Annotated in this window: 59 protein-coding genes and 1 pseudogene (1 of these 60 cut by a window edge); 28 read left to right on the top strand and 32 right to left on the bottom strand. The window is 72.2% G+C overall.

Translation table 11 applies throughout. The features are described 5' to 3' along the window. Positions 1-207 precede the first annotated feature (207 nt). Positions 208-435, bottom strand: a complete 228-nt coding sequence (locus tag ACFMQL_RS34720; protein ID WP_364051028.1) for a hypothetical protein — start codon at positions 433-435, stop codon at positions 208-210. 724 nt (positions 436-1,159) lie between these two features. On the opposite strand from ACFMQL_RS34720, the gene ACFMQL_RS34715 reads away from it, so the two are divergent. The 3 genes from ACFMQL_RS34715 to ACFMQL_RS34705 all read left to right on the top strand — a co-directional run bounded on the left by ACFMQL_RS34715 (position 1,160) and on the right by ACFMQL_RS34705 (position 5,072). Continuing rightward, the gene (locus tag ACFMQL_RS34715; RefSeq protein WP_378789009.1) at positions 1,160-1,747 is read left to right on the top strand and encodes a uroporphyrinogen decarboxylase family protein; all 588 of its coding nucleotides are present in this window, start codon (positions 1,160-1,162) and stop codon (positions 1,745-1,747) included. Between the two features lie 1,363 nt (positions 1,748-3,110). Further along, the gene (locus ACFMQL_RS34710; RefSeq protein WP_364051034.1) at positions 3,111-3,533 is read left to right on the top strand and encodes a VOC family protein; all 423 of its coding nucleotides are present in this window, start codon (positions 3,111-3,113) and stop codon (positions 3,531-3,533) included. A gap of 87 nt (positions 3,534-3,620) precedes the next feature. Beyond that, positions 3,621-5,072: a hypothetical protein gene (locus ACFMQL_RS34705; protein ID WP_378789007.1), complete on the top strand. Its 1,452-nt coding sequence runs from the start codon at positions 3,621-3,623 to the stop codon at positions 5,070-5,072. A gap of 105 nt (positions 5,073-5,177) precedes the next feature. Here ACFMQL_RS34705 and ACFMQL_RS34700 read toward each other — a convergent pair whose 3' ends face one another. From ACFMQL_RS34700 to ACFMQL_RS34690, 3 genes are all read right to left on the bottom strand, one after another. Beyond that, positions 5,178-5,330, bottom strand: a complete 153-nt coding sequence (locus ACFMQL_RS34700) for a LuxR C-terminal-related transcriptional regulator (protein ID WP_364057388.1) — start codon at positions 5,328-5,330, stop codon at positions 5,178-5,180. A 43-nt stretch (positions 5,331-5,373) separates the two neighbouring features. Next, complete coding sequence (locus ACFMQL_RS34695; protein ID WP_378789005.1) at positions 5,374-5,934, bottom strand: hypothetical protein; 561 nt, start codon at positions 5,932-5,934, stop codon at positions 5,374-5,376. 92 nt (positions 5,935-6,026) lie between these two features. Further along, complete coding sequence (locus ACFMQL_RS34690) at positions 6,027-6,569, bottom strand: hypothetical protein (RefSeq protein ID WP_378789003.1); 543 nt, start codon at positions 6,567-6,569, stop codon at positions 6,027-6,029. 182 nt (positions 6,570-6,751) lie between these two features. Between ACFMQL_RS34690 and ACFMQL_RS34685 the strand changes: the two genes are divergently transcribed. After that, on the top strand, positions 6,752-7,903 hold the full coding sequence (locus ACFMQL_RS34685) for a sensor histidine kinase (RefSeq protein ID WP_378789001.1): 1,152 nt from the start codon (positions 6,752-6,754) through the stop codon (positions 7,901-7,903). Further along, positions 7,900-8,565 (top strand): response regulator transcription factor, encoded by a 666-nt coding sequence (locus ACFMQL_RS34680; RefSeq protein ID WP_364051048.1) that lies wholly within the window; start codon positions 7,900-7,902, stop codon positions 8,563-8,565. The genes ACFMQL_RS34685 and ACFMQL_RS34680 overlap by 4 nt, the downstream gene beginning before the upstream one ends. Before the next feature lie 69 nt (positions 8,566-8,634). Here the strand turns inward: ACFMQL_RS34680 and ACFMQL_RS34675 are convergent, their stop codons facing one another. The 7 genes from ACFMQL_RS34675 to ACFMQL_RS34645 form a co-directional block, all read right to left on the bottom strand. Next, a complete protein-coding gene (locus ACFMQL_RS34675; protein WP_364051051.1) occupies positions 8,635-8,931 on the bottom strand; it encodes a hypothetical protein in 297 nt (98 codons plus the stop codon). Between the two features lie 176 nt (positions 8,932-9,107). After that, complete coding sequence (locus ACFMQL_RS34670) at positions 9,108-9,245, bottom strand: hypothetical protein (RefSeq protein WP_364051054.1); 138 nt, start codon at positions 9,243-9,245, stop codon at positions 9,108-9,110. Between the two features lie 178 nt (positions 9,246-9,423). Further along, a complete protein-coding gene (locus tag ACFMQL_RS34665; RefSeq protein ID WP_364051057.1) occupies positions 9,424-11,313 on the bottom strand; it encodes a glycoside hydrolase family 76 protein in 1,890 nt (629 codons plus the stop codon). 12 nt (positions 11,314-11,325) lie between these two features. Next, a complete protein-coding gene (locus ACFMQL_RS34660; RefSeq protein ID WP_364051060.1) occupies positions 11,326-12,606 on the bottom strand; it encodes an ABC transporter substrate-binding protein in 1,281 nt (426 codons plus the stop codon). Positions 12,607-12,649: 43 nt separating this feature from the next. Then, positions 12,650-13,522 (bottom strand): carbohydrate ABC transporter permease, encoded by an 873-nt coding sequence (locus tag ACFMQL_RS34655; protein WP_378788998.1) that lies wholly within the window; start codon positions 13,520-13,522, stop codon positions 12,650-12,652. After that, on the bottom strand, positions 13,519-14,466 hold the full coding sequence (locus ACFMQL_RS34650) for a carbohydrate ABC transporter permease (RefSeq protein WP_378788996.1): 948 nt from the start codon (positions 14,464-14,466) through the stop codon (positions 13,519-13,521). Before ACFMQL_RS34650 ends, ACFMQL_RS34655 begins: the two co-directional genes overlap by 4 nt. Continuing rightward, positions 14,463-15,737 carry a glycoside hydrolase family 125 protein gene (locus ACFMQL_RS34645; protein WP_378788994.1) on the bottom strand — a complete coding sequence of 425 codons (1,275 nt, stop codon included), beginning with the start codon at positions 15,735-15,737 and terminating at the stop codon, positions 14,463-14,465. The genes ACFMQL_RS34650 and ACFMQL_RS34645 overlap by 4 nt, the downstream gene beginning before the upstream one ends. Positions 15,738-15,880: 143 nt before the next feature. Between ACFMQL_RS34645 and ACFMQL_RS34640 the strand changes: the two genes are divergently transcribed. Both ACFMQL_RS34640 and ACFMQL_RS34635 read left to right on the top strand, forming a co-directional pair. Next, positions 15,881-17,008 carry a substrate-binding domain-containing protein gene (locus ACFMQL_RS34640; protein ID WP_378788992.1) on the top strand — a complete coding sequence of 376 codons (1,128 nt, stop codon included), beginning with the start codon at positions 15,881-15,883 and terminating at the stop codon, positions 17,006-17,008. Positions 17,009-17,022: 14 nt separating this feature from the next. Next, positions 17,023-18,057 (top strand): glycoside hydrolase family 76 protein, encoded by a 1,035-nt coding sequence (locus ACFMQL_RS34635; RefSeq protein WP_378788990.1) that lies wholly within the window; start codon positions 17,023-17,025, stop codon positions 18,055-18,057. Here the strand turns inward: ACFMQL_RS34635 and ACFMQL_RS34630 are convergent. Together ACFMQL_RS34630 and ACFMQL_RS34625 are read right to left on the bottom strand one after the other, a co-directional pair. Next, a complete protein-coding gene (locus tag ACFMQL_RS34630) occupies positions 18,049-18,438 on the bottom strand; it encodes a VOC family protein (protein ID WP_364051078.1) in 390 nt (129 codons plus the stop codon). The genes ACFMQL_RS34635 and ACFMQL_RS34630 overlap by 9 nt on opposite strands. A 219-nt stretch (positions 18,439-18,657) precedes the next feature. Next, positions 18,658-19,425, bottom strand: coding sequence for a helix-turn-helix domain-containing protein (locus ACFMQL_RS34625; RefSeq protein ID WP_378788988.1), 768 nt, complete (start codon positions 19,423-19,425; stop codon positions 18,658-18,660). 74 nt (positions 19,426-19,499) lie between these two features. On the opposite strand from ACFMQL_RS34625, the gene ACFMQL_RS34620 reads away from it, so the two are divergent. Further along, positions 19,500-20,243, top strand: a complete 744-nt coding sequence (locus tag ACFMQL_RS34620; RefSeq protein ID WP_378788987.1) for an alpha/beta fold hydrolase — start codon at positions 19,500-19,502, stop codon at positions 20,241-20,243. On the opposite strand, the gene ACFMQL_RS34615 is transcribed toward ACFMQL_RS34620, so the two are convergent. Beyond that, the gene (locus tag ACFMQL_RS34615; RefSeq protein WP_364051087.1) at positions 20,225-20,695 is read right to left on the bottom strand and encodes a hypothetical protein; all 471 of its coding nucleotides are present in this window, start codon (positions 20,693-20,695) and stop codon (positions 20,225-20,227) included. The two genes, ACFMQL_RS34620 and ACFMQL_RS34615, sit on opposite strands and share 19 nt — an antisense overlap. 62 nt (positions 20,696-20,757) lie before the next feature. Here ACFMQL_RS34615 and ACFMQL_RS34610 point away from each other — a divergent pair, with 62 nt between their 5' ends. Both ACFMQL_RS34610 and ACFMQL_RS34605 read left to right on the top strand, forming a co-directional pair. After that, the gene (locus ACFMQL_RS34610; RefSeq protein WP_378788982.1) at positions 20,758-21,693 is read left to right on the top strand and encodes a sensor histidine kinase; all 936 of its coding nucleotides are present in this window, start codon (positions 20,758-20,760) and stop codon (positions 21,691-21,693) included. 624 nt (positions 21,694-22,317) lie between these two features. Then, entirely contained in the window at positions 22,318-23,010 is a 693-nt protein-coding gene (locus ACFMQL_RS34605; protein ID WP_378790242.1) for a response regulator, read from the top strand. A 174-nt stretch (positions 23,011-23,184) separates the two neighbouring features. On the opposite strand, the gene ACFMQL_RS34600 is transcribed toward ACFMQL_RS34605, so the two are convergent. Both ACFMQL_RS34600 and ACFMQL_RS34595 read right to left on the bottom strand, forming a co-directional pair. Then, a complete protein-coding gene (locus tag ACFMQL_RS34600; RefSeq protein WP_364051093.1) occupies positions 23,185-23,325 on the bottom strand; it encodes a hypothetical protein in 141 nt (46 codons plus the stop codon). A 406-nt stretch (positions 23,326-23,731) separates the two neighbouring features. Next, positions 23,732-24,481 carry an SDR family NAD(P)-dependent oxidoreductase gene (locus tag ACFMQL_RS34595; protein WP_378788979.1) on the bottom strand — a complete coding sequence of 250 codons (750 nt, stop codon included), beginning with the start codon at positions 24,479-24,481 and terminating at the stop codon, positions 23,732-23,734. Positions 24,482-24,574: 93 nt separating this feature from the next. Here ACFMQL_RS34595 and ACFMQL_RS34590 point away from each other — a divergent pair, with 93 nt between their 5' ends. Next, complete coding sequence (locus ACFMQL_RS34590) at positions 24,575-25,192, top strand: TetR/AcrR family transcriptional regulator (RefSeq protein WP_364051099.1); 618 nt, start codon at positions 24,575-24,577, stop codon at positions 25,190-25,192. Positions 25,193-25,262: 70 nt separating this feature from the next. Further along, a complete protein-coding gene (locus ACFMQL_RS34585; protein WP_378788977.1) occupies positions 25,263-26,099 on the top strand; it encodes an alpha/beta fold hydrolase in 837 nt (278 codons plus the stop codon). A gap of 537 nt (positions 26,100-26,636) precedes the next feature. Here the strand turns inward: ACFMQL_RS34585 and ACFMQL_RS34580 are convergent. Together ACFMQL_RS34580 and ACFMQL_RS34575 are read right to left on the bottom strand one after the other, a co-directional pair. Further along, entirely contained in the window at positions 26,637-27,293 is a 657-nt protein-coding gene (locus tag ACFMQL_RS34580; protein ID WP_378788976.1) for a maleylpyruvate isomerase N-terminal domain-containing protein, read from the bottom strand. Positions 27,294-27,535: 242 nt separating this feature from the next. After that, on the bottom strand, positions 27,536-28,654 hold the full coding sequence (locus tag ACFMQL_RS34575) for a LacI family DNA-binding transcriptional regulator (protein ID WP_378788974.1): 1,119 nt from the start codon (positions 28,652-28,654) through the stop codon (positions 27,536-27,538). A 31-nt stretch (positions 28,655-28,685) separates the two neighbouring features. Between ACFMQL_RS34575 and ACFMQL_RS34570 the strand changes: the two genes are divergently transcribed. Continuing rightward, on the top strand, positions 28,686-30,080 hold the full coding sequence (locus ACFMQL_RS34570) for an MFS transporter (RefSeq protein WP_378788972.1): 1,395 nt from the start codon (positions 28,686-28,688) through the stop codon (positions 30,078-30,080). Here ACFMQL_RS34570 and ACFMQL_RS34565 read toward each other — a convergent pair whose 3' ends face one another. From ACFMQL_RS34565 to ACFMQL_RS34550, 4 genes are all read right to left on the bottom strand, one after another. Then, positions 30,081-32,468: an ATP-binding cassette domain-containing protein gene (locus ACFMQL_RS34565; RefSeq protein WP_378788970.1), complete on the bottom strand. Its 2,388-nt coding sequence runs from the start codon at positions 32,466-32,468 to the stop codon at positions 30,081-30,083. A 174-nt stretch (positions 32,469-32,642) separates the two neighbouring features. After that, positions 32,643-33,269 (bottom strand): TetR/AcrR family transcriptional regulator, encoded by a 627-nt coding sequence (locus ACFMQL_RS34560; RefSeq protein ID WP_364051120.1) that lies wholly within the window; start codon positions 33,267-33,269, stop codon positions 32,643-32,645. Continuing rightward, positions 33,269-34,117 (bottom strand): oxidoreductase, encoded by an 849-nt coding sequence (locus ACFMQL_RS34555; protein WP_364051123.1) that lies wholly within the window; start codon positions 34,115-34,117, stop codon positions 33,269-33,271. Before ACFMQL_RS34555 ends, ACFMQL_RS34560 begins: the two co-directional genes overlap by 1 nt. 85 nt (positions 34,118-34,202) lie before the next feature. Continuing rightward, complete coding sequence (locus ACFMQL_RS34550; protein ID WP_364051126.1) at positions 34,203-34,469, bottom strand: hypothetical protein; 267 nt, start codon at positions 34,467-34,469, stop codon at positions 34,203-34,205. Positions 34,470-34,525: 56 nt separating this feature from the next. Here ACFMQL_RS34550 and ACFMQL_RS34545 point away from each other — a divergent pair. From ACFMQL_RS34545 to ACFMQL_RS34500, 10 genes and pseudogenes are all read left to right on the top strand, one after another. Beyond that, a pseudogene (locus ACFMQL_RS34545) lies at positions 34,526-34,645 on the top strand (LysR family transcriptional regulator); the annotation flags it as partial. Between the two features lie 140 nt (positions 34,646-34,785). Then, a complete protein-coding gene (locus ACFMQL_RS34540) occupies positions 34,786-35,178 on the top strand; it encodes a hypothetical protein (protein WP_364051129.1) in 393 nt (130 codons plus the stop codon). Between the two features lie 6 nt (positions 35,179-35,184). Beyond that, positions 35,185-35,766 carry a dihydrofolate reductase family protein gene (locus ACFMQL_RS34535; protein WP_364051132.1) on the top strand — a complete coding sequence of 194 codons (582 nt, stop codon included), beginning with the start codon at positions 35,185-35,187 and terminating at the stop codon, positions 35,764-35,766. A gap of 14 nt (positions 35,767-35,780) precedes the next feature. Beyond that, positions 35,781-36,155, top strand: coding sequence for a YciI family protein (locus tag ACFMQL_RS34530; protein ID WP_364051135.1), 375 nt, complete (start codon positions 35,781-35,783; stop codon positions 36,153-36,155). Positions 36,156-36,253: 98 nt separating this feature from the next. Continuing rightward, the gene (locus tag ACFMQL_RS34525; RefSeq protein ID WP_364051138.1) at positions 36,254-37,549 is read left to right on the top strand and encodes a DUF6596 domain-containing protein; all 1,296 of its coding nucleotides are present in this window, start codon (positions 36,254-36,256) and stop codon (positions 37,547-37,549) included. Positions 37,550-37,616: 67 nt separating this feature from the next. Next, positions 37,617-38,390: a maleylpyruvate isomerase family mycothiol-dependent enzyme gene (locus ACFMQL_RS34520; protein ID WP_364051141.1), complete on the top strand. Its 774-nt coding sequence runs from the start codon at positions 37,617-37,619 to the stop codon at positions 38,388-38,390. A gap of 237 nt (positions 38,391-38,627) precedes the next feature. After that, on the top strand, positions 38,628-39,353 hold the full coding sequence (locus tag ACFMQL_RS34515; RefSeq protein WP_364051144.1) for an MgtC/SapB family protein: 726 nt from the start codon (positions 38,628-38,630) through the stop codon (positions 39,351-39,353). Positions 39,354-39,485: 132 nt separating this feature from the next. Then, a complete protein-coding gene (locus ACFMQL_RS34510; RefSeq protein ID WP_364051147.1) occupies positions 39,486-39,938 on the top strand; it encodes a GntR family transcriptional regulator in 453 nt (150 codons plus the stop codon). Beyond that, positions 39,935-40,780: an ABC transporter ATP-binding protein gene (locus ACFMQL_RS34505; RefSeq protein WP_364051150.1), complete on the top strand. Its 846-nt coding sequence runs from the start codon at positions 39,935-39,937 to the stop codon at positions 40,778-40,780. Before ACFMQL_RS34510 ends, ACFMQL_RS34505 begins: the two co-directional genes overlap by 4 nt. Continuing rightward, on the top strand, positions 40,777-41,733 hold the full coding sequence (locus ACFMQL_RS34500; RefSeq protein ID WP_364051153.1) for a hypothetical protein: 957 nt from the start codon (positions 40,777-40,779) through the stop codon (positions 41,731-41,733). The genes ACFMQL_RS34505 and ACFMQL_RS34500 overlap by 4 nt, the downstream gene beginning before the upstream one ends. Here ACFMQL_RS34500 and ACFMQL_RS34495 read toward each other — a convergent pair. After that, positions 41,616-43,043: an MFS transporter gene (locus ACFMQL_RS34495; RefSeq protein WP_378788965.1), complete on the bottom strand. Its 1,428-nt coding sequence runs from the start codon at positions 43,041-43,043 to the stop codon at positions 41,616-41,618. The genes ACFMQL_RS34500 and ACFMQL_RS34495 overlap by 118 nt on opposite strands. Next, the gene (locus ACFMQL_RS34490) at positions 43,040-43,897 is read right to left on the bottom strand and encodes an alpha/beta fold hydrolase (protein WP_364051159.1); all 858 of its coding nucleotides are present in this window, start codon (positions 43,895-43,897) and stop codon (positions 43,040-43,042) included. The genes ACFMQL_RS34495 and ACFMQL_RS34490 overlap by 4 nt, the downstream gene beginning before the upstream one ends. Positions 43,898-43,958: 61 nt before the next feature. On the opposite strand from ACFMQL_RS34490, the gene ACFMQL_RS34485 reads away from it, so the two are divergent. Genes ACFMQL_RS34485 through ACFMQL_RS34475 form a run of 3 tightly spaced genes read left to right on the top strand, consistent with a single transcriptional unit; the run spans position 43,959 to position 46,146 of the window. Next, positions 43,959-44,903 (top strand): LysR substrate-binding domain-containing protein, encoded by a 945-nt coding sequence (locus tag ACFMQL_RS34485; protein ID WP_364051162.1) that lies wholly within the window; start codon positions 43,959-43,961, stop codon positions 44,901-44,903. 30 nt (positions 44,904-44,933) lie between these two features. Continuing rightward, positions 44,934-45,506 carry a dienelactone hydrolase family protein gene (locus tag ACFMQL_RS34480; protein WP_364051165.1) on the top strand — a complete coding sequence of 191 codons (573 nt, stop codon included), beginning with the start codon at positions 44,934-44,936 and terminating at the stop codon, positions 45,504-45,506. A 40-nt stretch (positions 45,507-45,546) separates the two neighbouring features. Beyond that, positions 45,547-46,146, top strand: coding sequence for a helix-turn-helix domain-containing protein (locus ACFMQL_RS34475; protein WP_364051168.1), 600 nt, complete (start codon positions 45,547-45,549; stop codon positions 46,144-46,146). Between the two features lie 70 nt (positions 46,147-46,216). On the opposite strand, the gene ACFMQL_RS34470 is transcribed toward ACFMQL_RS34475, so the two are convergent. Continuing rightward, entirely contained in the window at positions 46,217-47,104 is an 888-nt protein-coding gene (locus ACFMQL_RS34470; protein WP_378788961.1) for an SDR family NAD(P)-dependent oxidoreductase, read from the bottom strand. On the opposite strand from ACFMQL_RS34470, the gene ACFMQL_RS34465 reads away from it, so the two are divergent. After that, the gene (locus tag ACFMQL_RS34465) at positions 47,072-48,163 is read left to right on the top strand and encodes a TetR family transcriptional regulator (protein WP_378790241.1); all 1,092 of its coding nucleotides are present in this window, start codon (positions 47,072-47,074) and stop codon (positions 48,161-48,163) included. The genes ACFMQL_RS34470 and ACFMQL_RS34465 overlap by 33 nt on opposite strands. 269 nt (positions 48,164-48,432) lie before the next feature. Here ACFMQL_RS34465 and ACFMQL_RS34460 read toward each other — a convergent pair whose 3' ends face one another. Further along, positions 48,433-48,726, bottom strand: a complete 294-nt coding sequence (locus ACFMQL_RS34460) for a hypothetical protein (protein ID WP_378788959.1) — start codon at positions 48,724-48,726, stop codon at positions 48,433-48,435. Positions 48,727-48,761: 35 nt separating this feature from the next. Between ACFMQL_RS34460 and ACFMQL_RS34455 the strand changes: the two genes are divergently transcribed. Beyond that, on the top strand, positions 48,762-49,409 hold the full coding sequence (locus ACFMQL_RS34455; protein WP_378788957.1) for a cytochrome P450: 648 nt from the start codon (positions 48,762-48,764) through the stop codon (positions 49,407-49,409). On the opposite strand, the gene ACFMQL_RS34450 is transcribed toward ACFMQL_RS34455, so the two are convergent. From ACFMQL_RS34450 to trpA, 6 genes are all read right to left on the bottom strand, one after another. Then, complete coding sequence (locus ACFMQL_RS34450) at positions 49,399-51,174, bottom strand: alpha/beta fold hydrolase (protein ID WP_378788956.1); 1,776 nt, start codon at positions 51,172-51,174, stop codon at positions 49,399-49,401. The two genes, ACFMQL_RS34455 and ACFMQL_RS34450, sit on opposite strands and share 11 nt — an antisense overlap. 11 nt (positions 51,175-51,185) lie before the next feature. After that, complete coding sequence (locus ACFMQL_RS34445) at positions 51,186-51,755, bottom strand: TetR/AcrR family transcriptional regulator (protein WP_378788954.1); 570 nt, start codon at positions 51,753-51,755, stop codon at positions 51,186-51,188. Between the two features lie 224 nt (positions 51,756-51,979). After that, complete coding sequence (locus ACFMQL_RS34440) at positions 51,980-52,693, bottom strand: hypothetical protein (protein ID WP_378788952.1); 714 nt, start codon at positions 52,691-52,693, stop codon at positions 51,980-51,982. Between the two features lie 10 nt (positions 52,694-52,703). Beyond that, positions 52,704-52,916, bottom strand: coding sequence for a hypothetical protein (locus ACFMQL_RS34435; protein WP_364051192.1), 213 nt, complete (start codon positions 52,914-52,916; stop codon positions 52,704-52,706). 298 nt (positions 52,917-53,214) lie between these two features. Next, positions 53,215-53,970 (bottom strand): GntR family transcriptional regulator, encoded by a 756-nt coding sequence (locus tag ACFMQL_RS34430; protein WP_378788950.1) that lies wholly within the window; start codon positions 53,968-53,970, stop codon positions 53,215-53,217. Next, positions 53,967-54,336 carry the 3' end of a tryptophan synthase subunit alpha gene (trpA, locus tag ACFMQL_RS34425; RefSeq protein WP_364051198.1) on the bottom strand. 446 nt of this gene lie beyond the right edge of the window, so 370 of the gene's 816 nt are visible here — the last part of the coding sequence; its start codon lies off the right edge, out of view; it ends in the stop codon at positions 53,967-53,969. The genes ACFMQL_RS34430 and trpA overlap by 4 nt, the downstream gene beginning before the upstream one ends.

Below are 54,336 nucleotides of genomic sequence, written 5' to 3'. Positions count from 1 at the left end.
GAACCGCCGGGCCGCGATCGGGACGGTCTCCCACGCGGTACCGAACAGCATCGCGCAGGACGAGTCGAACAAGCCCCGCAGCCGCCCGGTCGTGGCGGAACGTCTCCGCCTGCGCACGACCTTCTCCGCCCGTGAACAGCAGGATCGCGCTTGATCGCATGGAGGAGACCGGCCCGGCGGCCGGTCCCGCCGTCTCCTCGTCCGGGGTCATGCCTCCCGGGCGGTGCGCTGCACACGGCGCCGTCTGGCGACGTACGGTGACACGAACAAGAACAGGCCAGTGAACATCTGCAAGACGAGTGGGAGCAGCGGCAGGTAGAACACCCACTCGGGAGGCTCCTCCTGGAGCACGGCGACGAGAGCGACCAGGACGGTCACCGTGAAGAAAATGGACAGCCAGCGGTGAGTCTGCCGAACCCACTTGTCCCCGGTCATTGAGACCTCCTCTGAGAGACGGGCGACCCCGGCCAGGGCGACCTGCCGGGTGGGACGTTCAGCCGCTTGCGGACATCGCTGACCGCAGGGCAGCGGCAATGGATGCAGCGCGCAGATCCTCCGCCACGGCCCGGCTCACCCAGACGTCTTTGTGGTGGGTCAGCCGATGCTCGGTGTCGTCGCGATGAGCCGTATACGGGGACATTGCCCGGCACTCATCGGTCGTTACGCAGCCGAGCACATCACCACGGTGATCATGACGATGGCCGGCGGGCGGCCGCCACCTACGCGTTGCGCTCCACGACAGATCACGCTAGGTGCGGCCCAGGACCAGGCGCTTCTCGATTCCTGACCGATTGGGTCGCTCCTGTTGAGGCCACATCACAGGGCATTACCAGCCGGGTTCAGCGATCCGGCACCGACACCTGCCGAGAGATCACTTCGTACGGCATCGCAACCGCGACTTGCGATGCCGTTCAATCCAGTACCTGACGAATCTCGCACCGACCTGGCCAACGTCAGCGTCTCCCCGCACGCCTTCCATGGGCGGTTCGCCGCTCACTACGACGGCCGAATCGCCGACTTGAAGGGCCTTACACCCCTGCCAGTCGGCGCCGCGAGATCAGAGCGGCCGGCCACTACGGGTGAAGCAGACGTCTGAAAGAGCCTGCGCCTTCGGCCTTCAGCTCCACCTCGGGCGAGCCGACCGCGACACTCACTGGCCTTGTCACCGGCTAGAAGCGCTCCCGTACGACTATCAGCGCCTACTTGTCCGAACTCGCCGAACCATCGCCGATCAGCAGCAACCAGGCCACTGTCGTACGGCAAGCGGTGCGCGATCCTACGACGCCGCACCGTCGGCGGCCGATCCGCCTGGCCGCGGCACCGGCTCCCGGCAGACGACCGCAGGTGCGGCGCGAGAGCCGGCGCCGAGCTGTCGCTTCGCCGTCCATGCAGGCGACGTGCGAGGAGAGGGAACTCGGCGCCTCGTCTGACACCCCCACCGCTGACGTACTGCACGGCCGCATGCGTCGAGAGCGACACCCGTCCACTGCACCATGCCCACGCCATCAAGCTCGCCCATGAGGTTCACGCCGGTGGTCCCCAGCGTAGGCGCCCCGGCAGGGCGGTGCAGGGCAACCTCGACCCCGCCGTCCTCCTCGCGCTATGGGAGGCCGTCGAGCGCAAGGTCCGTGAGGTGTTGCGGCGCGGCGAGGCCGCCGACGGCCCTCCTGCCGCCGAGGTTGACTGGCAATGGCCGCTCGGTGGTCGCTTCGGGGCACCCTGGTGTCGCGCCGGCGCCGTCCCCTGAGGTCGCGAACGCGATACCGGCCGCCCCTCAGTCGGACGACCGCCCGACCCGTCGGATGACCGCCCCATCTGGTGCGCCGCCAGAATCATGCCGTCCCGCTCGCAGGTGTCAGCCCTGCCCTGGCATGGACGCCCCTCGGACACGCCGATCTCGGTGGGCGGGACCGCCTCTGACTCCACCCGCCGTCACCTCAGCGGAGGGGTGTCAGACAAGGGGTCGATTTCCCGTTCCTCGGCGCGACCGAGCGAAGTGTGCCTGCCCACTGCCACGGCGTCCTGGCGACAGGAGAGTGCCCGGTATGTCTCTGCTTGAAGGGCGAGGCACGGTCCGTACGTGCGGAGTGCCGTACGTACGGCCCGACAGCCGGCGCCGAGCCGCGCCCCACAGCCAGCGCTGAGCACCCCTGTCGCCTGGGACGCGCGGCAAGGGGCGTGCTCGGTCACGTCTTGGGGCTTGTGACGTTCGGCAAAGAGGTTCTCGCTGACAGCTACTTGCGGGAATTCTGCCTTCTCACAAGTAGCTTCACAGCTCCGATCGCGCAACGGATCTGATTTTCTGAATTTGAATTTCTAGAAAATAGAAAATGGTAAGCTGTCCGCGTGACTCTGGAGATGGGCTCCGTGACTGTGTGTGCTCGGCTGGAGGGGCCAGCGGTCCGCGCCGCGCGCCTCCCGTCGGCAGCGCACATCACCGTCACCTCAGCGGTGGCGGTGCCAGATGAGGGGCCGAAATCCCCGTTCCTCGGTGCGACCGAGCGAAGTGTGGCTGCCCACTGCCACGTGCCCTGGCGGCAGGAGTGGCCGGTACGTCGACTGCGTGGAGGGCGAGGCGGCGGCTCGGCGCCGGCTCTCGCGCCGCACCTACGGTCGTCTGCCGGGAGCCGGCGCTGCGGCCGGGTGGATCGGCGCGGTCCGGACGCCGTCTCAGGCACGCTCGCGCGTGGTGGTCAGTGCAGCGTCCCGCGCGCCGTCCCGCGCGCTGGCTCCCTGCCGCGTGCCGGCGTCCCGCGCGCGGTCTCGCGCACCGTTCCGCGCGCTGGCTCCGTGTCGCGTGCCGGCTTCGTCCCGCGCGCGGTCTCGCACACCGTTCCGCGTGCTGCCTCCCTGCCGTGCGCTGGCTTCATGCCGCGTGTTGGCTCCATGCCTTCCCTCGGCGCGGACGCCGTCGGAAGCAGGAGGCCGTGGACCGTGCGGTTGCGGCCGGGGTCTCGCCGTACGGCGTACGAGCGTGCAAGCCACTACCTGCACCGCCCCACGGCGCACAGTTCCGGTCGCTCTGCCGGCGGTGCTGCGGGCAAGCCGGCCTTTCCCGGCCCTTCCATGGCAGTACGCATTCGGGTTCGACACCAGTGGAGGGTGAGGCTATGACGGGTGGACCGACGCGTTTCGGTGGGCGGGAGGATGTCGCCCTGGTGATGGTCCTGGACTGCGCCGACCTCGATCGGTCCGCGGCGTTCTGGTGCGGGGTCCTCGGCTACACCACCGAGCCGAGCTCGAGCGAGCGCTATCGGGCGCTGCAACCGCCTGACGGGAACGGCATTGAGCTGCTTCTGCAGCGGGTTCCGGAGCCGAAGACGACCAAGAACCGGCTGCATCTGGATCTGCGCGTACCTGACCTGGAGGCGGAAGTCGCCAGACTGGTGGCCCTGGGGGCGCGGCGCGTCACCGACGATCCCATCGAGGAGGACGGCTGGACCTGGTACGTGCTCGCCGACCCCGACGGCAACGAGTTCTGCGTGTTGCAGCAGCCGGAGAAGCCCGCGGATGGTGATCATGGCGACTGCTAGCGCTCCGATCGAGGGGTCTTCTAGTGGCGCCTCTGCCGTCGTCCCGTTCCCCGAAGAACTGCCAGTTGAAGTGAGAGAGCGAGACCAGTGACCTTCCCCGACACCAACGGCGAACCGCTGATCCGTGAGGCCGCCGCCCGGCAGGCCAAGAAAGACGTCCTGGTGACGCCGTGCAAGCACTGTGGGTCGCCGATCGAGCAGCGGCGGGGGAGAGGGCGGCCGAAGTCGTACTGCCCGGAGAAGGACTGCCAGGCGGCGGCCAAGCGGGAACGCGAGCTGCGGCGCGCCACCCCTGGGCTTGAGGGGGCGCTGGCCAGGGCCGAGCAGCTGTACGAGCGCATGGAGGCCGGGCTGGCGGCGGCGATCGAGCCGCTGGCGAAGGCCCTGGCCGAGGAGCTGAGCCCGGCCGGGGTCGAGGCCAAGATCAGCGCCGTGCAGGCTGAGGCGCACACGCGGGTGGCGATCGCACGTACGGAGCGGGAGCAGGCGTTCGAGCAGGTACGCCTGGCACGCGAGGCGGCCGAGCACGCCCGGCGGCAGACGGCGGAGATGCGCAAGCGGCTCGAGGAGGCCGAGATCGAGCGGGAGACCGCGCTGGGCGATGCCGAGCGGGCACGCGAACAGGCGCTGGCGGCCCTGCGGGAGGCGGCAAGCACCGAACGCCAGGCGCTCCAGGCGGCCGAGGAGGCCAAGCGGCGGGCCGAGCTGGCCGAACGGCGCGCCAAGGAGGCGCTACGGGAAGCGGAGCTGAACGCGCTGGCCCGGGACCAGGCCGTTCAAGAGCTGGCGGAACGGGTCGAGCTGGCCAACCGGAAGATCGCCGAAGCGCAGGCCCAGACCGCCGAGGCCCAGGAACGCGCCCGGGCCGAGGTCGCCGCAGCGGAGGAGCGGGCGCAGGCCGAGATCGAGCGGATCCGGGAGGAAGCGCAGGCGGAGATCCTGCTGGCGCGGCAGGAGGCCGAAACGCAGGTCGCGCAGGCGCAGGAAGCAGCCGACGCCCAGGTCAAGCGGGCCAAGGAGGAGGCACAGGCGCAGGTCGTACGGGCCAAGGAGGACGCCGCACTGGCTCGTGAGGAGCGCGACCGGGCGCGGGAGGAGGCGGCGGCGGCCGTACGGGAGCGCGAGCGTGCCGAGCGTGCGGCCGCCGGCGCGAAGGCCCGGGAGGAGGTGGCGGCTCAGGAACGCGAGCGTGCCGTCGAACGGGCCGTCACTGCCGAGCGCACCGCCGCCGAGGCCGAGCGGGACCGGGCGGTGGCGCTGAAGGACGCCGCGCGGGCCACGGCCGAGTCCGAACGCCTGGCCGAGCGGCTCGCCGCGTTGGAGGAGGAGAGCGCGGCGGAGCTGGCACGCGAGCGCAAGGCGACCGCGCGCGAGCGGTCCCGCGCCGACGCGGCGGCCAAGGAACGCGACCAGGCGCAGGCGGAGCTGCGGTTGGAGCGGGTGCGGCTTGAGGATCTGCGGGCCGAGCTTGAGGCGGTGCGGAGCGAGGCGGCGCAACTGCGGGAACGCGCGGTGGCAGCGGAGCTGCGATCCTCATAGCGAAGTCGTGGTCGTCGATTGGGCTCCCGTGTTCATGGCGGGGCCGTGCCCGTCAGAGTAGGGCCATGCACGGCGTCATGGCCGCCGCCCAACGCGCTGCGTAGCTCACGACGCGCTGCTCGACCTGCCCGGCATGATCAGCCCCGACTCGTACGCCTGGATCACCAGGTGGACCCGGGTCTCGGCGTCGGGCTTGGTGAGCAGCCTGCTGATGTGCGTCTTGACGGTCGCGGCGCCGATGTGCAGGCGCTGCGCGATGTCGGCGACGGCCGGGGCGGGGCGGCTTCACATAGCGGCCCGTCTAGCCCAGGAGGCTGATCAGGACGGAGGTGGTCGTGACGGCGGCGGCCAGGGGATACGTCCACCACCTGGGCGCCGGTCCCTGCGACACGACCTTGACGCCGAGCGGGACGAGGGCGACGCACAGTCCGGCTGCGGCGACGATCGATGTCACGCCGGTGCCCTTGAGCACCCCGAGCGGCATCGCCGCCATCAGTGCCAAGCCCGCCGACTGCGCTGGCCCGAGCACGCCCGCGCGCCACGCGCCGGCCGCGAGCACGATCCAGCCGGCCATCGTGGCCAGGTTGATCGTCTGGAAGATGTGGAACGAGCCGTACTGCGCGGTGATCGCCTGCCGCGCCGCGCTCAAGCCCTGGACGTGCACCAACTGGAAGGCCAGGTGGACGATGCCGGCGTGGAAGGTGCGGGCGTACAGGCCGGCCAGGGTGAGGGCCAGGCCCCATTGGGCGAGGCGCGGGTGCGTGGTGGCGATCCTCAGTACGCCGCTCATCACCAGCAACGGCCCCAGGACCAGCCCGGCGCCTTCGATCCATCGGCCGGGGAAACTCTCGTTCGTCGTCACGGCAACGATCCAAGCGCCGCAGGCCGGAGCGCACACTGGTGGACGGGCGAGTGCCGGGGGTAGTCCTGGCACCACCGCCTTCCGGCTCGCCATCACGAGGGGCTCAAGGCCGTGCTCGCCGGGCTGGACAGGAACAACCCGGTGCTGCGGAACATCCGCATCGTCAAGGACGACCCGAAGGGGTTCGTGGCCAAGGCGGCCCTCGACCCCAGGATCGGTAACGGCGTGGGCCCGGTCTTCGTCGATTGCGGCGGCGAGGCCGGTGTGTCCTTGCCGCCGCCGCAGTGCCCGGTGATCGTCACCTCCTGGCCGCGCTTGGTGGTGGGGTTGGGGCTGACCTGCACCACCGCCCTGGCGCCCTTCGGCGGCCGCTGCTGCTTCTTCGGCGCGGCCGCCTCGCTCACCGTACTCGCCTGGCCGGTCTGGGCTGTCTGGGCTACTTGGCTCGCCTGCGCTGCCTGGCCCGCCTGGGTTGCCTGGGCCGTCTTGCCCGCCTGCGCTACTTGGGCTGCATGACCCGCCTGCGCTGCCTGGCCCGCCTGCGCTGCTTGGGCGCCGGCCGGCGTGCTCGCTGCGGCGAGCAGCCCGGCCGTCAGGCCGAGCCCGGCGATCGCGGCCAGCACACTCTTGCTCATCACGATTCCCCTCTGTCGGGCTTCGATCATCTCGGTGGGAGACGCTAGGCCCGGCGGCACCAGGAGCACATCGTCCGTTGATCGTCACTTCGCGGTGCTCCGTTCGCCGTACGCACTACACCGGACGGAGTAGTGACACTGCTGGTCACGCACGTCTGAACCAGCCGAGAGTGAGCCTTCGCATGCCAGAGTCGCCGCCGCGGCGCGAACCCGCGCTCGTCCGGCACCTCGCCCGGATCACCGATACGACGCTCGCCGTCCTCACCCTGGTCTTCTTCGTGGCCGTGGCCCTCGCCACCGGGGTGCACAACCCGTGGGACGGCGCGATTCAGCTCGGCGCGTTCCTCGGCGCGCTGCTCCTGGTACGTCGCCGGTGGCCGATGACCGTGCTGCTGTTGTCGGTCGCGGGAATCTTCGTCTATCACCTGACCGGGCATTGGCCTCCGGCCGGCTGGATCTGGCCGGCGGCGGTCGCGTACTTCACCGCCGCCACCACCCCACACGTACGCTGGGTGGCCGCCATCGGCGTGGCCCAGCTGGTGTACTCCGGGTTCGACGCGCGCTGGCTCATCGAGCGCAACCTGCCCCGCTACCTCATCCACGTCATCGGGGAGGGGGTGCTGCTGGCGATCCTCGTCGCGGCGGGCGTCACCTACGCGGCCGCGCTGCGCTGGCGTGAGCGGCTGCGTGAGACCGACCGCCGCGCGCACGCCGCCGAGGAACGGCTGCGCGTCTCGCACGAGGTGCACGACGTCATCGCCCACACGCTGGCGGTCGTGGGCGTGCAGCTCAACGTGGCCGCCGACGCCCTTGACGAGGAGGACCCGGCGGCGGCCGCCGAAGCGCTGCGGGTGGCCAAGGACGTCAGGAACCGGGCGATGGCCGACCTCCGCTCCCTCATCACGGTCTTGCGCGACGGCCCGGAGGGCACCGCGCCGCAGGCGGACCTGTCCTCCCTGGACGCGCTGATCGAAGACGCGCGGGCGGGCGGGCTGAAGGTGACGCTCGACGAGGACGGTGACCGCGCCGCCGTCCCCGCCGTGACCGCCATCGCCGTGCACCGTGTCGTGCAGGAGTCCCTCGCCAACACGCTCAAGCACGCGCAGGCGAGCGAGGCCAGGGTGACGATCGGGTACGGGCCGCGTTCGATCACCGTCGAGATCGCCGACAACGGCCGCGGTGTCCCGGACGGCGCCGAGGTCGTCGAGGGCCACGGCCTGGCCGGCATGCGGGAGCGGGTGAGCGCACTCGGGGGCACGCTCACGGCGGGACCCGCACCCGGCGGCGGCTTCGCCGTACGGGCCGGCATCCCTGTGGCAGGCTCGACGGCATGACGATCAAGGTGCTTCTCGCCGACGACCAGGCACTCGTCCGGGCCGGCTTCCGCAGCCTGCTGGCCCGCTCCCGGGACATCACGGTCGTCGGCGAGGCGCAGGACGGCGACGAGACCGTACGGCTGGCCGCCGGCGCCCGCCCCGACGTGATCCTCATGGACATCCGCATGCCGGGCACCGACGGCATCACCGCCACCCGCCGCATCGTCACGGACCCGGAGACCAAGGGGTGCCGGGTCATCATCCTCACCACGTTCGACACCGACGAGCACATCTTCGCCGCCCTGCGCGCGGGCGCCAGCGGCTTCCTCACCAAAGAGGTCGAACCCGCCGAGCTGCGCAGGGCGGTCGCCGCCGTCGCCGGGGGAGACGCGCTCCTGTCGCCGGGCGTGACGCGGCGCGTCATCGAGCAGTTCGCCCACCGGCCCGGCCACATGCCCGGCCCGGATCAGCGGCTGGCCGCGCTCACCTCACGGGAGCTGGAGGCGGTACGGCTGGTGGCGCTCGGCCTGTCCAACAACGAGATCGCCGAACGGCTCGTCATCAGCCCGCTCACGGCCAAGACCCACATCACGAGGGCCATCGCCAAGCTGGGCGTGCGTGACAGGGTGCAGCTCGTCATCCTGGCCTATGAGAGCGGTCTGGTACGCCCCGGCGCCTGATCGGCCCGGTCCGCGTCTTTGAAACGCGGGCGTTTCGAAGACGCGGACCGGATCAGGGGCGCAGGCTGCTCACTTCCGCTCGGTCCACCGCTCGTAGGTGTCGTCGCCTGGGAGCACCCAGGTCGCTACGTTCGGCCGCTTGATCTTTTTGAGCGTCTTCACCGCGCCCGTCTGGTGTGACACCTGGTAGATCGCCACCCCGCTCGCGGTCTTGGAGCACACGATCAGCCGCTTCGACCGGTCGACGTCGACGTCGTCGATGTACTGCCCGCGCGGCAGCTTCACGCTCACCGTGGCGCCCGCCCGTCCGGTACGCAGGTTCAGCAGGCGCAGCTTCCGGTACTTGCCGGCCGTGCCGACCAGCACGGCCGAGGTCGTGTAGTCGCCCGCCAGCGCCTCCGGCGCGAGCTTCGTCTTCAGCCGCAGCCGGGAGCGCAGCGCACGGTCGAAGACGACGGCCTGTCCCTCCCCCTGGAGCAGCAGCCGCTTGCCGTCGGGGCTGAACGCACCCAGACCCCGGGCGTCCGTCTTCTCCGGCGGCCTCAGGGACTTGCGCGGAAGATGTGCCGGCCGTCGGCGCTGATCAGGAACGGGGCGCGGGCCCCCGCGTTGACCGCGTCCTTGGGCGCTACGGTCAGCGCCTCGGGCACCTTCACCACCTTGCCGCTGGTGAGCACCACTTCCCAGGTCGTCGTTCGCTGGGCGTAGGCGATCGTGGCCGGCGCCTGGGCGGCCGCGGGCTGAGCGGCCGCGATCAGGCCGCGCGTTCCGGATCCCCGGCGTCGCGGCGAGCGCCTGGTACGCCGCCGCGCGGACCTGCGCGGGCGCGCGCAGGTCCGCTCCTCCTGTCGCCGATGGTCAGGAAGTGCCGGTGTAGCGGAGGGTCATCGCGTCGAGGTTGAGCCGGTTCGTGCTGCCCGTGGCGGAGCTGAACGCGACCGCGACGGTGTTGGCGCCCTTGCGGAGCGGCACGTCCGGCACGGTGACCGTCTTCCACTCGGTCCAGGATCCGCTGGCGGGGAAGCGCTGGGCCCCGGCGGCCTCGGCGCCGTTGACGACGATCCTGCGTACGGCGTCGCCCGCGGCGGCGGCATAGCGGAAGGTGAAGTCGTACCTGCCGGCCCTGCTCACGTTGGGACGCAGCGTCACCGACTGGCCGCCCGCGTTCCAGCCGGCGACGTACCCGGTGCCGGTGTAGCCGGCGTGGGCGGACTCGGTGCCGACGCCGCGCAGGGTGCCCGACTCGGCCTGGTGCTGGGCGGAGACGTCGAGCCTGTCGAGGTTGAGGAAGTTCGAGCCCATCTCCAGCCGGATCGTGTTGTGCCCCTTGGCGAGGGTGACGCCGTCGAGCACGACCGTGTTCCAGGTGCCCCAGCCGCCGGTGGAGGGGAACGGCTGGGCGGCGGCCACCTCGGTGCCGTTGACGAGGACGCGGCGGGTGGCGTCGCCCGCTCCGGCGGCGTAGCGCAGGCGCAGCTCGTGCGCCCCGGCAGAGGGCACGTTGACGTGGAAGGTGAGCGTCTGGTCCGGGTTGTTCCAGCCGGCGAGGTAGCCGCGCCCGCTGAAGCCGGACTGGCTGCTTTCGGCTCCGATGCCCGACGGGCGGGCGTTCTCGGCCTCGTAGACGCCGTTCTCCGGCTGGAGCCCGGCGTTGCCGTCCGGCTGGACGATCTGCAGCATGCTGACGGGGGCCGCCGCGGTCAGGCTCTGCAGGTACGTGCCGGGCGCGGGCGCCGACCAGTCGGGGCCCACCAGGTTGTCGGTGGCGCGGCGGTGGCTCCACGCCTGGGTGGCGTTGCGCTGCAGGAACGGCAGGTACTGGCGCTGGCCGTGCTCCTTGACGAGCGTGTTGAGCGCGCGGACCAGCCGCGCCTTGAAGCCGCCGCCGTCATCGACGCCCTCGTGCAGCAGCGTGCCGCCGTTGGTGAGGTAGGTGGTGGCCCAGTCGGCCGCCGCGCGGGCGTCGTCCAGGTAGGAGTCCGCTCCGGTGACCTTGCGGAGCGCGGCGGCGGCGCTGATGTAGGTGCCGAAGTTGTAGGTGAAGTCCCACTTCACGAGGGTGCCGGCGTCCTGGAGGTGGTCGTAGACGTGGCCGTCCTCCTGGAGGTTCTCCTTGATCCAGGCGAACAGGCCGCGCGCCCGTTCCAGGTAGCTCGCCTCGCCGGTGGCGGTGTAGAGCTTGGTGGCGGTGAGCACGGCGGGGGCGTTGGTGGCGACGTTCTTCTGGTCGCGTACGCTCCTGCGCCACCAGATGCCGCCGCCGTACGTCGAGTCGTGGAAGGCCCAGATCCGCTCGAACAGCTCACGCGACCTGTCCAGGTACGCGGTGTCCCCGGTGATCTCGTACGCCCGCGCGCAGGCCAGCGCCCACCAGCCCAGGTCGTCGTTGAAGTCGTTCTCGAACGTCGGATAGGCGGCGACGAACCCGGCGTAGACGTCGTCGATCATCGTGCGGTACGTGGAGCCGCGGGTGCGTTCGTAGGCGTCCATGACCAGCTCCCAGAGCTGGGCCTCCCACCAGAAGTCGGTGTAGAGGCCGCCTTCTGGGCCGTGTGCGTGCTCGGGATGGATCTTTCTGTCGCTGTTGGTGTAGAAGTACTTCTTCTGCGGGTCCCAGAAGGTCGAGATGAAGGCCGACATGGCCGCGTCGGCGTCACCAGGAACGGTGGCGGCGGCCGGGGCCGGCTGGAGCGGCTGGAGGAGGGCTGCCGATAACACGACGCAGGCAGCCGCGAGGCGTGATCTCACCGGCGCATCCTTTTAGTTGAGGTTGTTGTCCTTGAGCACCCGGTCGCCCTGCTGCTGCGCCTGGGCGAGGGCCTGCTGTGCGCTGACCTTGCCCTCCAGGAAGAGCTGGAGGTTGGGGATGAGCGCCTCTTCCTCCATCGGCGGGTAGCCGGCGCAGGTGGGGCGGATCTTGGCGAACTCCAGCGTCTCCAGGATCGGCTTCCAGAACGGGTCGCCGGAGAAGAACGGATCCTGCGCGGCCTCGACGTTGCCGGGGATGTTCAGACTGGTCTTGGCCCACAGCATGGCGTTGTCCTTCTCGGCCGCCCACCACTTGATGAACTCCCAGGCGGCGTCCTGCTGCTTGGAGGCGCGCGGGATCACCAGGCCGAAGCCGCCCATGAGGCTGGCCTTGTCGCCCTGCGGCCCGGCGGGCGGCGGCACGATGCCGAAGTCGAGGTCCTTGCCGTACTTCTTGTACGTGGTGATGTTCCAGGGCCCGGTGAGGATCATGGAGACCTTGCCGGTGGCGAAGGCGTCGGTGCCCTCGCCGAGGCCCTTTTCGAAGCCGCTCTGGTAGACGCCGGCCTTGGCCATCCGGTCCCACAGGCCGAGCACCTGCCGGCCCTGCGGGCCGTTGAACGCGGTGCGCGAGCAGTCGTCGGTGACCATCTGGCCGCCGGCTTGGCGCAGGTACATGCTGAACAGGCCGGTGTCGTCCATGGACAGCCCGGCGCGGACGAGCTTGCCGCCCTCGCGCTTGGTCAGCTTCACCGCGGCCTTCTCCAGCTCGTCCCAGGTGCGCGGGGGCTCCAGGCCCGCCTCCTTCAGGTGGGCCTTGTTGTAGAACAGGGCGCGGGCGTCCACGGTGAGCGGCAGGCCGTACAGCTTGCCGTCGTGGGTCAGCTCGCGCATGGCCTCGCCGTAGAAGCGCTCCTTGGGGATGCCGTCCTTCTTCAGCAGGTCGTCGAGGGGGAGCAGGACGTTCTTGGGCGCGTAGCTGGCGGTGCGCCAGCGGTCCCAGAACATGATGTCGGGGGCCTGGCCGGAGGTGGAGGCGGTCAGGAACTTGGTGAGGATGTCCTCCTGGACGACGTACTCGACCTGGATCTTCGGGTGGGACTTGTTGAAGGCCTCGGTCATCGTCTTGAACTGCTGCTCGCCCTCGCCGGACCAGTCGCCCCAGAATTTGAGCCGAACCACCCCGTCGGACGACGAGGAGGAGGTGCCGGATGAGGAGGCGCAGCCGGTGGTGATCACCGTTGCGACGGCGAGTGCGGCGGCCGCCAGCCGCCTGGTCAGGGTCGCGTGCATCGGCGGCTCATTCCTTTCGTGGAGATCTTCGTGAAAGACCTGGTCATTGGAGGCCGGAGCCGGTGAAGGCGAGGCCCCGGGTGAGGTAGCGCTGCGCGAAGGCGAACAGCAGCAGGGTGGGCGCCATGGCGACGATCGATCCGGCCATGAGCGGCCCGTAGTCGGTCTGGCGGTTGAAGGAGAAGGCGGCCAGGCTCATCTGGATGGTGCTCATGTCGGGGTCGTTGAGCACGATGAGCGGCCAGAGGAAGCCGTTCCAGCCCGCGACGAACGTGAACACCGCGAGCGTGGCCAGCGCGGGCCGGCACAGCGGCAGGTAGATCTTCCAGAAGATGCGGAACTCGGGGCAGCCGTCCACGCGGGCGGCCTCGCCGAGGTCCTTGGGCAGGGAGAGGAAGAACTGCCGCATCATGAACACCGCGAACGCGCCGACCGCACCGGGCAGGATGACCGCCCAGTACGTGTTCAGCAGCCCGATGCCGCCCTGCCCGGTGATGTCGTTGCCGCCCGCGAGCGGCATGCTGCGCACGATGAGGAACGACGGCACCAGCGTCACCACGGCCGGCACCATCATCGAGGCGAGCAGCAGCCGGAACAGCACCTTGCTGCCGCGGAACGGCAGCCGCGCGAAGGCGTACCCGGCCATCGCGCCGAGCAGCAGGTTCGTGATGACGCCCGCCACGGCGAGCAGCATCGAGTTCGCGAAGTGGCGGGCGAACGGCACCATGGTGAACGCCGTCCAGTAGTGCTCGAAGGTGATCGAGCTGGGCAGCCACTTGATCGGCAACGAGATGATCTCGTTGTCGGGCTTGAGCGACGTGCTGAGCGACCACAGGAACGGCAGCAGCATGAACAGCCCGACGACCGTGAGCACGATGTAGAACAGCGCGATCCTGATCCGCCTGGCCATGGTCATGTCTCGTCACTCCGGTTGATCCGCATGTTGATCACGGTGACCGCCACGATGATGAGGAAGAGCGTGAACGCCTGCGCCGAGGCGTAGCCCATCTGCAGCCGGTTGAACGCGGTCTCGTAGATCTGGTAGACGGGCGTGAGCGTGGAGTTGCCGGGCCCGCCCTTGGTCATCACGTACGCCTGGTCGAAGAGCTGGAAGGCGCCGATCAGCGACAGGGTCGTGACGAACAGCGTGGTCAGCCGGAGCTGCGGCCAGGTGACGTGGGCGAACGTCGCCCAGCGGCCGGCCCCGTCCAGCGCGGCGGCCTCGTACAGGTGCTTGGGGATGTTCTGCAGGCCGGCGAGGTAGATCAGCATGTTGGAGCCGACGCCCTGCCAGAGCGTGACGATCACGATCGAGAGCATGGCCGTGCTGCTGTCGCCCACCCACGCGGGGCCGGGGATGCCGAAGAAGCCGAGGATCTCGTTGACCGGCCCGTAGTGGCTGTTGAGCATCCAGGTCCACACGGTCGCGGCGGCCACCGGCGAGGTCACCACCGGGATGTAGTAGACGGTGCGGAAGATGCCCATCGCCGGGAGCCTGCTGTTGAGCGCCACCGCCAGCAGCAGCGAGGCGGCGATCATCAGCGGGACGAACATCGCGCAGTAGAGCAGGATGTTCTTCAGCGTGGTGAAGAAGGTGACGTCCTCCAGCAGCCTGGCGTAGTTCTCCAGGCCGACCCACGACGGCGGGCTGAAGACGTCGTAGCTGGTGAAGCTCAGGCCGAGCGCGCCGATCACCGGCAGCACGGTGAAGACGACGAACAGCACCATCGGCGGCGTGGCGAACAGCACCCCGGCCCGCGCCTGGTGCCTGGCCAGCAGGGAACGCCGGGGCCTGGCACGGTGCCGCCGGCCGCCGGGTGATGCCCGGCCGGCCGCTGGCCTGGCGAGCGTCTGTGTCATGTCAGCGCCACCTCCATGGCGAACTGCGCGTACAGGCTGTTGGCCCAGCCGAACCAGGGGCGGGTGAACACGCCGGGGTCGTCGGGGTCGAAGCTCTCGTGGATGTAGCCGGTGCCGGCCGTGGTGGCGGCGAGCGTGGTCAGCAGCTCGGCGCGCTCCTCCTGGTCGGTGCTGGTGAGGCCCTGCATGGCCAGCGACATCGGCCAGACCTGGCCGGGCTTGGTGTGCGGGCTGCCGATGCCGCGCGCGTGTCTGCCCTCGCTGTAGTACGGGTTGCCGGGGCTGAGCACGAAGGCCCTGGTGTTGCGGTACGTCGGGTCCGTGGCCGGGCGGTAGCCGAGGTAGGGGATGGACAGCAGGCTCGGGATGTTCGCGTCGTCCATCAGCAGGTGATTGCCGAGGCCGTCGGTCTCGTACGCGTAGACGGGGCCGTGGCGGGGATGGTCGACGATCGCGTACCGCTTGATGCCCTCCTCGATCTCGTCGCGCAGCGCGGCGGCGTCGTCGGCCAGGGCGGCGTCGGCGTAGAAGTCGCGGGCGAAGGCGGCGACGTGGCCGAGCACGACGACCGCGAACATGTTGGCCGGGACCAGGAAGCCGTAGGTGCAGGCGTCGTCGCTGGGCCGGAACGCCGAGCGGACCATGCCGGTGTAGCCGCACTCGGGGCCGCGCCCGCCGTTGACGAGGGTGTCGGTGGGCTGCTGGGGGTGCGGGCGTTCGAAGCGGTAGTGCGAGGACTCGGGGTGCTGCTCGGTGCGCATGGTCGCGACGGCGACGGTGAGCATGCGGTGCACGTCCTCGTCGAACACCTCGGCGTCGCCCGTGGCCGTGTGGTAGAGGTGCAGCAGCCGCAGCGGGTGGCACAGCGAGTCCAGCTCCCACTTGCGCTCCCAGACCCAGGGGGTGAGCTCGGTGCGGTCGTCCTGGTGGCCCTGGCCGTCGGGGGTCTCGTTGAAGGCGTTGGCGTACGGGTCGAGCGCGACGTAGCGGGCCTGGCGGCGGATCACCCCGCGGACCATGGCCCGCAGGTCGTCGTCTTCCGCGGCGTAACGCACGTACGGCTCGATCTGGGAGGCCGAGTCGCGGAGCCACATGGCCGGGATGTCGCCGGTCAGCACGAACGTCGTCCCGTCGGGCAGCCGCTTGACCGTGGTCTCCAGCGTGTTGAGAAAGCACTGCCGGAACATGGCGGCGGCCTCGGGGAAGCGGGGCGCGAGGCGCGTTCGTACGTCTTCGGCCACGCCGAGCAGCACTGGGGGGACAGGGTTCACGCGTTTCCCTTCGTGAGGTGCGCGAGATGTCACTTGAGGGAAACGTAGGAACTAAGTTGGCATAAGTCAATATGTACATTATGCCGATCTATGAGATGATATATACCAAGACAAGGTGACATACCAACCTATGAAGGGGAAGAGTGGCTGCGAGAGGCCCGCTTCTGTACGAGCGGATCATCGAATACCTCCTGGACGAGCTCCGGAGGGGAGCGCTGAACCCCGGCGACCGCGTCCCCTCGGAGATGGAGCTGGCCGAGCGCTTCGAGGTCAGCCGGATCACCTCGAAGAAGGCGCTGGAGGTGCTGCGGCAGGCCGGAGTGGTGCAGCGGATCCGCGGCAAGGGTTCGTTCGTGGCCGCCGAACTGCCCGACCTCGACGCCCTGGAGCTCTCACCGTCCAGCACTGCGGCCGGCGAGGGCGAGCGGGTGCCCGGCACGATCGCGATGATCTATCCGGACGCGTCCGAGGCGTACGGGCTTGAGCTGCTCTGCGCCGTGGAGGAGCGCTGCGCCGAGCGCGGCATCAACCTGGTGATCAAGCGGACCCGCGGCAGCCAGGAAGAGGAGGAGAAGGCCATCGAGTCGATGGTCGACGCCGGGCTGGCCGAAGGGCTGATCGTGTTCCCCGTGCACGGCGAGTACTACAACGCCGGCCTGCTGCGGACCATCCTCGACGGCTTCCCGCTGGTGCTCGTCGATCGCTATCTCGCCGGCATCCAGGTGTGCGCCGTGCACACCGACAACGTCGCCGCCGCCCGTGCCCTCACCGAGCGCGTGCTCGACCAGGGGCACCGGCAGGTCGCGTTCGTCTCGCCGCCGCCGGAGAACACCTCCAGCATCGAGGAGCGCCTTGAGGGCTTTCGCGCCGCCTTCGCCGGGCGCGGCCTGTCGCTCGACAACGCCCGCCAGCTCACCGGCCTGTCCAGCACGCTGCCGGGCGCGTTCACCCCGGAGAACGTGCTCGCCGACGTCGAGCGCATCCACGACTTCCAGGCCCGCGAACCCGAGGTGACCGCGTTCGTGGTGTGCGAGTACAACCTGGCGCGGGTGATGAGCCGGGCCATCGCGGAGACCGAGCCGCGGCCGCTCATCGCCTGCTTCGACTCGCCGCTGGACCCCGTCGCCGGGCCGCCTTTTCTCCACGTACGCCAGAACCAGCGGGAGATGGGCCGGCAGGCGGTGGACCTGCTGCTCGCCCAGATGCGCGGTGAGACGGTGCCGCCGCGCTCCATCGTCCCGTTCTCGATCGTCGAGCCAGAGATCAGCTGAACCACGGAGGACCCTTGCCCGACATCTGGAGCGACCGCGCCGAACTGGCGCAGCGCAGCCTCGATCACTACTTCGCCGCCCCCGGCGACCAGCTCTTCCACAACTGGTATCCGCTGGAGCCCGGCGACGACGACGTCTTCAACTACTGGTGGCTCGCGCACGCCATGGACGTGCGGATCGACGCCCACCGGCGGACCTCCGACCCGGCCAGGCTCGACCAGGCCGCCGAGATCCTGGCCGGCATCCGGCGGCGCAACGGCGGCGCGCTGTTCAACGACTACTTCGACGACATGCTCTGGCTCGCGCTCGCCACCTTGCGCCTGGCCGAGGCCACCGGCTCCGGCGACCTGCGCCGCCACGCCATCGTGCTCTGGCAGCACGTGCTCGACCACGGCTGGAACGACCACGAGGGCGGCGGCATCGCCTGGCGGGTGCAGCAGCCGTACTACAAGAACACCCCGGCCAACGCGCCGTTCGTCATCCTGTCGGCCCGGCTCCACCGCGTCACCGGCGAGGACCGCTACCTGGAGTGGGGCGTGCGGGTCATGGACTGGCTGGAGGGCGCGCTGGTGCGGCCGGACGGGTTCGTGGAGGACGGCGTCAACCGGCAGCAGGACCACGCCATCGACGTGGACTGGCGCTTCACGTACAACCAGGGCCTGTACGTCGGCGCCTGTGTCGAGCTGGCCCAGGCGCTGGGCCGGGACGACTACCTTGAGCGCGCCGCCCGTACCGCGACGACGGCGATCGCCGAGCTGAGCTCCGACGGCGTCTTCGCTCACGAGGGCGACGGCGGCGACGAGGGGCTCTTCAAGGGCATCTACTACCGCTACGCCCACCGCCTGGTCGAGGTGCGCGACGTGCCCGAGGTGCGAGACTTCCTGGTGGGCAGCACCGAGCGGCTGTGGAAGAACTGCCTGAGCGACGGCCTGCTGCTGGCCGGCCAGGACTGGAACCGCCCGCCGGGGCCGAAGGTCTCGCTGTCGGCGCAGCTCAGCGCGGTGATGGCGACCGAGGTGTGCGCCGCGCTCGCCTCCGGTTCAGCGTAGTGGTCCCGTGATGATCCACAGGTGGCCGAACGGGTCACGGGTCCGGCCTGAGCGCTTGCCGGACGGCCGGTTCTCGATCGGGACGGTCACCTCGGCGCCGTGGGCGACCATGCGCTCGCCCACGGCGTCCGGATCGTCCGCTTCCATCTCGATGAGCACCGCCGAACCGCCGAGGTCGTCCGGCGACCGCCAGCCCCACGCTTCGACGCTCGGCGATACCCGGAAGGTCGCCTCGCCGACGCGGTGCTCGATGACGCTGGGCCGGCCGTCGTCGGCTCCGACCGGGGGAGCGCTGAACACCCGCTCTGCGCCGAGGGCTGCCTGATAGAACGCCGAGGCGCGGTCGGGGTCGGGCACGATGAGGCGTGGGGAAAGGTTCATGCGCCTCATCGTGCTGGCGACGGCCAGCGGGGTCTTGAAGAATTGGGAACGCCTCTGGCCGGGTACCGGACACCGCCCGTCAGCACACGCCGCCGCGCCGGAGACGACCACCACCCGTCACCACATGTCGCCACGTCGGAGACGACCGGCGCCCGTGACGGCTCGCGGCCCCGATGGAGGCGGCCGCAGGCCGTACCGGCACGTCGGCCCCGGCCCCGCCTACGCGGACGGCCCTTCGGTGCGTAGCCACTCGACCGGCGTACACCCGGTCATGGCGCGCCACTCCCGCGTGAAGTGGGCCTGGTCCGCGAACCCCGCCGTCGCCGCCACCTCCGCCAAGCTGACCGCGCCGGATCGGGCGGCGGCCACGAGCCTGCCGCGCGCGGCCTCGAACCGCACCAGCCGCTGGTACTCCTTCGGCGTCACGCCGAGCGCGGCCCGTACCGTGGCACTGAGATACCGCCGCGAACAGCCCAGCAGCCCGGCCGTCTCCCGCACCCGGTCGGTCCCTGACAACGCCGCCAGCACGACCCGCAGATCCCGGTCACCGGCGCGTGCCTCGTGCCTTGCCCACCCAGCGAGCAGAGCGTCCTCGACGAGGGCGCGGCGCTCCGGCCAGGACCTGCGGCCCGCCAGTCGCTCAGGCAGGTCCGCCAGCGCCGGTGCCACATCGGCGAGCTCGACGACGCGACCGCTCAGCTCGGCCGCGGGAACGCCCAGCAGCGCCGCCGCCCCCAGCGGGCTGAGCGTCACCCACACGCCCCGCCCATAGCCCTCCTGCCGCAGCTCGGCCGCGTCCAGGTGCAGCCCGGCGACGGCGGCGTGAAACCGTCCCGGCGGGCCGGGCCGCCCGAGCCAGGCGATCTCCACCGGGTCGGCCTCCGGGATCGTGATCGAGATCGTGGACGACGGCAGCCCGCGATGCACGCGCCGGCCCAGCTCGTACGCGCTGAGCGTCCCCACGTACGGCACCGCGTGACGAGTCATCCCCCCACAGTAAGGGCCCTCCCGAGCGACCTGCATCCGCCGGGGTGATCCGCCGTCGGTGGGAGGATGAGGCCATGTACGTCCGTGAGACCGGCGACGCGCACGCCCCACCCCTCCTGTTACTGCACGGCGGAGGCGTGGCGGGCTGGATGTGGCGCCCGGCGCTCGACCGGCTCGGCACGAGTCACCGCGCGATCATCCCCGACCTCCCCGGCCACGGGCGCAGCGCGGCGGAGGCGTACCGATCGCATGAGGAGACCGCGCGGGCCCTGGTGCAGATCCTGGAGGAACGCGCACCGAACGGCGCGACCGTCGCGGGGTTCTCACTGGGGGCGCAGCTCACGATCCTCCTGGCCGCAACCCGTCCTGGCCTCGTCGCCAGGGCCGTCGTGGTGAGCGCACAGGCGAAGCCGCTCCGCTTCCCCGGTGCGACGCTGGGGCTTCTCGCCGCGACCGCACCGCTGGCCAGGCGGGAGTGGTTCGCAAGGCTCCAGGCCAGGCAACTGCTCATTCCGGACGAGCTGCTGGCCGACTACGTTCGCGACAGCGTACGTACGAGCCGGGAGACCCTGCTCGCGACCGTCGGAGAGAACATCCGCTTCACCCTCCCCTCAGGGTGGGCCGCCTTTCCGAACCGGGCGATGGTCATGGTGGGGGAGCGCGAGCGCACGCTGATGCACGCATCCGCGCGGGCCGTCCACGCCGCCCTGCCGGGCAGCCGGCTCATCACCGTACCGGGCTGCGGGCACGGCATCCCCCTGCAGCGCCCTGACCTGTTCGCCGAGGTCCTGGCCGAGCGTCACCCTTTCGGCCCGTAGGCCGTCACGAGGACGTACACCGCGGCGAGAACAGCGATCCAGACCAGGGCGCGCCTGGTCGGCGGGGGACCGTCGCGCAGCAGCGAGACGCCCAGAGGGATGAACGCGACGCACAGTCCGCCCACGGCGAGGAAGGACTGCGGGACCTGGGTGCCTTTGAGCGGGCCGAGCGCGAGCATCGACATCAGGCCGAGCGCGACCGATCGCCCCAGCCCGAGAGCGCCGGAACGGTAAGCGCCGGCGGCCAGCACGACCCACCCGAAGAACGCCGGCCCCGACAGCGCCCTGAACGGATGCCAGCGCGTGTCGCCCCAGGCGGTGTAGTAGGCGCCGATGCCGTCGAGCATCGTCTGCAGGCCGAGGCTGTCGGTCAGGTGGAATGCCAGGTGGTCGGTGCCGTACTGGAAGGTCCGGGTGAACAGCCCGACGATCACCAGGCAGCCGCCCCACATCCCCCACAGCGGAGCCGTGGCGGCGACCGTGACCGGCGCGGTGGCGGCAGGCGCTTATCTGGGTGACGTACGTGCCGACCGCGCTCACGCTGTACCTCGTGGCCACCACCACCTGGCTCGCCTGGTCGATGGCGAGCCTGGCAGCATGCGCCGCCGGGGCGGTCGCCGCAGTCCTGATCTTCTACGAGCGCGTGTTCCCCGGCCTCGACCCGGCGGCAGGGCCGAGCGAGCTGCCGCCGGCCTGGCCCATCGAGATCGGGGCGATCTCCGTGGTCCTGGTCGTGGCGTGGGCCGTCGGAGCGGCCGTGCGCTGGAAACGCGCCACGACCGCCGCCCTCGTCCGCCACCTCTCCGAGGCGGTCGTGGCGGACGAGCGCCGACGCATCGCCCGCGAGCTGCACGACGTCATCGGCCACAGCATGAGCCTGATCGCCGTCAAGGCCACCGTAGCCAACCACGTCGCCGACGCCAGACCGCAGGAGGCGCGTGCCGCGCTGGCCGTCATCGAGGAGACCAGCCGGAGCACGCTCACCGAGATCCACCGCGTGATCGGCCTCCTGCGCTCAGACGGCGACCCGCAGCAGGCCCACCTGCCCGTCCCCGGCATGGCCGACCTGCCCAAGCTGGCCGCAGACGCCCGATCCGCCGGAGTCGACGTCCACCTCACCGTCAACGGGGAAACCGAGCCGCCACCCGGAGTCGCGATGTCGATCTACCGCATCGTGCAACAAGCGCTGACCAACGTCGTCACCCACGCGGCACCCACCCGCTGCACGGTCACCGTGGACATCGACGGCCGCGAAGCCGCGATCGAGGTATTGGACGACGGCCCCACCCACGGCCGCCCGCCCCGCGCAGGCCCCGGCGGCCACGGCCTGATCGGCATGCGCGAACGGGTGAAGCTGTACGGCGGCACGTTCAGCGCAGGCCCCCGCCCCGAGGGCGGCTTCCGCGTGGCAGCCCGCCTGCCCTACAACGCGAACGGCGCAGGAACATGACCGGCGACACCACTGCACGCCAGGTCATGAGGGGCGACACCACTGGACGGCAGGCCACGTGGGGCGACGCCGCTGGTGGCGTGACCGTAACCGGCAGCGTCGCAGCGCGCGAGGACGCTGCGCGTGCAATCGTGATCAGTAACATCACTGCACACGACCCCGTGACCGGCGACGCTGCTCGGCGTTGGCTCGTGACCGGCGACGCCGCTGGGCGCGAGTTCGTGACAGGCGACGCTGCTAGGCGCGGTACCGTCACCGGCGATGTCGGTGCATGTGACGCCGTGACCGGGAGCCGTCAGTGTGCCTACACGGGCCCTCGACACGCGACACCGTAGGACGTGAGCCCGTGACCGAAGACGCCACTGGGAGCGGGGCAATGCGATGACCTGGGATAGCAACACGCGCGGGCTCTCCACCCGCGATGTCTTTGCAGGTGCACCCGCAACCGGTAACTCGGGCACGGACGAACCCGCGGCCAGGCACGCCCCAGCGGGTCCGCCTTCGACCGGAAACTCGGGCACGGACGAACCCGCGGCCAGGCACGCCCCAGCGCGAGCGCCCGGTGACAGCGCTCGGCGCGAACCCGCCACCACCGGTGACGCTGATGCGCAGACCACTGGTGACATCAGTGGGCGCGAGCAGTCCCCGCCGATCCGAGTCCTGCTCGCGGAGGATCAGGTGCTGGTGCGCGACAGCCTCAAGGTGCTCATCGACACCACACCCGGCCTGGTCACCGTGGGCGAGGCGGGCACCGGTGCCGAGGCCGTGACCCTGGCCCAGCGGCTGCGCCCCGACGTCGTCCTGATGGACATCCGCATGCCCGACATGGACGGCATCGAAGCGACCAGGCGCATCTGCTCCCAGCCCGGCGGCACCGGCGCCCGCGTGCTCATCCTCACCACCTTCGACCTGGACGAATACGTGTACGGCGCACTGCGAGCGGGGGCGAGCGGGTTCCTCGTCAAGAACGCCACGGCGGCGGAGCTCCTGGCCGCCATCCGGATCGTCGCCGCCGGTGAGGCGCTGCTCGCCCCCTCGGTGACCCGGCGGCTCATCGCCGAGTTCCTGCACGGATCTCGCGCCGCCCCGGCCGTACGCGACCTGAGTGACATCACCCAGCGCGAGCGCGAGGTGCTGACCCTCATCGGCCGCGGGCTGTCCAACACCGAGATCGCCGATCACCTGCATCTCACCGTCGGCACGGTGAAGACGCACGTCGGCCGCCTCCTGGCCAAGCCGCACGCCCGGGACCGGGCTCAGCTCGTCATCGCGGCCTACGAGGGCGGTCTCGTCACCATCCCGGACAGCCGCCGCTGACCCGAGGACCCTCCGGGCGACTGACCGAGGGCGGCCTTGGTCAGTCGCCCGGCGGCCCCGCCCGCCCAGGCACGACGCGGTTGGCGGATCGGTTCCGTGTTCTGGGTGCCGTAAGCCGACATGCCAGGCCGCGACGTGCAGGGAACGTCCGCCGCTTGGCAGGGATGAGTCCATTCACCAGGTCAGCAGCTTCGGACGTCCGGCCGGAACCGTCAGCCGGTCCTGCGGCATCCGTACGCCCAGCGGGACCAAGGCCACGCAGAGCAGGCCGGTGACCAGCACGTCGGGGACGGAGATGCCCTTCAGCAGCCCCATCCACGTGGCTCCTGCCGGCGACAACATCACGGCGCGGGCGGTGCCGAGAACGCCCGAGCGCCAGGCGGCGACGGCCAGGAGGAGCGGGCCCGCGTACTGGCCGACCGAGGCCCGGACTGGTACTCGCCACGGTCCATAGGAGATATCGACGTGCTCCTTCCTGATCGCGTTCGGCGCCTGATTCCGCCCGCGAGGACCTCGGTGACCTCGGTGAGCTCGGTGAGTTGGAAGGCGGTCTGGTCGGGGCCGGCGACGTTCAGGCGGGCGAAAAGCCCGGCGACCAGCAGGAAGCTGACCAGTAGGAAGCTGATGCGCCGGTCTTTGGCCCCGCGGGTGCACAGGTCCCGGCTGGGGCAGTCCTTGCTGTCACGCCTCGACCAGTTCGGCCGGGCCGTACGTACGGCTGCTAGATCTGGACTTCGCCGCCGTCCACGACCAGGTTCGCGCCCAGGATGAAGCTTGCCTGGTCGGAGGCGAGGAAGGCGACCACGTTGGCGATCTCCTCGGGACGCCCGACGCGGCCGATCGGGATGCCCGTCGCGAAGCTCTCCTTCGTCAGAGGCGAGTTGTCGCCGGCGACCACGTTGTCCAGGCCGGGGGTGTCGATGGTGCCGGGGGAGATCGCGTTCACCCGGATGTTGCGGCCTGCCAGCTCGCCGGCCCAGGTGCGGGCGAAGGAGCGGATGGCCGCCTTCGACGCCGCGTACACGCCGAACGCGGGCACGCCGTCGCCGGCCCGCACCGAGGAGTTGAGTATCACGGAGGCGCCGTCGTTGAGCAGCGGCAGCGCCTTCTGCACGGTGAACAGCGTGCCCCGGACGTTGACCCCGAAGATCTCGTCGAAGTGCTGCTCGGTGACCTGCTCCAAGGTCGCGAACGACGCGGCGGCGGCGTTGGCGAACAACACGTCGATGCCGCGGCCCCGGTCGCGTACGGCGGCATAGAGCCGGTCCAGGTCGGCAAGGTTCGCGATGTCACCCTGTACGGCGGTCACCGACGACGGGCCGATCTCCGCCACCACCTCATCGAGTACGGCCTTCCTGCGGCCGGTGATGAACACGTGCGCGCCCTCGGCCGCCAGCCTCCTGGCGGTCGCAAGCCCGATCCCGGTCCCGCCCCCGGTGATGACCGCGGTCTTTCCTTCGAACAGCTTCATGACCTTCACCTCGTCAGATATTTGTACCGATCGGTACGAAAGATGACGATAGCACTTCTGCACCGATCGGTACACAAGGGTAGGATCGAGGGTGTGCAAAGTCAGGAAAAGGGACCCATCGGCCGCCCGCGCGGCTTCGACACCGAAAAAGCGCTGGAGCAGGCCATGCGGGTGTTCTGGCAGCAGGGCTACGACGGCGCCAGCCTCACCGACCTGACCAAGGCCATGGGCATCAGCCGCACCAGCATGTACGCCGCCTTCGGCAGCAAGGAGGACCTGTTCCACCTGGTGCTGCAGCGCTACACCGACGGCCCCGCCTCGTACGTCCAGCGTGCCCTGCTGGAGCCGACCGCGCGCGAAGTGGCGACCGCGTTCCTGCACGGCGCCGTCCAGGCCACCACCACTCCCGGCGCCCCGGCCGGCTGTCTCGGCGTGCAGGGGTCGCTGGCCGCGGGAGAGCCGGGCCGCGCCGCCCGCGACACGCTCGCCGCCTGGCGGGAGAGCGGCGTCACACTCCTCGCCGAACGCCTCAAGCGCGCCGCCGACGAGGGCGACCTGCCCGCAGGCAGCGACCCCGAGCTGCTGGCCCGCTACCTCATGACCGTGGCCAACGGCATCGCCGTCCAGGCCGCGGGCGGCGCCTGCCGCGACGAGCTGCACCGCATCGCCGACCTCGCCCTGCTCCAGTGGCCGGCCCCGGCCGGCCGATAGAAGACGTTCCGCGGGATCCCCGGTCCGGAGCGGTACGGTCGTGTGGTGATCCGCGGAAAGGGGCGGCGTGATGATCGAGCTGGACGTTCAGGTGAGCGGGGGCCGCACCCTGCACGTCTACGACACCGCGCCGGAGGACGGCGAGCGGGTGCCGATCATGTGGCAGCACGGCACGCCGAACCTCGGATCGCCGCCCGAGCCGCTCTTCGCCGCCGCCGACCGGCTGGGGCTGCGCTGGGTGTCGTTCGACCGGCCGGGGTACGGCGGCTCCGACGTCGCGCCGGGACGCACGATCGCGTCGATCGCCGACGACGCGGCGGCCGTCGCGGACGCGCTCGGCATCGGCCGCTTCGCGGTCGCGGGGTACTCGGGCGGCGGATCCTGCGCTCTGGGGTGCGCGGCCGTGCTGGGCGATCGCGTACGGGCGGTGCTGAGCCTGGCCGCCATCGCCCCGTACGGAGCCGACGGGCTCGACTGGTTCGCCGGGATGATCCCATCCGGCGTGGCCGCGCTGGGCACGGCGGCCGCGGGCCGTGAGGTGCGGGCGGCGCTGGAGGCGTCCGGCTTCGCGTACGACTGCGAGTTCACCCAGGCCGACCTGGCGGTGTTCGAGGGGCCGTGGGGGTGGCTGGGCAAGGTCTCCGAGCCCGCACTGGCCGCCGGGCCGTACGGACAGATCGACGACGACGTTTCCTGCACCCACGACTGGGGCTGCGATCCCGCCGACATCAGCGCTCCCGTCCTGCTCATGCACGGCACCGACGACCGCGTCATCCCCGCCGCGCACGGGTCCTGGCTCGCGGCCCGCTGCCCGGCCGCCGAGCTGCGGCTGATCCCAGGCGACAGCCACTTCACGATCGTCACCCGCGCCGAAGAGGGCCTGGAGTGGCTGCGCCGGCGGCTCTGACTCGCCGCCGCGCCGGCCGTGAAATGCCCGGGAAGTACCCGGCCTGCGACCTTGGAATGGCCTCCTACCTGCGCCGGCACCGAACGAGATCACTCACCGCCCAGGGGAAGGCCGATGTTCATGACAGTTCACGCGAACACGTCGCGCTTGACGCGGATGCGGGGCCGGCGGTCGGCGCGGCGTTCGTCCTGCTGTCGGCGCTGCTCGCGACGGCGGCTCCGACCGCGCGGGCGGCGGAGACCGGTACGAGCAGACGCCGGCACGCGCGCCGAGGCTGACCCCGTTCAGCGGCGGCCAGGAGCGGGCGCACCACGACGTCAGCACGGACACGCGGAACCGGCTGGGCCAGGGCGCCCTCAGCAACCGCCAGTACGGCAACGCCGTGACGACCTCGCGGGAGAAGGACAGGAGCACCTACGCGAAGTACTGGCCGACCAGCAGCCCCGTGCGGATCAACACCTGGGACCCTCCTGATACCTCGACGTCTGCTGACAGCGGTTGATCTGCGGCTCCCCGCGGCGCGGCGGGGAGGCGTGTTCAGCCCACCACGAACGGCAGCCGCGCGGCCAGCTCGCCCAGCTCGTCCTTCTCGCTCGCGGTCGGGGCACGGCGGCCGGTGCCGACGAGCAGCGCCGCCTCGTCGGAGAACGACGCGGGGAACGCCGCCCCGGCGATCTTCTCCAGCATCTCGCGCGACCGCGCCAGCCCTTCGGCGGGCGGCCCCGGCACGCCCTGCAGGTGCGCGATCAGGTCGAGGTGGTGCAGGGTCCATTCGAGCACGTATGCCGACAGGTAATCGCCCGTCGTCAGCACCTCGTCGCGCGTGGTGACCCGCTGGGCGGGATCGGCCAGCTCGGCGGCGCGGCCCGCGGCGGAGCCGACGTCGTCGAGGTGGAACTTCAGCAGGTACGGGTCCTCGTACGCGGCGGCGAGCCGCACCGTCAGCTTGTCGAGCGGGTCGTCACCGGTCGGGGGAGTGTCGGTGACGTCCCAGTAGGTGATCGCGTCGCGGGTGGGCGGCTGGTCGGTGGGCGTGACGAGCGTGATCAGGACATCCTGAGCGTCCACGATCAGGTGGCACACCAGGTCGCGTACGAGCCACCCGGCACAGCCCGACGGCTCCGCGAAGGCGTCGTCGTCGAGGCCGGCGACCACCGCGCGCAGAGCGGCCCAGGAACGTGAGAAGTCATCCACGCGGCCACACGGTAGTGGTGCGCCACGAGCCCGGACAACCACATCTGCCGTGCCTCCGGCTCCGGCCGGCGCGCCCCAGCGGCTCCTCCGGCTCGGCTTCGGTATGGCGGTGATCCGGCCGTGGCTTCGGCGCGTCGCGGTCCAAGGGGCGGCTGAGGCCGCGCCCGTCGAGGAGTCCGGCGTCGACCGGTGCCGCTCCAAGCAAACCCCGCGCCGGCCGAGCGGAGGTCGTGCGTCGCGCCTCAGCCGGTGATGCTCCAGGGGATCTCGCTTTCGGCGTGCCCTTCCGGGTTGAGGGCGAGCCGGGCACAGCGGCGGCCCTGGTCGCGCAGGGGGTTGGCGACGGAGACGACGCCGAGCTCCTGGGCGGCCGGTGAGGCGTCCCAGCCGAGGTAGGCGGCACCGGGGTGCGTGTCCCGGAGGGCTTCGCGGGCGCCGATGGCCAGCTCGTCGCTCATCGCGATGACGAGCGCGTCCGGGGGGAGGCGCGGAGCGAGCGCGCGGGCGGCCGCCGCACCGTCGGCGCGGGTGTTGCGGGCGACGACGGCGACCGGCGTCTCGGCCCAGTCCAGCCCGGCCTGCTCGACGGCGGCCCGGTAGCCGCGCAGGCGGGCGTCGGTGACGGGGAACGGGACGTGCGCGGGCAGGCCGGAGCCCGTGGTCGTGACGGCCGTGCGGCCCCGATCGAGGGGGAACGAGATGACGACGGGCCTGCGCGAGCGCCCCTTGCCATGACCTGCGTCGTCAGTGAGGGCTTTTCCGGAGGTGTCGCCAGTGCGGAGCCGTCCGGAGTCACCCTCGGCGCGGGGCTGCGCAGCGCCGTCGCGCAGTGCGCGGGCGACGATGGCGCGGGCGGCCTCCTCGTCGTTCTGGGTGACGCAGGCGATGCCCGTACGCGCCGGGCCGCCCTGGATGACGGCGGGACGCGGGTCGGCGGCGACGGCCGCGAGCACCGGGTCGTCCTCGGTGGTGGTCCAGAGCACGAACGCGTCCACGGCCGACGACAGCACCCGATCGACGTCGCCCGCGTCCCCGCGCGTCGGGATGAACGTCAGCCCCTGCCCCTCCTCGACGCACACCTCGGCGACACCGGCGAGGAACTTGGCCGCCTGCGGGTCGTCGAAGGCGTACACCAGGTGCTCGCCGAAGACCACGCCGAGCTGCCGGGTCTTGCCGGACTTCAGGGCGCGGCCCACGGCGTCGGGGTGGTAGCCCAGCTCTCCGGCCGCGCGGTGCACGCGTTCGCGGGTGGCGTCGGCGACGCGGGCCGGGCGGGTGAACGTGTAGGAGGCGGTCATCAGCGAGACTCCCGCGCGGGCCGCCACGTCCTTCAGCGTCACGCGTCTGCGGTTGGTGGGCACGCCGCCATCCTAGTTGTGTAGCGTTACACACATGTCGGGATCCAGCCCTCGCCCTGGGCTCTTCAGTACGTCGCCGTTCCTCGCTTTCGCCGGTTTCGGCGTGTTCTGGGGTGTGTGGGGTGCCTGCCTGCCCCTGCTGCGCGCCCATGCGGGGGTGGGCGACGCGCGCTTCGGCGTCGCCCTGCTGCTGGTGGGCGCGGGAGCGCTGCCCGCCATGTTGCTGACCGGGCGGCTCGTCGACGCCGTCGGCCTGCGGGTGGCCGGGATGCTGCTCGCGCTGCTGGGGGTCTCGGGTGTGGTGCTGTGCGCGATCTCCACCGGCTACGCCGGGCTGTGTGCGGGCATCCTCGCCGTGGGAGCCGCGTCGGGGGCTTCCGACGTGGCCATCAACACGCTCGCCGCCACCGTGGAGAAGCGCACGGCACGGCCGGTGGTGGCGCGCTCGCACGCCGCGTTCTCCGCCGCCGTCGCGGCGAGCAGCCTGGCTGCGGGCGCACTCGCCGCCGCGACCGGCAGCCTGCTCGCCGCCTTCACGGCCGCTGCCGCGCTGGTCGCAGCGGTCGCCGTAACCGTGGTGACCGCGACCCGCCCAGCCGCCGTACGGACCGGCGCCGGAGCCCCGCGCACGGACATCGACGTCCCGCAGGCCGCAGGCCCGGACGGCCGAAGGGCCGACGCCCGGCGGGCTTGGGACGCAGCCGGGCGGCCGAGCGCGGAGCCGGAGGGGCGAAGCGACCAGGCGCGGGCGGGCGTCCGCGCTGTCACCGGAACAAGCGCACGCCCCAGGCGGCGGGGAGGGGCGGGGCGGTTGCCGGGAGGCGGGGCGTTGGTGGTGATCGGCGGGATCGGGGCGCTGGCGTTCGCGGCGGAGAACGCGTTCCAGACCTGGGGGGCGGTCCTTCTCGCCGACGCCTTCTCAGCATCACCGGCGGTGGCCGCGGTCGCGCCGGCGGCGTTCGCGGCCACGGCGGCGCTGGCCCGGCTGGCGGGCGGGCCGGTCATGCTGCGCCGCCCGATCGCCGCACTGGTCACATCCGGCCTGATCGCCACGGCGGGCGGCGTGCTGACGGCGGTCGCCCCGTCGCTGCCGATCGCCCTGGCGGGCGTGGTCGCCGCAGCCCTGGGCACGGCGACGCTCTTCCCCACCCTGCTGTCGTACGGCCTGCGGCCCGTCCCCGACGCGTTCAGAGGAAGGGCCACCTCGGCCGTCTCCACGGTCGCCTACCTCGGCTTCCTCGCCGGCCCCGCCTACTTCGGGATGCTCGCCGACGCAGGCGGTGTGCAGCGGGCATTCCTCGGCGTGGCCGCGCTGACCGGAGTGCTGCTGGCGACGCTTCCCGTGCTGCCGCGACTGAGCCGCCCCGCGACGGACCACGAGCGGGCGTCACGGGGCGGCGACGGGGCGCCCGAGCGGGTGCCGTGCTGATCAGGCCCCGACGTACTCCGCCAGGTGCTCGCCGGTCACCGTCGAGCGGGCCTTGACCAGCTCGGCGGGCGTGCCCTCGAACACCACCCGGCCGCCGTCGTGACCCGCGCCCGGCCCGAGGTCGATGATCCAGTCGGCGTGCGCCATGACCGCCTGGTGGTGCTCGATGACGATGACCGACTTGCCGGAGTCCACGAGCCGGTCGAGCAGGCCGAGGAGGTGCTCGACATCCGCGAGGTGCAGGCCGGAGGTGGGCTCGTCCAGGACGTACACGCCGCCCTTCTCGGCCATGTGGGTGGCCAGCTTGAGCCGCTGCCGCTCGCCGCCGGACAGCGTGGTGAGCGGCTGGCCGAGCGTCAGGTAGCCGAGCCCGACGTCGGAGAGGCGGGTGAGGATGGCGTGGGCGGCCGGCGTACGCGCCTCGCCCGAGCCGAAGAACTCCACGGCCTCGGCGACCGGCATGGCCAGCACCTCGCTGATGTCGCGCCCGCCGAGCCGGTGCTCGAGCACCGACGGGTGGAACCGCTTGCCCTCGCACTCCTCGCAGACGGTGGTGACGCTGGCCATGAAGCCCAGCTCGGTCTCGATGACGCCGGCGCCGTTGCAGTCGGGGCAGGCGCCTTCGGAGTTGGCGCTGAACAGCGCCGGCTTGACGCCGTTGGCCTTGGCGAACGCCTTGCGGATCGGGTCGAGCAGGCCGGTGTAGGTGGCCGGGTTGCTGCGCCGGGAGCCGCGGATGGGGCTCTGATCGATCGACACCACGCCGGCGCGGGCGGGGATCGACCCGTGGATGAGCGAGCTCTTGCCCGACCCCGCCACGCCGGTGACGACGGTGAGCACGCCGAGCGGGATGTCGACGTCGACGTTCTTGAGGTTGTTGGTGGTGGCGCCGCGGATCTCCAGGTGGCCGGTGGGCGTGCGCACGGTGTCCTTCAGCGTGGCCCGGTCGTCCAGGTGGCGCCCGGTGACGGTGCCGGAGGCCCGCAGCCCTTCGACGGTGCCCTCGTAGCAGATCTCGCCGCCGGCGGTGCCCGCGCCGGGTCCGAGGTCCACGACGTGGTCGGCGATCGCGATGGTCTCGGGCTTGTGCTCGACGACGAGCACCGTGTTGCCCTTGTCGCGCAGGCGCAGCAGCAGCTCGTTCATGCGCTGGATGTCGTGCGGGTGCAAACCCGCTGTGGGCTCGTCGAAGACGTACGTGACGTCGGTGAGCGAGGAGCCGAGGTGGCGGACCATCTTGACGCGCTGCGCCTCACCGCCGGACAGGGAGCCGGCGGGGCGGTCGAGCGACAGGTAGCCGAGCCCGATCTGGACGAACGAGTCGAGCGTGTGCGCCAGCTTGGCCAGCAAAGGCGCGACGGTCGGCTCGTCGAGGCCGCGTACCCACTCGGCCAGGTCGCTGATCTGCATGGCGCAGGCGTCGGCGATGTTGACGCCGCGGATGCGCGAGGAGCGGGCCAGCTCGGTGAGCCGGGTGCCGTCGCAGTCGGGGCAGGTGACGAACGTGACCGCACGCTCCACGAAGGCCCTGATGTGCGGCTGCATCGCCTCGGGGTCCTTCGACAGGAACGACTTGCGGATCTTCGGGATCAGGCCCTCGTAGGTGAGGTTGACGCCGTCGACCTTGACCTTGCGCGGCTCGGCGTAGAGGAAGTCGTCGAGTTCCTTCTTGGTGTACTCGCGGATCGGCTTGTCGGGGTCGATGACGCCGGATGCGGCGATGACGCGTACCGTCCAGAAGCTGTCGGCCTTGTAGCCGGGGATGGTGATCGCGCCTTCGGAGATCGACTTGGAGTCGTCGTAGAGCTGGGTGAGGTCGAGGTCGGAGACTGAGCCGCGGCCCTCGCAGCGCGGGCACATGCCGCCGGTGCGGGTGAAGGTCGCCTTGACGGGCTTCTTCTTCTCGCCGCGCTCGACGGTGATCGCGCCGGCGGCGCGTACGGTGGGCACGTTGAAGGAGAACGCGTTGGGCGAGCCGATGTGCGGCTGCCCGATACGGCTGAACAGGATGCGCAGCATCGCGTTGGCGTCTGTGGCGGTGCCGACCGTGGAGCGCGGGTCGGCGCCGAGGCGCTGCTGGTCGACGATGATCGCGGTGGTGAGCCCGTCGAGCACGTCCACCTCGGGCCTGGCCAGCGTCGGCATGAAGCTCTGGACGAACGTGCTGTACGTCTCGTTGATCATCCGCTGCGACTCGGCGGCGATGGTGCCGAACACCAGCGAGCTCTTGCCCGACCCCGACACCCCCGTGAACACCGTCAGCCGGCGCTTGGGGATCTCGACGGTGACGTCCTTGAGGTTGTTGACACGGGCGCCGTGCACCCGGATCCAGTCGTGGGTGTCGGCGGCGTGGGGCGCGGGCGATCGTGGGTCCGTGCTCGTGGCCATGCTGGTGGTGTCTCCATCTGTGGTGCGGGCGCTGCCACCGTCGGGCAGTTATGAGAAGTATGTCGGCTTTTGTCCGGCCTTGCGCCGGGTGAGCCGCGCTTGCCCACCCACGCTAGGGGCAGACCGGCGCCCGGCGCTTCTCGAATACTGACCGCTTCCCGTCTCGTTCCCGCATCACTTGTCGCCGCCGGCCAGCCCGGCGCAGGTCAGCCAGATGTGCTCGCACGCCGACGACGCCCGCCGCAGCGCCTCGGGAGACTCCTGCGAGGCGTGGTAGAAGCTCCGCTCGATCATCCAGCACAGGGCGCGCGCCATCGCCGACGCCTGGTGGGGCTCGGTGCCCGCGGGGACACCCGCGCGCTCCAGCACGGCGGTGATGGCGCCGGTGAACAGGTCGGCCGTGCGACTCCACAGCTCGCCGATCTCCGGGACGGTCAGCGACAGGTCGATGGCCGTGCGCATGACCAGGCCGTGCTCGTTCCACAGCTCGATCGTGCGCCGCATGGCCGCCGCGATGGCCGCGCGCGGGTCGTCGTTCGCCGCGGTGGCCCGCGAGCGCTCCCACAGGTGCTCGACGGTCCTGGCCACGAGCCCCGTGACCACCTCCTGCTTGGAGCCGAAGTAGAAGTACAGCGCGCCGCGCGTGATGCCGGCGCCCTGGGCGATGTCGCCGACGGTCATCGCCTCATAGCCCTTCTCGGCCAGCAGGGCCTCGCAGGTGTCGAGGATCGCCCGCTCCCTGAGGTCGCCCTTGCGCTCGGCGGCGGTGCGCCGCCGCCGAGCGGGAGGGGTGCCGCGCATCAGAGCTGCGCGCCTTCGGGGAAGTCGGTCGTCCGGGACAGCGCCTCCCACGTGCGGATGTCGTCGTCCACGGCGGTACGCGCGGCGGCGATCAGGCGCAGCGCGTCGGAGCCCAGGACGAGGTGGGCCGGCGGGTTCTCGATGGAGGCGATGTGCACGACCGCCTCACCGGCCTTGGCCGGGTTGCCGAGCTGGTTGCCGCTGGCCTTGCGCCGCGCCGCCCTGATGGGCAGGAACAGCTCGTCGTAGTCGGCGATGGAGTGCTCAGCGCGGGTCATGGAGCGTCCGGCCCAGTCCGTACGGAACGATCCGGGCTCGATCGCCGTCACGTGGATGCCGAACTGCGCGACCTCCTTGCCCAGCGCTTCGAGTATGCCTTCGAGGGCGAACTTGCTGCCGCAGTAGGCGGACATGCCGGGCACGGCCATGAGCCCGCCCATGGACGTGACGGCCATCAGGCGGCCGCTCCTGCGCTGCCGCATGTAGGGCAGGGCCGCCCGCAGCGTGGACACCGCCCCGAAGACGTTGACCTCGAACTGCCGCCGCACCTCGGCCAGCGAGGTCTCCTCGAACGTGCCCTCCAGGCCGTAACCGGCGTTGGCGATCACGACGTCGAGTGGGCCGACGTTCTGCTCCACCTCGGCGACCACCCGGTGGACCGCGTCCTCGTCGGTGACGTCGAGGACGCGGCCGTGCGCGCGCCCCGGCTCGAGCGCCTCGAAGGCCCGCAGGTCCGCCTCGGAGCGGACGGTTCCCGTGACGGTGTGCCCGGCCGCCAGCGCGGCCTGAGCGAAGGCCCGCCCCAGCCCTGAGCTGACGCCGGTGATGAGCCATTTCTGCTGTTGCATGTCCCCTCCAGGGGCTAGGTCGGGCGGGAGCCGGACGGCTCCACCTCACAAAATCTACACTATGTCGATTTTTCTCGGCAAAGTGTCAATTCTGGCTGGGCGCGGCGGACGCGAACCAGACCCCGGCCGCCGCGCACACCGCCGCCGCCAGCGCCATCGCGGTCGCGGGCCCGCTCGCCTCACCGAGCCCCATGACGCCGCCCATCGCGGCGACGCCGAGCGTGGCGCCGGCCTGCCGTACGGCGTTGAGCAGCCCTCCGGCCGCACCGGCCGCCAGCAGCGCCAGGCCGAGCACCAGCGCCGCGATCGGCACGTTGATGAGGAAGACGGCCCGCCAGCCCGCCAGATCCACCAGGACGCCGCCGCCACCGCCGCGCCGTTGATGGCCGCCCAGGTCGCCACCGCACGGTCACCGGCGCCGCCGTGGCACTCGACCTGGCGCCGTCCAGCGTCTCGGCGCAGATCCGTGCCCTGGAGCGATCGCTCGGGGTGGAGCTGTTCGCGCGCACGACCAAGGGCATGCGGCTCACCCGCAGGGCGAACGCCTCCTCATCTGGTCACGCCGCCTGCTCGACCAGGCGGAACAGGCCCGGCGCGAGGTCACGGGACAGGCCGCGCGGCTGCGGCTCGGCGCGCTGGAGACGCTCGCCGCCACCTACGTCCCGCGCGTGCTCGCCCCCCTCGCAGCACGCCGCCCAGGGCTCCAGGTGGACGTGCTGCCGGGCACGCGGCGGGACGACCTGCTCGCCGACGTCGCCGCAGGACGCCTGGAGGCGGCGCTGCTCCTCGACACCGGTGACGCGCTCGGCGACCTCGGGCTTCGCCGCGCCGCCGCTGAGCTTCCTCGACGTCGACACCGTGCCCCTCGTCCTGGTCGCCGCGCCCGGGCACCCGCTGGACGCTGGTGTGGCGCGGCGACCGCGAATCGCTCCCTGGTCTGCGCGACCTCCTCTACGCCACCGTCCCCGCGAAACCCTGACGCCTGGGTGTCTGTCCCGGCCCGCCGTCCTCGTCATCTCCATGCCGGGCCGCACACGGCGGCCCGGCGGGACAGGGAGTGACATCGCATGGGCACCATCAACGTCTTCGCGCACATCAGCCTGGACGGGGTCATGCAGGCCCCGGGGCGGCCTGACGAGGACATCAGAGGCGGGTTCCGCCACGGCGGCTGGGGCGTGGAACACGCCGACGAGGTGACCGCGCGGCCGCCGGTCTCCGGCCGGGAACGCACCGCGGCGCTGCTGTTCGGGCACCGCTCGTACGACGATCTGCTGCGGCACTGGACGTCGGTCGCCGAGCCCAACCCGTTCACCGAGTCGCTGGTGCGGCAGCGCAAATACGTCGCCACCCGCGCCCCGGAGGCCCATCTGGCCTACCCCAACTCCGTGCCGCTGGCGGGCGAGGCCGCCGAGACCGTCGCCCGGTTGAAGGACGAGGTGAACGGGGTGATCACGGTGCTGGGCAGCGGCGAGCTCGTCCGCTCGCTGCACCGGGCCGGGCTCATCGACGCGTACGTCCTGCTGATCCACCCGATCGTGCTCGGGTCGGGGACCCGGCTGTTCGGCGCCGGCGACCGTACCGACCTCGTGCTCGAGGAGACCGTCACGTCCCCGACCGGCATCGTCATGGCGCGCTACCAGGTGAAATGAGGGAGGATCGCATAATGCGATACATGCTGCTGTTCCACCACAGCGAGGAGAGCGAGGCGTCCATCGGAGCTGAGGCGATCGCCGAGGGCATGCGGGCGATGGCGAGCTACGCGGCGACGCTGGAGCAGGCCGGGGTCCTGGTGAGCGGAGACGTGCTGCAGCCGTCGTCGGCCTCGACCACGCTCTCCTCTGCCGGCGGCGAGCCGCGCATCCAGGACGGGCCGTTCGCCGACACCAAGGAGCAGCTCGGCGGCGTCATCGTCATCGACGTCCCCGACCTCGACACCGCGCTGACCTGGGCGCGGCAGGCGCCGCCGGCCGCCTGGGGCACGGTCGAGGTCCGGCCCGGCGCGGTGCACATCGAGAACGGGACCTGGGTCCCATCGTGACCGGAGGCCCCGCACGCCAGCCGGGCGAGCCGACCGGACCCGCAAGCCGGAAGGACCTCCCGGAGGCGGCGCCGTCCGGGGCGAGCGGTTCCGAGGCGGTGGCCGGAGGTGCGGCGCAGCTCGGGCCGGACGGCTCGGAGGCCGCGACCGGAGATGCGGCGCTGTTCGGACCGGACGGCTCGGAGGCGGCGATCATGGCGGAGCGGGCGGCGCGGGAGTCGTTCGGGCGGCTGGTGGCGCTGCTCGCCGCGTCCACCGGCGATCTGCAGCTCGCCGAGGACACGCTGGCGCAGGCGTTCGAGCAGGCGCTGACCACGTGGCCGCGCGACGGGGTGCCGGACAATCCGGAGGGCTGGCTGCTCACGGTGGCGCGCAACCGCCAGCGGGACTTCTGGAAGTCCGCCGCGCACCGCCGTACCGCGCCGCTGGACGAGGGCGCGGACGGGCCCGCAGGCCCGCTGGACGCGCTCGACCCGGACGCCATCCCCGACCGGCGGCTCGCCCTGCTCTTCGTCTGCGCCCATCCGGCGATCGCCGCGAACGTCCGCACCCCGCTGATGCTGCAGGCCGTGCTCGGCTTCGACTCCGCGGCGATCGCGCGGGCGTTCGCGGTGCCGGCGGGCGCGATGCAGCAGCGACTGGTACGCGCCAAGCGGCGGATCCGCGACGCCCGCATCCCCTTCGCCGTCCCCGGCAGGGACGCCATGCCGGAACGACTCGCGCCGGTGCTGGAGGCGGTCTACGGCTGCTACGCCCTGGCCTGGCCGGAACGCGGCGACGGCGGTTCGCCGGCCGGGGAGGCACGCTACCTCGCCGTCACCCTGGCCCGCCTGCTCGGGGACCAGCCGGAGGCGTGGGGGCTGGCCGCGCTGCTCACCCTGGACTCGGCGCGGGCGGGGCGGCCCGGCGGGCCGTATCTGCCGCTGGAGGAGCAGGATCCGTCCGGTTGGGACCTCCGGCTCATCGCCGAAGGAGAGCACTACCTGCGCAAGGCCGAGCGCCCCGGCCAGGCGCCCGGCCGGTTCCAGCTCGAGGCGGCGATCCAGGCCGTCCACTGCGACCGGGCCAGGACCGGCGTGACGGACTGGCCCGCGCTGCGGACCCTCTACGCCGCGCTGGTCGCCGTCGCGCCCAGCCTCGGCAGCCGGGTCGCGCACGCGGCCGTCACGGCCCGCACCGGCTCGGCCGAGCAGGCGCTCGAGCTGCTGGAGGAGCTGCCGCCCGAGCGCGAGCGGTTCCAGCCGTACCACGCGACGCGGGGAGACCTGCTGACCAGGCTCGGGCGGCACGAGGACGCGGCGGCGGCGTACGCGAAGGCCGCCGCGCTCGCCACCGACCCCGCGGTGAGGGCGTTCCTGGAGCGTCGCGCCGGCTCTGCGAATTGTCGGACGTGACCGGTAGCGTCTGACGCGCCGCCGGACGGGCGGCATCCGATGCTCTAAGGCACCTGGAGGTGCGGCGATGGACACATCCGCGTACTTGAAGGCCGTCATCGAGCAGACCGGCACGCTCGCGGACTGGGTTGACGGGAAAGACGCCTCGACTCCGGTGCCGACCTGCCCGGAGTGGACGCTGTCCGACCTCGTCGAACACGTCGGCGGTGTGCAGCGCATGGTGACGACGCTCGTCGGCGAACGGCTGGTCGATCCGACCAAGGCGTTGGAGCCCGCCTCCGGGCCTGCCGGCCCCGGCGAGTGGCGCCAGTGGCTGATCGACGGCGCGGCCGAGGCGCGGCAGGCGTACTCCTCGGTGACCGACGACACGCCGGTGTGGGATCCGTCGGGCGCGGCCGCGGGCGTGCCGTTCTGGGCCCGGCGGCTGTTCGGCGAGATGTGCGTGCACCGCGCCGACGCCGCGGCGGCGCTGGGGCTGCCGTACGAGCTGCCGACGGACCTCGCCGTCGCCGCCCTGAGCGACTGGCTGGACACGATGACCTCGCGCGGCTACTGGGAGAACGTACCGCGCTTCGCCGAGGCGATGACCGGCGACGGCCAGACCCTCCACTTCCACGCCACCGACGCTCCCGGCGAGTGGCTGGCCCGCCGGGAGAAGGACGGGATCGCCCTGGAGCGCGTCCACGGCGAGGCCGATGTCACGGTCAGCGGCCCGGCCACCGACCTCCTCCTCGTGATCAGCCGCCGCCGCCCGCCGGCCGATGCTCCCGCGCTGGACGTGCAGGGCGACCGCGCGCTGTTCGAGCACTGGATCGACCACATGGACTGGGTCGCCGGCTGACCCCGCCCCAGCCGTGGCCGTGGGGCGGTGCCAAGGAGCGGCCGCCGCCCCACGGCCGCTCGGGATGCCCCCGCCCTGGCCGGATCGAGTCGGGTGTGCCGCTGCCGGTCACGTCGAGGCCGCGGGCAGGCGCGCCTTTCTGGTCGCACCATGCCTGCGCAAAGTGGGGGATGACGGTGCGCAGGCCGGAGGCCGGGGGAGGTGTGGCGGGGCGGCGGGTGGGGGAGAGGCCATGGAATGCAAGGAACGTTCGCGGTCGGTGCGTTCAGTGGTCAGGGATGGGCACAGCTCGGGGATCTCGGGCTGGCTTTACTGCTGTCCGCCGCGATCGGGCTGGAGCGCGAGATCCGGCAGAAGAGCGCCGGGCTGCGCACGCACACGCTGGTCGGTTTCGCCTCCGCGCTGATCGTCCTGGTCTCCAAGTACGGCTTCGCGGACGTGCTCGGCGGTGACGTCGCCCTCGACCCGTCGCGGGTGGCCGCGCAGATCGTCTCGGGGATCGGGTTCATCGGCGGCGGTCTCATTTTCGTCCGCCGGGACGCGGTGCGCGGGCTGACGACCGCCGCCGTGGTGTGGCTGACCTGCGCGGTCGGCATGGCGGCCGGGGCCGGGCTGTGGTTGCCGGCGATCGCCGTGACCGTCGGGCACTTCCTGGTGGTGTTCGCGTTCCCGCCGTTGACCGGCCGGCTGCCCCGCTCGAAGTACGCGCAGACGCCCCTGCGGCTGACCTATCTCGACGGGCGGGGCGTGCTGCGGCGGGTGCTGCAGACGTGCACGGACAAGGGGTTCGTGATCGCGGAGCTGACCGTGGACCGCGAGCGCGGCGGCGGGGAGCAGCGCGGCGTGTCCATCTGGATGGTGGTGCAGGGTCCCGGGCAGATCAGCGACCTGGCGAGCACGCTGGCCGACATCGACGGCGTGCTCACGGTCTCCGGCACCGATCTCGACGCCTCCGCCTCCTGAGAGCGCCCCGCCTTCCGCTGGACGGCCCCTCCGCACCCTCCGCCGTCTGAAAGGCGGGCGCCGGCGCGGGTTGACAAGCGATCAGCACTCCACCACCCTTTCACTAATCAAATAGTGAAAGGGTGTTTTGGTGTGATCGAGTTCAACCTGGATCGCGGCTCAGGCGTCTCGACCTACCTGCAGCTCGTCCACCAGGTGAAGCAGGCGCTCCGCCTGGGCACATTGCGGCCCGGCGACCAGTTGCCGACCGCGCGCGAGGTCGTCGAGCGGCTGGCCATCAACCCCAACACCGTGCTCAAGGCGTACCGGGAGCTGGAGCGCGAGGGGCTGGTCGAGGGACGGCCGGGGATGGGGACGTTCGTCCGGGAGGGCGTCGCCAGTCCGACGCTCGCCGATCACACGCGGCTGCGGCGTTCCCTGGAGGCGTGGGTGCGCGAGGCCCGCGCGGCGGGGCTCGACCAGGAGGACCTGCGGGCGCTGTTCGCCGCAGTGCTGGCCGGCACCGCCAAGGAAGACACCGCCGAAGAAGACACCGCCGAAGAAGACACCGCCGAAGAAGACGCCGCCAAGGAGGACGTGGCATGAAACCGGCGCTGGAGGTGACCGGGCTGGGCGTGCGCTACCGCCGTACGTGGGCGCTGCGCGACTGCTCGCTGTCCGTGCCCGCGGGGCGCGTGGCGGCGCTCGTGGGCCCCAACGGCGCGGGCAAGACCACGCTGATGCATGCGGCCGTCGGCCTGCTGCGGCCGGAGACGGGCAGCGTGCGCGTGGCCGGCGAGGTGGCGTTCGTGGCCCAGGACAAGCCGCTGTACGACGGGTTCACCGTCGCCGAGATGCTCGCCTTCGGCCGCCGTCTGAACCGCCGCTGGGATGACGGCGCGGCAAGACGGCGGCTCGCCGGATTGGGCATCCCGCTGGACCGCAAGGTGGGCAGGCTGTCGGGCGGCCAGCAGGCGCAGGTGGCCGTGACGCTGGCCGTGGCCGCCTGTCCCGACCTGCTCGTGCTGGACGAGCCGCTGGCCAACCTCGACCCGCTCGCCCGCCACGACGTGATGCGCTCGATCATGGCGGAGGTGGCCGGGCGTGAGCTGACCGTGCTGCTGTCCTCGCACGTCGTCTCCGACCTGGAGGAGACCTGCGACTGGCTGATCCTGCTGAACGGGGGCCGGCTGCAGGTCAGCGGCGACATCGAGGAGCTGCTGGACGGGCATCACGTGCTCACCGGGCCGGAGCAGGCGTCGCCCGCCGGAGCGGACGCGGTGAGCGTGAGCCGTACCGGCAGGCAGGTGACCATGCTGGTCAGGGGCGGGCCGCCGCTCGACCCGCGCTGGCAGGCGCGCCGTCCCGGGCTGGACGAGCTCGTCATGGGCTACCTGCGCAGCCCCGAGTCGGGGGCGCTGCCCGGCCTCGCGGAGGTGCGCGCGTGATCTGGGTGACGTGGCGCCAGCACCGGGCGCAGATCCTCGTGACGGCGGGCCTCCTGGCGCTGCTGGGCGTGCTGCTGCTCGTCTCGGCGCTGGAGGCGAACGCGTACGTGGCCGAGCACGCCCCGCCCGGCTGCCCGGGAACCGCTGTGACCTGCGGTGACGTGGCGGCGGCGCTCGGGCAGCGCTATGAGGCGGTCTACTCGGTGTTCGGCTGGCTGCCGCTGGTGGCTCCCGCGCTGATCGGCGCGTTCTGGGGCGCGCCGCTGCTCGGCCGCGAGTACGAGCGCGGCACCCACCGGCTGGCCTGGACCCAGTCGGTGTCCGTGGGCAGGTGGCTGGCGGTGAAGCTGTCGATCTTGGGCGGCGCGGTCGTGGCGGGCGGGCTGCTGCTCTCGCTCATGGTGAGCCTATGGCGGCCGGTGTTCAGGACCGACTCCGCGTTCGGCAACATCGGCGTGTTCAACATGGTCGGCGTGCTGCCTGCGGCGTGGTGGCTGTACGCGTGCGCGCTCGGCGTGGCGGCCGGGGCGCTGTTCCGCCGCACGCTGCCCGCGATGGCGGTGGTCGTGGCCGGGGTGGCGGTGACGATGTTCGCGCTGTTCCGGCTGAGCGACCACTATGCCGAGCCGGTACGCGCCGAGCTGACCGGCACCGTGGTGCTGCCCGATCAGGACGCCAGGCTGGTGCGCGCCGCCTGGGTGGAGCCGTCGGGCGGTGAGGTGGCCGACCCGGCGGGCAGCGGCTGCCCGCGCCGCATGGACACCGGGCAGAGCAGCAGGAACGCCGAGGCCTGGCAGGCGTGCCTGTTCGGTAAGGGCTACCGGTACGCGGTGTACTACCATCCGCCGTCCCGGTTCTGGCGTTTCCAGTGGACGGAGGCGGCGATCCTGACGCTCGCGTCGGTGGCCGTCGGAGGGCTGGCCGTGCGCCGCACCCTCCGCCGTCCCGGGTGAGCCTGCCGGAGGCTGATGAGCGCGGTGACGGCGAAGACCGCGCCCTCGTACGTCATCGCGTACCAGAACGACCCTCCGGGGGCGGCGGCGTACGCCAGACCGCCCAGAGCCACCCCGATGGTCCCGCCGAGCTGCTGCGCGGTCGGCAGCAGCCCTGACACCGACCCGGCCGCGTCCCGGCCGACCCCGGCCGGCACCAGCGCGAACACCGACGCCGTGAACACCCCGAACGCCCCGCCTCCGACGGCGAGCGGCGCCGTCGCCCACGGCCCGTTCAGCAAAGGCGGGAGCGTCACCACGGTAACGGCCAGCGCGAGCGCGGCTGCGGTGAGCACGCGCGGCCCGTGGCGGGCCGACAGCGCGGGCGCGGCGCGGCTGCCCGCGATGGCCGCCGCCGCGAACGGCGCCGAGATCAGCGCGGCGGCGAGGGGCGACCGGCCGAGCGCGGTCTGCAGGTGCAGCATCAGCAGGTACGTGAACGACGGCACGCCCGCGTTGAACACGAACACCAGCGTCACCCCCCACCGCGCGGTGCGGTCGCGCAGCACGGACGGGTGGATCAGCGCATCCGGCCGCCGCAGCGTCAGCGCGAAGGCGGCGAGCAGCACCACGGAAGCGGCCAGACCGGCCCACGTCCACCAGGGTCTGCCCACCTCGCGGCCCAGCGTGAGCGGCAGCAGCAGCGCCCCGAACCCGGCGGTGACCAGCACCGCGCCGGTGACGTCCACCCGCTGCGAGCCCGTCCCGCGCGCGGCGGGAAGCAGCGCGGCGCCCGCGAGCGAGATCAGCGCCACCGGCACGGTGACCAGGAAGACCGGCCGCCAGCCGAACCCCGCCAGCAGCCCGCCGGCCAGCGGCCCGGCCAGTGACGCGATGCCCATGGTGGCCCCGTACAGGCCCATGGCGCGGGCGCGGCCCCGCTCCGGCACGGCGACCTGGATGATCGACAGGACCTGTGGCGCGACCAGGCCGCTGCCCGCGCCCTGCACCAGCCGCGCCGCGACCAGCCAGGCGGGACCTGGCGCGGCGGCGCAGGCCAGCGACCCCATGAGGAAGATCGCGGTGCCGATGGCGAACAGCCGGCGGTAGCCGTACCGGTCGCCGAGCCTGGCGGCCGTGATGAGCAGGCAGGCGTACGTCAGCGTGTACCCGGCGAGGACGAGCCGCACCGCGCCGGGCCCCATGCCGAGCCCGGCCTGGATGGACGGCGCGGCGACCTGCGCGACGGTGACGTTCAGGAGCTGGACGAAGGTCGCGCTGAGCACCACCGGCAGCACCGCGCGCCCGCCTGTGACGTGAGTGCCGGTCACGGGATCAGCGCCGCCGCCAGCTCGGCGGGCCGTGCGGCGAACGGGCTGTGCCCGCCCGGCAGGCTGCGCACGGTGAACGGCCGGTCGGTGAAGGCCGCGTCGGTCTCGGCGATCATCAGGTCCTGCACGGCGGGAGTCAGCGCTCGGTCGTCGGCGCAGCGCAGATAGGTCCGGGGGATGCGCCCCCAGCGTTCCCGGCTCAGGACGACGGGCGTGGCGGGGACGGCCATCGGCAGGTCAGGAGTGAGTGAGATGCGCCAGCGGTCGAAGGCGTCCTCCCGGATGTCGTGGTAGTAGGCCCGCCGCAGCTCCTCGGCGTAGGCGGGGTCGGGGGAGAGCGGGTTGATCCGTACGGCGCCGATCGCGTCGGCGTCGCCGAGGAAGAGACCCTGGCCGAGGGCGGTGGCGTTCTCGGGTGCGGCGAGGTAGTCGAAGAACCTGGGCCGCCCGGCAGGGACGAACGCGCTCAGGTACGCCAGCCGGTCCACCAGCTCGGGTGCCTGCTCGGCGGCCAGAGAGGCGGGGCCGCCGCCCGCGCTGTGCGCGACGAGCACGACCTGGCGGTAGTGACGGACCCGGCGCAGCACGCCGATGACGGCCTGAGCGCACTCGTCCATGGTCACGGCGGCCAGCGCGGACTTCTCCGACGCCAGACCGGGCTGGCCGGGACGCAGGTAGCCGGTGGGCAGGGGCGCGTCGAGCCCGTGGCCGGGCAGATCGACGGCCACGGAGGCGGCACCGAGCCCGGCAAGGGCCCGCTGGGTGGCCGCCCAGTGCCCGGAGTGGTGCCAGGCGCCGTGTACGAGGACGAAGACGGTGTCGTTCATGCCGCCCATCCCATGCAGCGACCGCATGAGCATCCACCACGAGATATGACAGGCGGCTCGGCGATACACAGCAGGTATAAAGGACGATATGGAGGCACGGCACCTTCGCTACGCGCTCGCCCTGGCCGAGCACGAGCACTTCGGCCGGGCCGCCGCCGCGCTCGGCATCGCGCAGCCGCCGTTGTCGAAGCAGATTGCCGACCTGGAGCGCGAGGTGGGGGCGCGGCTGTTCGAGCGCACCCGCCAGGGCGTGTTTCCGACGGCGGCGGGCGAGGCGTTCCTGGCCCGGGCGCGGCGGGCGCTCGACGAGATGGCGGCGGCGGTGTCCGACGCGGGCCGGGCCGCGCGCGGTGAGACGGGCAGGCTGCGGCTGGGGTTCATCGCCTCGGCGCTGCTCGACCCGCTGCCCGGCGTGCTGCACCGGTTCGGGCGCGAGCGTCCCGACGTACGGCTTGAGCTGCACGAGATGGCCAGCAGCCGCAGCTCCGCCGCGCTGATCGCGGGCGAGCTGGACGTCGCGATCACCCTCGGCCCGCCCCGGGGCGCGGGGGCCGAGCGCCTGGTGTCGGTGCCGATCGGGCACGATTACCTGGTGGCGGTGGTGAGCACCGCCCACCCGCTGGCCGGCCGCCCGGAGGTGCGCGTGGAGCAGCTGCGGCGGCAGCGGCTCATCGTCGCGGCGAGCGAGGACGAGCCCGCCGTGAGCGCCGGACTGCGCGCGCTGCTGGGCAGGGACTCACCGGCGCTGGCGGGCGCGACCGTCGCACGAGACGTGCATACCATCGTCGGCCTGGCCGCCTCGGGAGTCGGCGTCGGGCTGGGCCCGTCACGGATGCTCGCCGCGCCGCGCCAGGGCACGTGGTTCTGCGAGGTCGTCCCGCGTACGCCGCTGCCCGATCTGGTGCTGTCGTTCGCCGCGCGCGATACGTCGCCGGTGCTGACCGCGTTCCTGGACACGATTCGCCGCAACTGTCCCACCGTGGGCGCCGCGCTCGACCACCGGCTGCGCGCCGCCGCGCCGCCGTCAGAATGAGCCGCCCCTCAGGGGCGCTAAGCTGCGCGCATGGCACGGATTCTCCTCTTGCACTCGATGTACGGGCTGCGGCCCGCCGTCCACCAGGCCGCCGACAGGTTCCGGGCGGCCGGACACGAGGTGCACGTGCCCGATCTGTACGACGGCCGGGTGGTCGACACGGCCGAGGAGGGCATCGCGATCAAGGAGGAGATCGGCCGCGACGAGCTGCTCAAGCGGGCCGTGTCCGCCGCGGCCCCGCTGTCGGAGGACGGCCTGATCTACGCGGGCTTCTCGCTCGGCGCGGCGCTGGCACAGAACCTCGCGCTGGGCGACGAGCGCGCGCGTGGCCTGCTGCTCATGCACGGCACCTCCGACATGGCCGAGGGCGTGTCGGCCGACGACCTGCCCGTGCAGCTCCACGTCGCCGACCCCGACACCAACGAGCCCGCCGACTGGCTCAACCACTGGTACATCCAGATGCGCCGGGCCAGGGCCGACGTCGAGGTGTTCCGCTACGCGGGCGCCGGCCACCTGTTCACCGACCCCGACCTGCCCGACTACGACGCCGAGGCGGCCGAGCGCGCCTGGGCGATCGCGCTGGACTTCGTGGCCGGCCTCTGAGCCGCTGCGTCACATCGAGCGTTCGAGAGGGGGACGTACGATGCCGACCGGCACCGCCATCCGCGACGTCCGCGCGCAGCTTTTCGCGGCGGCCGAGCGCGTGCTGCTGCGGGCCGGGCCCGAGGGCCTGACCAGCAGGGCGGTCACGGCGGAGGCGGGGGTCGCCAAGGGCGTGCTGCACCGGCACTTCGCCGACTTCGACGCGTTCGTCGCCGAGCTGATACGCGACCGCATCGTCCGCCTCGACACCCAGGCCAGCTCGCTCACCGCCGTGGCGGGCACCGGCACCGTCGCGGGCAATGTCACCCGCGCGCTGTTCGACCTGTTCGACCCGGTCACCGTGGCGATCGTCGGCCTGGTCATCTTCCGCGACGAGCTGCGCGCCCGGCTGCGCTCCACCACCCCGTCGGGCATCCCGCTGCTCGCCGAGGGCATCGACATGGTGCGCGCCTACCTCACCGACGAGGTGGAGCTGGGCCGCCTGGCGGCCGACACCGACGCCGCGACGCTCGCGCTGACGCTGGTCGGCACCGGTCACATGCTGTTCGCCGACCGCGCGGCCGGGCCGCCGGACACCGAGGCGGTCGAGTCCATGGTCAGCCTGGTGCTCGCGGACGTCCTCCAGCGCCGCCTCCTCTGACCCTGCGAAGCCGCCTCCTCTGGCTCCGCCCGCGGATCGGCGCGCGCGGAGCTCTCGCCGAAAAGGCGGCTCACCCGCTGAAGGTCGACCAGGCCGAGGCGCGCACGACACTGGGGGCACGGCGAAGGCAGGTGAAACCGGCGGCCGGGGTCAGCGCGCCGGCGCCGCCGTCCACCGGCACGATCGCGCCGGTCACCATCGAGGCGCGGTCGCTGAGCAGCCACGCCGCCACCTCGGCGACCTCGCGTGGCTCGGCCATCCGGCCGAGCGGGGTCATCGCGGTCGCCCGCTTCTGGACACCGGGCGAAATCGCCTCCCACTCGTCCATCATCTTCGTGGCGGTGCCGCCGGGGGTGATGCCGTTCACCCGGATGCCGTCGGCCGCCCAGCTCACCGCCGCGGTCTCGGTGATGCTGTTGAGCGCCCGCTTCATCGCCCCGTACGCGGGCAGCGCCGGGTTGGCGCGGCGGCTGCCGATGCTGGAGGTGTTGACGATCGCGCCGCCGCCGCTCTTGCGCATGAGCGCGGCCTCGGCGGTCATGGCCGTCCAGTGACCGCGGAAGTTCACCGCGAACTGCCGGTCGATGTCCTCATCGCTGGTGACGTCGAGCGGTCCCGGCTGCGGCATCGCCGCGCCGTCGTTGAACGCGCCGTCCAGCCTCCCGTGCAACTCCTCAACGCGGCCGACGGCGGCGCGGATGCTCTCGCTGTCGCCCAGATCGACGCGTACGGCGTCCGCGACGCCGCCCTCCTCCCGGATCTCGGCCACGATCCGGTCAAGGCTGTCAACGCTGCGGGCGGCGAGCACGACGGCGGCGCCCTCACGGGCGAAGAGCCGGGCGGCCGCCTCCGCGATGCCGCGGCTGGCGCCGGTGGTGACCTTGCCCGTGAGCAGGCCGGCAGGTGCGGAAACAGGACGCCCGGCCTGTGCCGTGAGGAGGTCGCGGTGCTCGCGCACATCTCCACCGAGTACTACGTACGGCTGGAGCAGGGCCGGGCGCCGCGCCCGTCGGGTGAGGTCCTGGCCGGGATCGCCACGGCGCTGCGGCTCAGCGACACCGAGTGCCGCCACCTCCACCTCCTGGCGGGCACCGCGCCGACGCGTGCCGCGGTGCTCAGGCGCGACGTGCGGCCGAGCATCCTCGCGCTGCTGGAGCGGCTGCCGCAGACGGCCGCGATCGTGCTGTCGGCGGCCTTCGAGGTGCTCGCCTGGAACCATCTCGCCGCGGCGCTCATGGAGGACTTCGCCTCACCGACCGCGACCAGCGGCTCGTGCTCTACAGCGCGCGCCCGGGCTCCCGCGACGCCGAAGCCCTGGCGCTGCTCGACGTGCTCGGCCCCGACTACGCCAGGACGTAAGTCAACGGCTATTTACATCCCTTGCCGATCATGGCTATCCTGCGGTCGTCAACCGGAAGGGACATCGATGACCGCTAGCGGCGCCGAAGCCGTCCGCAGGCGCGACGCGGCGAGGACCCGGCAGCGGCTGCTCGACGCGGCACTCAAACGCTTCGCCCACGACGGCTACGCCGCCACGACCGTCCGCGACATCACCGACGACGTCGGCGTCAACGTCGCCCTCGTCAACCGCTACTTCCAGTCGAAGGAAGGGCTGTTCGAGGCGTGCCTGGCCGCCGCCGTGGAAGAGCTGCGGCGCGTCGCAGGGAACGCCCCGCTCTCCGACGCCATCCGGCACATCATCACCGCGACCGGCGAGGACCGGATCACCGACGTGCTGCTGCTCCTGCTGCGCACGTCCGGCGACGAGAACGCCGAGCGGATGCGCGTCGGGCTGCTCAGATCCGCCAGCGAGGACCTGGCCTCCGTGGCCGGGTGGCGGCCCGAGGACCCGCAGGGCGAGGCGCTCATGCTGCGCGCCCAGCTCGTGCTGGCGCTGGCGGTCGGGGTGGCCACGCTGCGCGTGTCCACCGAGCTGCGGCCGCTGGCCACGGCCGGGGACGAGGAGCTGGCGGGGCCGCTGCGCGAGGTCGTCGACACGTTGCTGCCCAGGTCGTGAACGCCGTGCGCGTCCATCTTCGAAGGGAGAGCCTTGACCACCGACTCCGCTGAGACGCTGGTGACCACCCGCGGTTGCCCGTTCGCCCCGCCCGAGCAGCACCTGCGGCTCCTGCGCGAGCGGCCCGTCACCAAGGTCAAGCTGCCGACCGGCCGCGAGGCGTGGGTGACCACGCGCTATGAGGACATCAAGAAGGTGCTGAGCGATCCGCGCTTCAGCGCGAACCGCCGTCACCCCGCCGCGCCGCGCCTGGTCAAGGACCAGGTCGATCAGCCCGCCACGTCCCCGCTGCCGAAGATGATGCTGGAGATGGACCCGCCCGAGCACGGGCCCGTCCGGCGGGCGGTGGTCGGCGAGTTCACGCTGCGGCGCATCGCCGCTCTGCGGCCGCGCATCCAGCAGATCGTGGACGAGCACCTCGACGCCATGCTGGCCGGCCCGCGCCCGGCCGACCTGGTCGAGGCCGTCGCGCTGCCGGTGCCGTCGCTGGTGATCTGCGAGCTGCTCGGCGTGCCGTACGAGGACCACGACTTCTTCCAGGCCAACTCCGCGCAGCTGCTCAACCGGCGCGCCACCGAGCAGGAGCGCCTGGCACGCGGTGCTGTCGTTGGTCGGCTACCTCGACAAGCTGATCGCCGCCAAGGAGGAGCAGCCCACCGACGACCTGCTCGGCCGCCAGATCGTCAAGCAGCGCGAAAGCGGCCAGGTGGATCGCGGGGCGCTGCTCAGCACGGCGTTCCTGCTGCTCATCGGCGGCCACGAGACCACCGCCAACATGATCTCGCTGGGCACGTACCTGATGCTCACCGAGCACCCCGAGGCGGCGCAGGCGCTGCGCGAGCACCCCGAGAAGGCCGAGTGGGCCGTGGAGGAGCTGCTGCGTTACTTCACCATCGCCGAGTTCGCGATGGCGCGGGTGGCGCTCGAGGACGTCGAGGTGGGCGGCACCGTCATCCCGGCCGGGTCGGGTGTGCTCATGCTGGCCAACGCCGGTGACCGCGACCCCGAGGTGTTCGAGGACCCCGAGCGCTTCGACATCGAGCGCGGCGCCCGCAACCACCTCGCCTTCGGCTACGGCGCCCATCAGTGCCTGGGCCAGAACCTCGCGCGGGCGGAGCTGGAGATCTTCTTCGCCACGCTGTTCCATAAGGTCCCGACGCTGAAGCTGGCCGTGCCCGCCGAGCAGCTGTCGTTCAAGGAGGAGGCCGCCGTCTACGGCATGCACGAGCTGCCCGTCACCTGGTGAGCTTCCAGCTCGCCTGCCGCGTCACGACGCCGGTGCGGGGCGAGAGCTCGCCTTCGAGGCGAGCGGCGAGCGTGGCGGGGTGGGTGAGCTGCGGGTAGTGGCCGGCGCCGTCGATCGTGGTCACGGGAACGTCCACCGCGACGGCCAGCGGGTCGTCCGAGCCCACCACGATCTCCACGGGCACCTCGACCCGCTCGAGGAGGCGGCGCAGCTCGTCGCGCTGGGAGTGGCCCGCGCGCAGGGCGGCCACCACGTTGCGGGCGCGGCCGGGGCGTGCCAGGTCGGCCAGGTCGCCCTCGGGCACGCCCAGCATCGCCGCCAGGCGGGCCCTCGGCAGGCGGCGCAGCAGCGGCACCGCCGCCCACGACCGCGACAGCCGGGGGCCGGGCCGCTGCAGGAACGCCGGTGCCACCAGCACCAGCCGGGAGATCGCGTGGGGATGCGCGGCGGCGTAACGCAGCGCGGGGCCGCAGGCGAACGAGTGCGCGACCAGCACAGGACGCCTCCGCACCGGCCGGAGCAGCCCGCTCATCCACACATCCAGCGTCTCCTCCGGCGGGAGAGGCTCCTCCGCCGGAGGGCCCGATCGGCCCTGGCCCGGCAGGTCGGCGGCCAGGGCCGGGGCGCCGAGGCGGTCGGTGACCTGCCGCCAGGAGCCGGCATCCAGAGGCAGGCCGTGCAGCAGCACGTAGCCGGGGTGCTCCCGCTCGCCGATCACCCAGGTGCGTACGCCCGCCACGTCCTGGTAGCCGTACGGGCCGCTGGGGGCGGGCGCGGCGCCGAAGCGGGCGGCCACCAGGTCGTCGGCCCAGCTCGTCAGCGCGTCCTCGATGGGCGGCGGGCTGAGCCCGGCCCGCTCGGCGAACGCCCGCGCGGGCCCCGTGTCGTAACGGTCGGGCGACAGGAACGACAGCGTCTCGGGATCCACGCCGATCAGCGCCCGGGGCAGCCGCCGCAGCAGCCCGACCGGGATCGAGTGCCGGGGCGCGCGCACGCCCATGTGCCGGGCCAGCAGCGCGATCAGGTCCGGCAGGACGGGCGTGCGGTCGTCGAGGATCCAGTACGCCCGGCCCGCGGTCTCCTCATGCTCGGGCAGCCGGGTCATGAACGCCGCCAGGTAGCGCACGTCCACGACCGGCACGAACACCTCACGACCCCCGGGCACGGCGGGAAGGCGGCCGTGCCACAGGTCCGACACCATCGACGCCAGCCCGAGGAACTGGCCGGGCCCGATGGCGGTGGAGGGGTTGGCGATGGTGAGCGGGATGCCGCGTTCGGCGGCGCGGGCCCTGATCGCCGTGTCGCCCTCCTTCTTCGACGCCTCGTACGCGCCCTCGCGCCGGTAGTCGGGCTGCTCGCCCCCGGGTCCCGGGCTGACGCGGTAGCCGCTGATGTGCACGACCCGCCGCAGGCCGGCCCGTTCGGCGGCCCAGTCGAGGACGTTGAGCGCACCGGTCACGTTGGCCGCCCGCGCCTCCTCCACGCTCAGCCCGAACGCGAAGCGGGCCGCGCAGTTGTAAACGTCGCGCACGCCGTCCAGGCCGGTGGGCGGCAGGCCGAGGCCGGACGTGGTGATGTCGGCGCGTACGACGCTGAGCCCGCCGAGCGGCACGCCCTCGCCGTCCAGCCAGGAGGTGAGCCTGTCGGGGTTCCCGCGTACGGCGGCGGCCACCCGGTTGCCGCGGCGCAGCAGCTCGGCCACCACGGCACGCCCGATGAACCCGGCGGCGCCGAAGACGATGGAGTCGGGGGAGTCTGATGACATGAGCGGGCTCCTCAAGAGGCGGTGAGCAGGACCGCGGCCCGGCGGGCCACGGTGTCGAGCGACCGGCGGTCGCGCCGCGCTCTGGCGAGCAGCAGCGCGCCCTCGATCAGGGCGAGCACGGTCGTGGCGGCGCCCTCGGGGTCGGGGTGCCCGTCGGCGGCGAGCCGGTCGGACAGGATGCGCTCCCAGGAGTCGTAGACCTCGGCGCACACCTGCTGAAGCACGTCGTGGGTGGCGGCCAGCTCCAGCGCGACGGTGGCGACCGGGCAGCCCTTGCGCCACCCGGACGACTCAAGGCGGTCTCCGAGCATCGTGATCAGGCCCGTGACCAGGGCCGTCGTGTCAGGTGCCGTGGTGGCGAGCTGGTGCGCCGCGTCCGCGATCTCCCGTCCGGCGCGTCGCAGCGCCTCGGCGATCAGCTCGTCCTTGCCACCGGGGAAGTGGAAGTAGAGCGAGCCTCTGGGCATGCCGCTGGCTGCGATCACCTGGTTGAGCCCGGCGCCGAAGTAGCCGCCGGCCTCGATCAGCTCCTGGGCGGTGTCGAGCAGTCGTGCGCGCGTCTCCGCGCCCTTACGTCCCATGCCTCAAAAAATAGACCGGTCTACATATTCTGGCAATCGAACAAGGGACGAGGTGTAGTCAGCCGGGCCTCTGTGGGGCCTGAGGAGGCTGGGGGCGCTGGCGCCTCGGGCCGCCGGTGGGCCGGTGGCCCGTTTCAGCGCGTGGCGCCTCGGAGGACCGGTGAGCCGGTGGCTCGCGTTCAGCACGCGGTATCTCGGGCCGCCGGTGGGCCGGTGGCTCGCGTTCAGCGCGTGCTGGGGAAGGGCTGACCTGACGCCAGCCGTTCGATGAGGCCGGCGACGGCCTTCTCGCCGCCGTTGGCCGTCACCCACCGGTGCACCTGGCAGGCGGCGTCGGCGTACGTCTGAGGATCGGCCGACGCCGCGCGCAGCCAGCCGTCGAGCGTGTCCGGCAGAGCCCCGCGGGGCGCGCGCAGGCAGCGCTCCCCGGCCGGGGCGAGGTAGCGGGGATCGTCGCTGACCAGGACCGCCAGGCCCTCGTCGAACCACTGCGGGACGCCGGCGCCGTCGAGGCGGGCGTGCAGCTCCACATGGGTCAGCTCGTGTGAGGCGATCACCGGATCGACGCCGCGCGGGGACAGCATGACCGACCGGTTGAGCACGGCGATGCCGCGTTCACCGCCGCCGCCGATCCTGCGGTAACAGCCATCGGTCAGGCACACCAGGACGTCGGGGGCGGTCACCCGGCCGCCGAAGAAGGCGCGAACCCGCTCGTTCGCCTGCGCGACGGCCTCGGTCACGCGCCGTCGCTCGGCCGGGGCCAGACCCGGCTCGGCGTAGACGCCGGGCGCGATCCGTTCCAGGCCGTAACAGCCCGGACATGTGGTGGCCGCGACGGACGGGAAGGCGATCGCGGTCACCGCCACGGCCGCGGCGAGCACCACCGCGACCGCCGCACCCGCGATCCACCAGAATCTGCGGCGGCGCGTCACAGGCATGCGAACCTCCTCACCGCCGGCGCGCGGCGTCGAGATGCGGTGCCCGCCGGGTGTGGTGGTCCAGCAGGCGGGTGAGCAGGTCCACGAACTGGTCGCGCTCCGCGGCGGCCGGCAGGGCGAGCAGCTCGTCGTGGAGGTCGCCGAGGACCCGTCGGCGCAGCCGCTCCGGCGTCTTCGTCCCGCCGGAGTGCAGCGTGTCGGTCGCTTCGGCTCCGCCGCTCATGGCGCTGATCATAACGGGTTGCGTCAGTCGGCCTGACGATCGCCGGCCTGCTCGCCCGCTTCGCGCTCCTGCTCGCCCGCTTCGCGCTCCTGCTCGACGAGAAGCGCCGGCAGCACACGGGCACCGTCTTCGCCGGCGACGTGACCGTGCACTCGCCCCGCTGAGGCGAGCTGCGCGCGCCGGCGGGGCGCCCCCTTCGCCCCTGCGACAGCGCTTCACCGCCACGAAGACGCCGGAGGGCCGGCGGCCGCGCGAGATGCGGATCACGCCCGCATGGACACGCCCCCGGGTGATCGGGTCAGGAGGTGGCGCGCCAGGTGAGGGAGAGGCCGGTGGCGGCGCGTTCGGTACGGATCTCCATCATGCTGCCCAGGATCGTGGCGTGGTCGGACACCACGGGCGTGCCGTCGAGCGTGTGGGTGACGCGGGTGCTGAGCAGCACCGGGCTGCCCTCCGGCTCGCGCAGGCGGCGGGCGGCGGCGCCGCCGAGCAGGCCAGGCCGCACCACCTCGGACGCGCGGGCGACCGCCACCCCGGCGTCGGCGAGCGCGGTGTAGAGCGAGACCTCGGTGAAGTCGCGGTCGCGGATGCGGTCGCCCACCGGGCGGCGTACCCACGAGACCTGGTGGACGGCCGGACGCCCGGCGAACTCGCGCACCCGCTCAAGGCGCAGCGCGCTCTCGCCGGGCGGCAGCCGCAGCTCGGCGGCGACGCGGGCGGGCGCACGGCGCACGGCCCGGCCGACCACCACGGTCCGCACATCGTGGCCCTGCGTGCGCAGGTCGTCGGCCAGGCTGCGCAGCGAGTCGAGCTGGTACGCCAGGTGCGGCGGCGAGACGAACGTGCCCTTGCCGGGCCGCTGCACGATCAGCCGTTCGTCGCTGAGCTGCCGCAGCGCCTGGCGCAGCGTCATGAGCGTGACCCCGTAGGAGGCGCTCAGCTCGCGCTGCGGCGGCAGCGCCTCGCCGGGGGCGTAGTGGCCGGACCGGATCTTCGCGGCGAGGTCGGCGGCGATGGCGCGGTATCTCGCCTCGTGCCCGGCGTCGGCGGTCATCGTGGTGGGTCACACTCCTGGTCGAGGGCCTGCCGCAGGGTCGTGACGAAGGCCCGCAGGTCGTCCGGTGCCGCCCCGTCGAGCACGCGCCGCATGACGGCGGCGCCGACCACCACGCCGTCGGCGTGCCGGCGGGCTTCGCGGGCCTGATCCGGGGTGGAGATGCCGAATCCTAGCAAGACCGGCAGGTCGGTGACGTTCTTGAGGCGGGCGGCGAGCCGTGCCGCCGACCCGGCGAGCGCGGCCCGCTCGCCGGTGATGCCCATGACCGAGACCGCGTAGACGAACCCGCGGCTGCGGGCGCCGATCTCCGCCAGCCGGGCGTCCGGTGTCGTGGGCGAGGCCAGCAGGGCGGGTTCGACGTCG

The sequence above is a fragment of the Nonomuraea fastidiosa genome (genome assembly GCF_042751225.1).
Classification (GTDB): Bacteria; Actinomycetota; Actinomycetes; order Streptosporangiales; family Streptosporangiaceae; genus Nonomuraea; species Nonomuraea fastidiosa.
This window is presented reverse-complemented; position numbering and strand designations above follow the sequence as displayed.

Coding starts and splice junctions, on each gene's coding strand:
- ACFMQL_RS34720 (WP_364051028.1), bottom strand. CDS start 435: ATGACCGGGGACAAGTGGGTTCGGCAGACTCACCGCTGGCTGTCCATT.
- ACFMQL_RS34710 (WP_364051034.1), top strand. CDS start 3,111: ATGACGGGTGGACCGACGCGTTTCGGTGGGCGGGAGGATGTCGCCCTG.
- ACFMQL_RS34690 (WP_378789003.1), bottom strand. CDS start 6,569: ATGAGCAAGAGTGTGCTGGCCGCGATCGCCGGGCTCGGCCTGACGGCC.
- ACFMQL_RS34685 (WP_378789001.1), top strand. CDS start 6,752: ATGCCAGAGTCGCCGCCGCGGCGCGAACCCGCGCTCGTCCGGCACCTC.
- ACFMQL_RS34680 (WP_364051048.1), top strand. CDS start 7,900: ATGACGATCAAGGTGCTTCTCGCCGACGACCAGGCACTCGTCCGGGCC.
- ACFMQL_RS34660 (WP_364051060.1), bottom strand. CDS start 12,606: ATGCACGCGACCCTGACCAGGCGGCTGGCGGCCGCCGCACTCGCCGTC.
- ACFMQL_RS34655 (WP_378788998.1), bottom strand. CDS start 13,522: ATGACCATGGCCAGGCGGATCAGGATCGCGCTGTTCTACATCGTGCTC.
- ACFMQL_RS34650 (WP_378788996.1), bottom strand. CDS start 14,466: ATGACACAGACGCTCGCCAGGCCAGCGGCCGGCCGGGCATCACCCGGC.
- ACFMQL_RS34630 (WP_364051078.1), bottom strand. CDS start 18,438: ATGAACCTTTCCCCACGCCTCATCGTGCCCGACCCCGACCGCGCCTCG.
- ACFMQL_RS34625 (WP_378788988.1), bottom strand. CDS start 19,425: ATGACTCGTCACGCGGTGCCGTACGTGGGGACGCTCAGCGCGTACGAG.
- ACFMQL_RS34620 (WP_378788987.1), top strand. CDS start 19,500: ATGTACGTCCGTGAGACCGGCGACGCGCACGCCCCACCCCTCCTGTTA.
- ACFMQL_RS34615 (WP_364051087.1), bottom strand. CDS start 20,695: ATGTGGGGCGGCTGCCTGGTGATCGTCGGGCTGTTCACCCGGACCTTC.
- ACFMQL_RS34600 (WP_364051093.1), bottom strand. CDS start 23,325: ATGGGGCTGCTGAAGGGCATCTCCGTCCCCGACGTGCTGGTCACCGGC.
- ACFMQL_RS34595 (WP_378788979.1), bottom strand. CDS start 24,481: ATGAAGCTGTTCGAAGGAAAGACCGCGGTCATCACCGGGGGCGGGACC.
- ACFMQL_RS34585 (WP_378788977.1), top strand. CDS start 25,263: ATGATCGAGCTGGACGTTCAGGTGAGCGGGGGCCGCACCCTGCACGTC.
- ACFMQL_RS34570 (WP_378788972.1), top strand. CDS start 28,686: ATGTCGGGATCCAGCCCTCGCCCTGGGCTCTTCAGTACGTCGCCGTTC.
- ACFMQL_RS34565 (WP_378788970.1), bottom strand. CDS start 32,468: ATGGCCACGAGCACGGACCCACGATCGCCCGCGCCCCACGCCGCCGAC.
- ACFMQL_RS34560 (WP_364051120.1), bottom strand. CDS start 33,269: ATGCGCGGCACCCCTCCCGCTCGGCGGCGGCGCACCGCCGCCGAGCGC.
- ACFMQL_RS34555 (WP_364051123.1), bottom strand. CDS start 34,117: ATGCAACAGCAGAAATGGCTCATCACCGGCGTCAGCTCAGGGCTGGGG.
- ACFMQL_RS34535 (WP_364051132.1), top strand. CDS start 35,185: ATGGGCACCATCAACGTCTTCGCGCACATCAGCCTGGACGGGGTCATG.
- ACFMQL_RS34530 (WP_364051135.1), top strand. CDS start 35,781: ATGCGATACATGCTGCTGTTCCACCACAGCGAGGAGAGCGAGGCGTCC.
- ACFMQL_RS34520 (WP_364051141.1), top strand. CDS start 37,617: ATGGACACATCCGCGTACTTGAAGGCCGTCATCGAGCAGACCGGCACG.
- ACFMQL_RS34515 (WP_364051144.1), top strand. CDS start 38,628: ATGCAAGGAACGTTCGCGGTCGGTGCGTTCAGTGGTCAGGGATGGGCA.
- ACFMQL_RS34505 (WP_364051150.1), top strand. CDS start 39,935: ATGAAACCGGCGCTGGAGGTGACCGGGCTGGGCGTGCGCTACCGCCGT.
- ACFMQL_RS34490 (WP_364051159.1), bottom strand. CDS start 43,897: ATGCGGTCGCTGCATGGGATGGGCGGCATGAACGACACCGTCTTCGTC.
- ACFMQL_RS34485 (WP_364051162.1), top strand. CDS start 43,959: ATGGAGGCACGGCACCTTCGCTACGCGCTCGCCCTGGCCGAGCACGAG.
- ACFMQL_RS34480 (WP_364051165.1), top strand. CDS start 44,934: ATGGCACGGATTCTCCTCTTGCACTCGATGTACGGGCTGCGGCCCGCC.
- ACFMQL_RS34475 (WP_364051168.1), top strand. CDS start 45,547: ATGCCGACCGGCACCGCCATCCGCGACGTCCGCGCGCAGCTTTTCGCG.
- ACFMQL_RS34450 (WP_378788956.1), bottom strand. CDS start 51,174: ATGTCATCAGACTCCCCCGACTCCATCGTCTTCGGCGCCGCCGGGTTC.
- ACFMQL_RS34445 (WP_378788954.1), bottom strand. CDS start 51,755: ATGGGACGTAAGGGCGCGGAGACGCGCGCACGACTGCTCGACACCGCC.
- ACFMQL_RS34440 (WP_378788952.1), bottom strand. CDS start 52,693: ATGCCTGTGACGCGCCGCCGCAGATTCTGGTGGATCGCGGGTGCGGCG.
- ACFMQL_RS34435 (WP_364051192.1), bottom strand. CDS start 52,916: ATGAGCGGCGGAGCCGAAGCGACCGACACGCTGCACTCCGGCGGGACG.
- ACFMQL_RS34430 (WP_378788950.1), bottom strand. CDS start 53,970: ATGACCGCCGACGCCGGGCACGAGGCGAGATACCGCGCCATCGCCGCC.